We start from the raw sequence: 55,410 nt of genomic DNA on the forward strand, positions 1-55,410 counted from the left end.
GGTCGGTGTCGTACAGCCACACATCGTCGATACGGGGGGAGCCCTGATCGTGCAGCAGGGCCTGGTAGACGTAGGGCACGCGGAATCCGCCGCCGCCGAGGACGGTCAACTTCATGCGAGTATCACCTTTCCGTCCGCCTCGCGGCAGAGCTGGAGCGTGTTGGGGTCGGCACCGCTGGTGGTGATCAGGACGTCGAGGTCGGAGAGCGAGCACACGCGCAGCGATCCGGTGCCGGGGAACTTGGTCTCGGCGGCGACCAGGACGACCTTCCCGGCCGTCTCGATCATGGCCTGTTTCAGGGGGGCCTCGACGGCCATGTTGTCCACCACATGGCCGCCTGCCCGCACTCCGGTGCAGCTCAGGAAGAGCAGGTCGGCGCTGACCTGACGGAGGGCCTGCTCGGTGAGCGAGCCGACCAGGGACTGGTAGTTGCGGCGCAGCACGCCACCGAGCATCACCAGCCGTACGGCGTCGTCGTCGCGGAGTTCGTCGAGCACCGGCAGGCTGCTGGTGATGACGGTGACGGGACGGCCCCGCAGTCGGCGAGCGATGGCCAGGGGGGTGGTTCCGATATCGAGGACGATCACGCTGTCGTCCTCGACCAGCTTCACGGCCTCCTCGGCCATCGCGTCCTTCAGCGCCTCGTCGCGCGAGATGACCACGTCGAACGGAATCTCTTTCTCCGTCTCCGCACCGGCGGCCTCCGCGCCCCCACGCAGCGACAGGGCCGCTCCGCCATAGGTGCGGACCAGCTCGCCGTTGCGGTCGAGGAGGGTCAGGTCCCGGCGAATCGTGGATTCGCTGACCTGCAGGTTCTCGGCGAGCTCGCGTACCGAGGCCACTCCGGTCGACCGGAGTGACTCGACGATCTTCGCATGTCGTTTGCGTGAAGTCACGCACTGACGATAGCACCGCATGACTGAAGTCAGTCATAACGACAAGAGACATTCTCTTTACTGATCGACTCTTGTCATTCCGCAAAGGCGATGCTCATAGTTGAGCACTTCACCGTGGTCGCACCGGAAAGAGGCGGTCTCCGTGCTCGACGTGCTCTTCGCCGGCGAGGTCTTCTGCGACCTCGTCTTCGGCGGCATCCCCCACCTGCCCACCCCAGGAACCGAGGTGTACGCCGACCGGTTCGCCGTCTCCCCCGGGGGAACCGCGAACCGCGCCGTCGCCGCCGCCCGCCTCGGACTGCGGACCGGGATCCTGGGGGTGATCGGCACCGACCTCTTCGGCGAGCACCTCGCCGCCCGGCTCGCGGCCGAGAAGAACCTGGACCCGACCTGGCTGCGCCGCGATCCCGCCGTGCACACCCCGGTCACGGTCGCGGTGACCCAGGAACACGACCGCGCCTTCCTCACCTACGAGGAGAAGGGGGCCCTGCGCCCCGAGGTGTGGGAGGGCGAGCTGCCCGCCGTCCGCTTTCTGCAACTCGGGATCGGACGGCCACTGCCCGCCTGGGCGGCCGAGTTCCGCGCCCGCGGCACCCGGGTGGTGGGCGGCGTCGGCTGGGACCCCACCGGCCAGTGGTCGCGGGATCTGCTCACCCGGCTCGCCGAGGTCGACGTATTCGTCTGCAATGCCGTCGAGGCGACGAGCTACACCCGTACCGACACGGTCGAGGAGGCCGTGAAGGTGCTCGCCGACCATGTGCCCGACGTCGTCGTGACCGATGGCGGGAACGGCGCGGTGGCGGTGGACGGCGGCACCGGCGAGCTGGTCCGGGTCGCCGTTCCCCGGGTGCCGGCCGTCGATCCCACCGGCGCCGGTGATGTGTTCACCGCGGGACTGATCACCGGCCTGAACCACGACTGGCCGCTCGCCACCCGGCTCCGCTTCGCCGGACTGTGCGCCGCCCTGTCGGTGCAGAACCTGGGTGGCGCGAACAGCGCACCGCGCTGGGAGGCGATCGACGCCTTCCTCGAACGCACCCCCCGGATCCCGGACGCGGACCTCATCCGCATCCGTGCGATCAGGCCGTAGGGGGTGTCCGACGGATCTTGACGCCTGCGGCGGGCTGTTCCCCCTCCCCGCCCCTTCCCACAACTGGGGCTCCGCCCCAGACCCCGGGGCCAGGGGCGAAGCCCCTGCCACGCGGCGGTCACCCCGTAGCTCCCGCGATCCGGGTCGGGTCGGGTCGGACCACCGCGCCCCGCCCCATCCGGCAGACGCCGCCCCGGCCCCGTACGGCCGCACTCCCAGCCCCGGGCGGCCACGCCCCGTACGGCCGCACCCCCGGCACCAACCGCACCCCCAGCAGCCCCAGCACCCCTTAGCACCCCTTAGCACCCCCAGCACCAGGAGGACCGCCCCATGGCCGAGAGAACCCCACGCCACCCCCGTCGGCGCCTCATAGCCGCGGCGGCGCTCGCCACCGGTGTCCTGACCGGAGTCGCGGCCTGCTCCCCCGGCCCGAGCGACGGATCGGCCACCGGCGCCAAGACCTCCGGCCCGGTCGCCACCGACCCCGCCAAGGCCGGGAAGGTCACCCTCACGGTGTGGGACCAGAACACCGACCCGGGTGCCAACGCCTCCACCGAGGCGCTCAACAAGGCGTTCATGGCGAAGTACCCGAACGTCACCATCAAGCGCGTCTCCCGGTCCTTCGCCGACCTCAAGACCACCCTGAAACTCGCGCTGTCCTCCGCCAACCCGCCCGACGTCGTCCAGGCCAACCAGGGCTACCCCGACATGGGCGCCTTCGTGAAGGCCAAGCTGCTGCAGCCGGTGGACCGCTACGCCAAGGCCTACGGCTGGGACACCGCCTTCCCGTCCCAGCTGCTCGACCTCAACCGCTTCACCCCCGACGGCAAGACCTGGGAGACCGGCAATCTGTACGGCGTCTCGCAGACCGGCGAGATCATCGGCGTCTACTACAACAAGGCCAAGCTGAAGTCGCTCGGCCTGCCCGTGCCCACCACGCTCACCGGCTTCGAGACCGCCCTGGCCAAGGCCAAGGCCTCGGGTCTGCAGCCCCTTTCCTACGGCGACGCCGACAAGAGCCCCGGCATCCACGTCTTCGGCGTCATCCAGGCCCTCGCCGCCGGCAAGTCGGAGGTCCGCAAGCTCGTCTTCGACGAGGGCGACGCCAAGTGGACGGACTCCGGCACCCTCAAGGCCGCGACCACGCTGCGCCGCTGGGCCGACAAGGGGTATCTGGGCTCCGGATTCAACGGCAAGAGCAAGGACCAGGCCGTCGCCTCCTTCGGCCAGGGGAAGTCCCTGTTCCTCCTGGAGGGCACCTGGCAGTCGGCCGTCCTCGCCCCGAAGATGAAGAAAAACGTCGGCTTCACCGCGCTCGGCCCCGCCGCCGGGCAGCCCCCGCTCACCCAGGGCGGCGAGGGCCTCGCGTGGTCCGTGACCTCCAAGTCCAAGCACCCGGACGTCGCCGGCGCGTACATCGACTTCCTCGTCAACAAGAACGGCATGAAGGCCGCGGCCACCCACGGCAACCTGCCGGCCCTGCCACCGGCCGACCACAAGCCGACACCCGGCACCGTCGACGCGGACATCCTCACCCGGTGGAAGGCCGTGAGCGAGAAGGACGGACTGCTTCCCTACCTCGACTACACCACCCCGACCTTCTACGACACCCTCACCGCCGCCGTCCAGGAGCTGACCGCCGGACATCTCACCCCCAAGGCGTTCACCAGCCGGCTCCAGTCCGACTACTCCTCCTTCCAGAACAGCAGGTAGACCCCCATCTCATGGCCGCCACCGCACACCGCCCGACGGCACGCAAGCGCCCGGCCGGCGCCCCCACCCGGGAGCCGGTCCGGCGCCGCGGCCGCGTCATCCAGTGGAAGGGCTACCTCTACGCCCTTCCCGCCCTGCTCGTCCTCACGGTCTTCCTGCTGGTCCCGCTCGGCCAGCTGGTGCAGATCTCCCTCTTCCACTGGGACGGGATCTCCGTCTCCACATGGGCGGGGTTCGACAACTACACCGAGATCGCCCGCGACCCGCGGCTGCGCGCGGGCTTCCTCCACTCCTTCGTCCTGATCCTGTTCTTCTCCGTCATCCCGATCGCGCTCGCCCTGATGCTCGCCGCGGTCACCACGCGGGCCGGCCGGCTGCGCGGCGTCTCCGTCTTCCGCGCGCTGATCTTCCTGCCGCAGGTGGTCGCCATGGTCGTGACCGCCACCGCCTGGACGGCGATCTACGCTCCCGACGGCGTGCTCAACACCGCGCTGCGCGCCATCGGTCTTGAGGCGGTCGCCCGCCCCTGGCTCGGCGACTTCTCCACCGCCCTGCCCGCCGTCGGACTCATCGGCACCTGGCTGGAGATCGGCCTGTGCCTGGTGCTGTTCATCGCCGGTATCGGACAGATCCCGGCGGAGCTGTACGAGGCGGCGAAGCTGGACGGGGCAGGCGCGGTGCGGGAGTTCTTCGCCGTCACCCTGCCCGGACTGCGCGGACAGATCACCGTCGCGCTCACCCTCACCGTGATCGCCGCCCTGCGCACCTTCGACCTGGTGTACGTCGCCACCCACGGCGGTCCGGGCAACGCCACCAGCCTGCCCGCCTACGAGGTCTACAACCGGGCCTTCGGCACCGGCCAGGTCGGCTCGGCCTGCGCCATCGCCGTCACCCTGACCGTGGTGATCCTCCTTCTCACCTTCCTGATCACCAAGGTCCAGCCACAGGAGGACGAGACGTGATCTCCGGCCGCGAACGAGCGCTCAACTACGCCATCCTCACCCTCTTCGCCGCGCTGGCCCTGCTGCCGCTGATCGGCGTGGTGTCGTCCGCGCTGACCCCCGCCGCGGAGTCCGGGCCCTCCTTCACCTGGCCTCACCACCTGGACCTCGGCAACTTCTCCACCGCCTGGCGCCAGGGCCACTTCGCCACCTATCTGACCTCCAGCCTGCTGGTCGCGGTCTCGGTGGTGCTCCTGACCGCCGTCCTGGCGATCCTGGCGGGCTTCTCCTTCGCGCACTTCGACTACCCCGGCCGATCAGCCCTCTTCTACGTCACCCTCATCGGGCTGATGGTGCCGCCCGAGGCCTTCGTCATCCCGCTCTACTTCAATCTGCGCGACACCGGACTCACCGACTCCTACTGGTCGCTGATCCTCCCGCAAACCGCCCAGTCCCTCGCCTTCGGCGTCTTCTGGATGCGCAACTTCTTCCGCTCGGTGCCGGTCAGCGTCATCGAGGCGGCGCGCCTGGACGGGGCGTCCGACTGGCGGCTGCTGTGGCGGATCCTGGTGCCCACCAGCCGTCCGGCGCTGCTGACGATGGCGATGCTGGTGTTCATGTGGACCTGGAACGAGTTCCTGCTCCCGCTGGTCATGATCACCGACGAGAGCAAGCGCACCGCGCCGCTCGGCCTGGCCTTCTTCCAGAGCGAGCACACCACCCAGTACTCCGTACTGGCGGCCGCGTCCATCATCGTCGCCCTGCCGGTCGTCGCCTCGTATGTCTTCCTGCAGCGGCACTTCATCTCCGGCATGCTCTCCGGCGCGGTGAAGGGCTGACCAAACCGTTCAACCGAACGCGAGAAGGGGGCCGCCGCGGCGGCCCCCTTCTCGCACCCGGAGCGCCCCTGCCAAGGGTCGGCTGCTCGGCCTCGGTCGGCGTCGAAGAGTCCAAGCCGAAACTGTCCGCGGACAAGCTGGCCACCGTAGTCGCCGAAAAGCTCGCCGCGACAACGGGCCGGCCGAAGCCGGACATCGCCTGCCCCGAGGACCTCGTCGGCAAGGTCGGTACCACCACCCGGTGCAAGCTCACGGCGGACGACGGCAGCACCCTGGGCGTATCGGTCACGGTGACCTCTGTCGACGGAGACCAGATCAACTTCGACGTCAAGGCCGACGACACCGCTTCCCCGGCTGCGAACTGAGGGCCGCCGGGCCTTCTGTGCGCGCGTCAGCCGGCCGGAAAGCGAGCCACCCAACGCCGCTGCCACGGCGTTTCGACGGCCCGGTGGTGATGGTGGGTGCGCGCCCAGGTGACAGCGTCGGCGGGGGCCGCCCCCGCCAGGACGGCCAGGCAGGCTATGACGGTCCCGGTCCGGCCGACTCCGCCCCCGCAGGCGACCTCCACGGGCGTGCCCGCCCGCGCCCGCTGGTGCAGTGCGCGGATCTGCCGTACGGCCAGGTCGCGGTCACGGGGCAGCAGAAAATCGGGCCACTCGACCCACACGCGCTCCCACCCCAACTCCCCGTCATGCCGCCGGCGCAACCGAGCGGACCCCAGATACAGCCCGAACCCGGGCAGCGGCCCCTCCGGCCGCGGATTCCGCAGACCGCGCCCCCGGACCCATGAACCGTCCGGCAGCCGCAGGGCACCCGCCAGCGGTGCGTCACTCATCGGGCCCCCGCCTCCGATCCGAAGCGCCCGACCGCTGTCGGCACGGCGCCAATGTCCTTACGCATACGTTCACTCTGGCCGCGCTTCGCGCTTTCCGCAAAGGGCTTGAGTCGTGTGAGGATGTGGCGATGGTGTGGCTGGGGAAACGCGGGAGGCGGACGGCCGGACTCATGGCCGCGGCGAATGTGACGCTGGCGCTGGCGCTGACCGCCTGCGGCCCGGGTGGCTCCGGCGACGGGGACTCCGGGGACGGGGACTCCGGGGGCCGTGAGGCGAAGTACAGACGCGTCATCGAAGACCCTCACCCGCGCCCCGCCGATGTCATCGAGGCGGCCGGGGCACCCACCGGCGTGGCCCGCGCGAGCGACGGCTCGCTGCTCCTGGCGTACGAGGCCGACAACGTCGAGGACGACGAGGGGCCGGCCGCCACCGCCTGGCGCATCGTCGACCCCGACGGCCATACGGTCGCCGAGCACGCGGAACACGCGGACGCGGAGGCGGCGCCGCCCGCGTTCAAGGGGGTGCGCGGGGGCTTCGTGCGGGTGCCGCCGGGCGAGGGGGCCGAGGGAGCGTACGCCCTCGACGTACACGGCAAGCCGCACAAGGCCGTCATCACCGAGACCCCGTCGCGCACCCGCCCCGGCGATCTCCTGCTCGCCGAGCTGGAGCCGACCCTCATCTACCGCCCCGCCACCCGCACCGTGGCGCCCCCGGCCGGAGTGCCGGACTCCGCCATCCGCTTCGCCGTCGACGAACGGGGCACGGTCTGGAGCCTGGACCAGCCCCTGACCGAAGACCCCAACCGCGTCGTATGGCAGCGCGACGGTCACACCCTTGGCTCCAGAGCCGTCCCGAAGCCGTACACGGGGGGCATCCTCGCCGCGCGGGGCGGCACCGCGGCGCTGTCCCTCATCCGGGGCGAGCGCGTGCGCGGCCTGTTGCTGACGACGGACGGCGGCGAACACTGGCGGACGGTCCTCGCCGGCGGAATTCCCTGGAGGGCCCTGGAGCACGACCCGGAGTCGCTGGTCCTGGAGTCGCTTGCGGACGGGCGGCTGCTCGTCGGCGAGGAAGGCGGCCGCTACTGGCTCGCCGACGACCGCGCCAACAACGCCTTCCACGAATTGAAGACACCGGCGAGATTCACGTCGTTGACCGTCGACGGCACGACGCTCTACGGCATCGCGGACGCGACGACGGCGACGTACGGCCTGGTGAAGGGCGAAGGGCTATGGATCTCTCGCGACGGTGGACGCGAGTGGCACCGCCACGAGCGGCGCGGATAGCGGCGGAGACGGGTCCCTGGACCCTGGTCCGAACGGATGAACGGGACCCCCGCGTCAGCGCGGCGACTCCCGTTCCTCCGGCCGGGCCGGTGGTGCCAGGCGTTTTCACGCCCGCCCGGGGGACATCATTCGCCCGCGGCGTCCTCGGTCTCCCAGCGCAGCAGGTCGCCCGGCTGGCACTTGAGCACCTCGCAGAGCGCGGCGAGCGTTGCGAAACGCACCGCCTTGGCGCGACCGTTCTTGAGTACCGCCAGGTTGGCAGGCGTGATCCCCACGCGGTCCGCGAGGTCGCCCACGGACATCTTCCGCCTGGCCAGCATCACGTCGATGTCGACGACGATCGGCATCAGATCACCTCGTCCAACTCGGCCTGCATCTGTGCCGCTTCGACGTCGCGCGCGACGGCCTGGGCGAGCAGCATCCGCAGCACGAGCACGATGAGCGCGACCCCCAGAATGGCCACGCCGACCCCGCCCATGATGACGGTGACGCCCGGGTCGTCCCGCTGGCCCGGCGCGTTGATGGCCGTGACCGCGAACCACAGGAGGGCAGCCGCCACGATCGCGCCGATCACGGCGTCCACGTACCGGAAGGCGGCATGGGAGAACACGGTTCCGCGTCGCACCATCGTCACCAGTCGCCATACGCTGACCAGGGCGATCTGGGCCGAGCCCATGCCCAGGATCGTGATCAGGCGCAGCGGGGTCAGCGGAAGCGACCCGTCCTCCGGATCGCTCCCGCTGACCAACACCCACACCATCAATGCCTGCACGAACACGGTGCCGGCGAGCACCGCCACGAGCACGGCGCGAAGCGCACGCACTGCCAGCTGTCCCATGCCCCATCCTTCCATCGAGTTGCGATGGGAATCTATCGAGTATCGATAGACGAAGCAAGGGCTGGGACCACGCCCGCGGTTTGCGTCGGGGCCGGCCCCCTGTGCGTCCACTGGACCTTGGCCTGAACGAATGAACGGGAGCCGCCGCGTCAGCGCGGCGACTCCCGATTTCATGTCTTCGCAGGTCAGGATGGAATCTGCCCGCGTAGTGCCCTGGTGGGGCGGGTGGGACTCGAACCTATCCCGGTGACGCGTCTCACCTGCGATTTTCTTGGCGAAGCGGGAATTTCACCCTGTTTCCGTCCGGCTGCATCCCGCTCGATCCGGCTCCAGCGGCTGCGGTGCAGCGTTCGCTGCACCGCAGCCGCTGTGACGCAAAGCCGATTGACTGATCCCCACACGGTCCACGACTCACCTCGGCCGGCACACAGCGAACCCCCTTCTCCGACGCGTGGGGAACGCCCATCCGACTCACCGCCGCCCGCGCCGAGGGGACAACTTGTCACCCTCGGTGACGGCGACGACCTGCGTCTCCCAACAGGCGGAGACAGACGGAGCGTCAACCGGTCGCGGGCGGAACGGCAGGCCAGGAACATCGCCACGACCTCCTCGTCGCTGGCGCGATCGATGTCCGTCTCCGGCTCCTGGACCCGGTGGCGAGCACGCAACCGCAACCGCATGCCATCGCTCTCGCCCTGGGCCGCCTCGGGCAGATCGCGGGTGTCGCCGACCTCGTAGATCTGCTCCAGCACCCAGGCCGGTACCAGCTTGTTCGTCACGGCGTAGAGCAGGAACATCCGCACCGCGGTCAGGACCTTGTTGACCCGGATCTCGCCCCGGATGGGCTTCGACCCCGGCCCCGGCACGACGACCGGGGCGTCGCCGCCGCGGCCCGGTGTCCACTTCAGCCAGAGCATGAACAGCCCCATCTCCCGGGCCGCGGTCCTCCAGTCCCTCCCCGTAGCCAGGCACCAGCGCAGAAACAGCGCCACTCCCTCGGCGTACGCCTTAGTTGTCGTCTCTGCCCGCCCCCTCGCCAGCCGGATCTGCCGCAGGAACCGATCGGCTTCCTTGACCACCTCGAAGTCGTCGTCGACCACCGTCCAGTACCGGGTACCCGACGGCAGCACGACACGAAAAGCCCGTACTTTCACTCTGCCTCCACGGCTTGATCGCAACGATCTGCCGCAGAGCCACACCCCCTGAGACCTGTTGCAGTAGGACCCTATGAGAGGACTTCTGCAACGTCACACCACTCCCACTGAACCCCCAGAGAACGTGGAGGACCTGGGGCTGCTGAAGCTGGACGTGCTCGGGGTGCGGATGCAGTCCGCGATGGCGCACGCCGTCACGGAGATCCGGCGCGCAACTGGGCGGCAGATCGGCCTGGACAGCCCCGACCATGTCGACCTCGGTGACGCGGCGACGTTCGAGCTGATCCGCGGCGGTTCGGTGCTGGGCTGCTTCCAGATCGAGAGCTCTGGTCAGGAGGATCTGATCGCGCGACTGCAGCCGCAGAACATGCGGGACGTCATTGCCGATATCTCCCTGTTCCGGCCCGGCCCGGTAGCGGGAGGCATGCCTGCCCGGTTCATCGCCGCGCGGCACGGGCACGAGGCTCCGCACTACCCGCACCCGGACCTGAAGCCGATTCTGGACGACACGTACGGGGTGGTGATCTGGCACGAGCAGATCATGGCGATCCTGCCCGTGATGACCGGCTGCGACCGCGCGGCCGCGGACATCGCCCGGCGCGCTCTCGCCGACCCCGACCGCCTGGACAAGGTCGAGGCGTGGCTCCGCAGCTGTGCGGCCGAGCGAGGCTACAGCCCGGCGGTGGCCGAGGAGGTCGATCATCCGTGAGTTCGGCGCCTATGGCTTCTGCCGCGCGCATGCGGTCGCGTTCGCGGTGCCCGCGGCGCAGCCCGCCTGACTCAAGGCTCACTACCCGGCCGCGTTCTACGCAGGCCTGTTCGAGCACGATCCCGGCATATGAGCCCGGCGCGTCCTGGTGCAGGACGCCCGGCGTCACGGCGTCGAGGTTCTCCCCGTCGATGTGAACGCCTCCCGCCCCTTGCCACAGTGTCGAGCAGACGGACGGCGGGTGGGGGGGGTGCGGCTGGCGCTGTCCGCGGTGTGCGGCATCTCCGACGCCGAGAGCGCCCGGATCGCCGAGGGCCAGCCCTTCATCTCGCTGCAGGACATGTGGTCGTGGGCGCGCCCGTCTCTCCCGCTGGCCCAGCGCCTCATCCAGATCGGTGCCCTCGACGCCCTGCGCGGTGCGGGCAACCGGCGCGACCTGCTGCTCCAGGCTGCCGAACTACGCCGCCACGCCCGCCACCGCACCACGACGGACAAGCAGTTGCCACTCGACGGCGAGCTGGTCAGCGCTGAGGCAAGCGGGCTGCCGGCGATGACCGGCCGAGAGACGCTCGGCGCCGAACTGGACGTGCTGTCCGTCGACGTCAGCCGCCACCTCCTCGATCACCATCACCGGCTGCTCGTCGAACTCGATGCCACCGACGCCCGGCATCTGCAGTCACTGCATGCCGGCCAACCGGTCCTCGTCGCCGGCGTGCGCACTGCCACGCAGACCCTGCCGATCCCGTCCGGCAAGCGCGTCATCTTCGTGACGCTGGAGGACGGATCGGGCATGGTCGATCTGGCCTTCTTCGAGCACAGTCACGCGGCCTGCGCCCGGACCATCTTCCATTCCGGGCTGCTGCTGGTCCGTGGCACCGTGGAACGCTGCGGCAACCGCCGCACCGTGGTCGGGCAGATGGTCTGGGACCTCGAGGAAGTGGCGGCCGTCCGCCGCGACTCGGGCCCCGAGGCCGCCCTGAAGCTGCTGGACCGCACCGAACCCGCACCCACCCCAGCCCCGCCCAGGCCGGCTGAGCGGACGCTCTCGGGCGGAACCGCGGGGGCCCGGCTCCACCCGTGGAGCGATCTTCAGCCTGCCGGCAGCCGCTCGGCCGACCTGCCCCGCCCGGCACACCGCAGCCCCGGGTCCGCGGGGTGAGTGCGATGCCGTCCACGCCCCGCAGCCTGCTGCATGTCCATCTGCACGACATCGGGAGCTTGTGAGTGGGCGTGAAGGTGAAGGAGTTCTGAGGCATGCGGCGGGCGGTGATTGTGTGACGCGGCGACTTCGTCGTCCACGTCAGAGGCTTCATCGGATCACCGTGCGCATGGTCCTCGACCAGCTCCAGCAAGGCTGGCACTGCCGCGAACTTCGCCCGTAACGTCGATCCGTCAAAGCGCCTCATTCCACAACAACAAGCCCAAATACCGCGAGCAACCCAGGCAATTCATCGACGCCCCGCTGCGCCTTCGATCTGGAAGGCGCAATACGATCAAGGCCTGACTTCGAAGACGCCTTCGATCTCTACGCAGTTGTTGCGAGGCAGCTGCGCCATGCCGACTGCGGAGCGAGCGTGCGGAGCTCGATCCCCGAAGATGTCACGGAACAGGTCGGACGCGCCGTTGATCACCGCCGGCTGCTCGATGAACTCCTCGGTGGAGTTCACCATGCCCAACAACTTGACGATTCTCGACACACGGTCGAGGGTCCCCAGGGCGTTGCGTACGGTCCCGAGCATCGCAATCGCGGCCTCCCGAGCTGCCTCATACCCCTGGTCTACGGTCAGGTCCCTTCCGAGCTTGCCCCGATGGATCGGCTCACCTGCCGAGTCAGGTAGATGCCCGGAGACGAAGAGTAGGTCCCCGGTCTGTACGGATCGCAGGTAGTTGCCAACCGGTGGAATCGATTCCGGGAGCTCTAGGCCCAAATCAGCTACCCGCTGGTCGGCGCTGGTCGTCGTATCTGTGCTGCTACTCATTTGCCCTTCTCGTCACTTCTCGCCGAATTGATGCAGTTGTAGATAGTCGTACGGGACACGCCGAGTTCTTCCGCTGCGATCAGCACACCCTTCTGCATCGCGAAGATGCCACGCTTCTCCAGGGATTGGACCAGGCGCTCGCGGTCGTCCCTGGAGAGCCTCAAGACTGGAACGCCGAGTTCGGCGACCTCTTCCGCAATGATCGAGCGGACGACTTCCCGGGTGTCGTTCGAGAACAGCACCGGGGCCGGCTCGCTCGGGTTCAGACCAGTCGCCTCGGCCAGTAAGGCCGCCGTCTTGCGGAGATCGGTCACGTCCACGTTGATGCAGAATGTGCCGAAAACGGCTCCCTCGTAGTCACGCAGTACGAAGGTCGACGCCTTGAGCGTCCGGCCGCCTGTGCCGGTGGTGACATAGCCGATCCGGTCCTCAGCCTGATCTCCCTCGCCCAGGAGCTCCATCCCGATGCTGCTCATGGACCCGCCGACGCTTCGGCCGGTCACGTTGCCGAAGATGGCCGCGATCGTTCCCTCCTGCCGCCGGAAGTCGTGGATCACGACCTCGGCGTTCGATCCGAGGGACTGGGCCAGAAGAGATGCGAGTTCACTCAAGGACCGGACGTACTCGTCGGTGTTCTTCGTGGGCGAGCGCATGGGGCTCCTATCCGTTCATCATGACGAGCTTCAATTGCATCATGCTCTCAATGGCATAGCGGGTGCCCTCAATGCCGAACCCGGAGTCCTTGACGCCCCCAAACGGCATGTTGTCGACTCGGAAGATCGGCACGTCGTTGATCATCAGCCCACCCGACTCCACGTCCGGCATCGCGCCCAGAGCTCGCGTGATGTCGTGAGTGAAGATGCCGGCCTGCAGGCCGTACTTGGAGTCGTTCAACAGGGCCACGCCCTCGTCCCAGTCCCGGTACGGCTTCACCGTGCACACTGGCCCGAAAATCTCCTCACACTCGACCTTCATGTCACGGGAGGTGTCGACGATGACGCTCGGGGTCACGACCGCTCCCTCGCGCTCGCCACCGGTAAGCACCCGCGCACCTTGACGAGCTGCTTCGTCGATCCAGCCGGCGATTCGTGTAGCTGACCTCTCGTCGATCACGGGACCGAGATCTGTGGCCTCCTCCAGCGGGTCGCCCACCTTCAATGCCGCGACCTCGGCCAGGAGCCGTTCAAGGAACTCCTCGTACCGGGATTCGTGGACGATCAGCCGCTGTACGCCGATGCAGTATTGCCCGGCGTACACATTGGCCCCGCGCGCGCTCCGCCGGGCCGCGAACTCGATGTCGCTGGTTTCGTCGATCAGCACTCCGCCGTTGCCGCCGAGTTCGAGTGTCGTGCGGATCTTCGGCGCGATCGACTTCAGGTACCAGCCCACCCTCGCGCTGCCGGTGAACGACATCATCCGGATTCGAGCGTCCCGGACCATCTGCTCCGCGACGGCGTTATCGCATGGCAGAACGCTGATCGACTCAGGCGGCAGACCAGCTTCGAGGATGAGCCGACCCAAGTGCAAGGCTGTCAGTGGCGCCTGGGGACTTGGCTTCAAGATCACCGGGTTGCCCGCCGCGATCGCCGGGGCGACTTTGTGCAGGGTCAGGTTCAACGGGAAGTTGAAGGGAGCGATGGCCAGAATCGGTCCGAGCGGGAATAGCTTGGCAATCGCGAGTCGCCGGTCGACGCCGCTGACTGTCCCACGATCAGTCGTGGTAACGGTGCTCTGATAGCGAGCTACGTCGCCGTCCATGTCCAAGGGAACCTCGTGCCCCGCAATCCGCTTGGCTTCCTCGGCTGCTCCGCGGCAGTTGAGGATGGCCCTGGCGACCTCACCGCGTGCATCGAAGAGCGGTTTTCCTGCTTCCTCAGCGATCAGCCGAGAGAGGGGGGCACGGTCTCGCTCGATAAGGTCAGCGAGTGAGTTGAGAATTTCTGCTCTCCGGTAGCGTGGCATACGTCGTGTCACGCCGAAGGCCGAGGCTGCGGCAGCGACGGCCTTGTCGGCCTGTTCGGCGTCGGCCTGGTAGCACTCGCCGACCACCTTTTGCGTGTACGGATTCGTAATGGAAGCTGCCGCGCTTGAGGCGACTTCTTCGCCCGCAAGGATCATTGGCACAGTTGCCGTGGTCATTGCCTGCCTTCCGATTGTCTGCGAAATGAATCAGGGACACTCGCAGTTGTGCGCCGCGTCCTAGTTAGGCCGTGGTGGTATGGGTCGTATCTGAATCACTGCGTGATGCGCGGTGCGATCCCTCACGGGTCTCTTTGGCGAGGAGCCCTCCGATCACGGTGATCAGGCCACCTGTGAGGAGGTACAGGGCTACAGACCAACTCTCGTTGTCAGACCATTCAAGGAGCGTAGTAGCGATCATCGGTGTGAATCCGCCGGCGACGATGGACGAGAGCTGGTAGCTGACCGACGCCGCGCTGTAGCGCACCTCTCCTGGAAACATCTCCATCAGGAACGCTGCCGAGACGCCGTACGTAGCTGCGTGACCGACCAACCAGATCGCAAGAAACGCCACGAATACCGCGACGGTGTTTCCGGTGTCGACGAGCCAGAAGTACGGGAAGGCGAAGAGCGCCGTGAAGATGGCACCGATGAGAAAGACAGGCCTGCGGCCGATCTTGTCGGACAGAGCCGACCATGCTGGCAGTGCGATGAACTCGGCGGCTGCCACAACTACGATGGCGATCAAGATCGTGTTTCGGGCGACCCCGAGTTGTTTGGTTGCGTAGGAGAGGGTGAACACGGTCACGATGAAGAAGATGAGGATGGCTCCGAAGCTGATCATCGAGGCTTGAACAATGCGGCCCGGGTACTGCCGGACAGCCTCGACGATGGGGAGCCGCTGAACGGTCTTCTTGGCCTTCATCTCCTTGAATACCGGCGTTTCTTCGACGCGTGAGCGGATGATGAGGCCCACAACAACGAGCAGGGCACTCAACAGGAACGGGATTCGCCAACCCCACGCGTGAAAGTCGTCGTCGGGGAGAGCGCCGACGATGGCGAACATGACGGTACCAAGTGAGAGCCCCGCGGCGACTCCTAGCTGCGGGAGGCTGCCGTAGAAGCCGCGCTTGTGCTCGGGCGCATGCTCGACCGCGACGAGCACAGCACCACCCCATTCACCTCCCACACCGATTCCCTGGATGAAGCGCAGGATGACGAGGAGTATGGGTGCCGCGATGCCGATCTGCTGATACGTCGGCAGGAGACCGACGAGGAACGTCGTGGTGCCGGTGATCAATAGGGTTGCCACCAGCATGGCCTTACGGCCGATCTTATCCCCGAAGTGGCCGCCTAGAAATCCGCCGATCGGTCTGGCGATGAACCCGACGGCGAACGTGGCGAAGGAGGCCAATGTGCCGGCCGTCGGATCGACGTTCGGAAAGAACGCATGGCTGAAGATCAACGCTGCCGCGGTGCCGTAGAGGAAGAAGTCGTACCACTCGATGGTGGTACCAATGAGGCTTGCGAAGGCGATCCGGCCGATTGACATCGATCTAGTGGTCCCGGAATCAGTCGATTGCGACATCGGCACACTCCTTTGGATCAGGGGTGTGCCCACCCTGAACGCGGTTGGACGAAAAGTCAACCTGCTCGACAGATCATCCAATCGATGCGCATGCGTAACTGTTGAGGGCGTCACGGGGTGTTCGCGGTAGTGAAGGCATCCAGGGGGCGCCGTTGAAGGCGTCGCGGAGGGCTTCGACGAGGTCGATGCCGTGATGGCGTGCGGTGCCGAGACAGGGGCGCGCGGTGCGGTGCCAGCCGGCGGACTCTACACGGCGCCAGCAGACGGAGCCGGCCATCCGCAACTTGACCATGCGAAGGGCCCGGTCAGCGCGGTTGTTGGTCCACTCGACGTCGAAGTTCTTGGTGAACAGCAAGATCTCGTGGGACGTTGACGCAGGGCCTCGGCGAGGACCCAGGCGGGGTGGCGTTTGCTCTGGCTGGTGCGCCGGTTCTGGTTGCCGGCCAGTCCGACGAGCTGTGCGTGCCGGTAGCGGCGGTGCAGCTCGGTGGCGACCTCCTTGTCGAGTCGATCGCCGCCCTTGACCTTCGCGTCCTCGACGGCGGCGTGGAAGTCGCGCAGAACCTACGCGGCAGCTTCGGCCCAGGCGCCTGCCCTCCTCTGCCTCGATCACCCTGGTCAGATCGCGCAGCACACCTGGCGGTCGCCCGCGTCGGCGGCGTACTGGAGACGAACACGCCACGGAAACCCCTGAGGATGTCGAAGTGATCGGCGGCGGCGCGGCTGCGGCGCCGGTGGGCGCCCAGGAAGACCAGGCCGTCGCCGGTGGTGGCGGTGTGCACCCACATCCAGCCCGGCGCCGCCTTGGCCCGCGTGGGATCAAGCCTCTCGCTGCGCAGCACCGCCTGGCGTTCCAGCCAACGGATCTCGTCGCCGGATATCGCGGCCGGGGTCTCGTCGGCGTGCAGCACCTTCTCAGTGCGCAGGCTGAGGCCGCACAGGTCGGCCTTGCAGCCGCCACAGGCGTCCGGCCCCACGAGCACCACCTCATCGGGGACACGCCGCTCAAGACCGTCCCCTTCGCGCCCTGGCTGACCTCGTGGATAGCAGCATGATGTTGCGCGTAGGAGCCCCATTGAAGCTGTCTGTGCCACCCAGGGCGCGCTACATGCTGCCAATTTGGCGCGAGGCTGTTCTCTTCCGAGACACCCCTCGGCACGCTGGCAGCGTCAGTCAGCCGGAGCCGAGGAGGACTGCTCTCACCGGCGTCTGCGCCGCCGAGCGGATGCCTTGAGGGACTTCGCCCAAGCACTCCAGCACAAGGCGAGCTCCAAGCGGTCCACCCCTCTGTGCACTTTGTAAAGATGCTTGACAACACGTACACCCATGGTCAGGCTACCCATGTCGGAATGAACGCAGTGGCGACCGGCCCCTGTTGGATCCCCTATTGGAGGGCGAGGACCCCTGTTGGGGCGAGACGGGGCCGGAGTCAGATCGCCCAGCAATTGGACACGTTTCCACGGATGAGGAGAAAACCCATGGCGTCAGTGATTACTCGGAACGTTGAAAATCTCCCAAATTCGGTGCCACTCTCAAGCTCTGCGCAAGTAGGTGACCTGATCTTCACCTCGGGAATGGGAGGAATGGACGCTGAAACCGGCGAGGTTGTATCCGATGATGTCTGCGAACAGATGGACGTCGCGGTGGCCCGTACTGTCGCGGTGCTGGAAGCGTCAGGGTGCACACTCTCGGACGTGGTCAAGGTCGTGCTTTACCTGACCGATCCCGCAGACTACGACCGCATCAACGAGGTCTACGTCAAGTGGTTCGGCGATCATCGACCGGCACGAACGTGCATTGTGGCGGGCGGTCTTCCCTCCCGAGAGCGAGTCAAACTCGACACAATCGCAAGCCAACGGGAGAGCTGACACCACCGCACGACGTGGCCAGGGTGTTGGTGACCAGGGTCCCGGTGAGGGCCGGCCGGATGCCGAACTCGTCCATCACCCTCCGGCCGCGTCGGGTGTGGATGCCATAGGAGGTGGCCAGGCGGATGCAAATCACGTGCATCCAGTACTGGCAGCCCGCGCCCCGCACCCCGGACTCATCCGCGTGCCCAAGTGGGGCGGCCGTGAGGTGTGCGGTGGACTGGTCCTCGAACGGCTGCACGAGTTCGAGGGCGCCAGCCAGCACGTTCAAGCCGGCGCCGGTGGAGACCGGCAGGGCCGAACAGGCTGCCCATCACCTCCGCGAGCCGCGCCGGCCGCGGGCAGATGCTGACACACCGACAGATACGCGTTCGCGCCTCGGACCCCGGGGCCCGTACACGGTGGCGCCCGGGACATGCGCGGGCGGCACGCCTCCGGTGCGGTGACCGCAGCCGCAGACCACCGGGTGCAGACGATGCTCGGTCGCCTGAGAGCGGATCTCGCGAAGATCGAAGACCTGCCGGGCCCCGATAGCCCTGGCTCACCGCATCGGCCAGATCCTCCCCGCAACCACCGCATACGGCCGAGCAGTGATCACGTATCACATCTGGGTCGGCGGCCTACTCCAGCCGCCCGCCCGGATCATCCTTGGCCCGGCCCGGCTTGCGTCCCGACGCCCTGCACAGCGGCTGCGGCGCGGCCTTCTTGGCCAGCTCGTCACTGGACGGCGGCTTCGAGGAGTTGCGCGAGTCGGCGGCCAGCCGCCGCTTCAACCTCCTCCGCCTGCGCCGCGATCGTCGCGGCCTCATGGAGACCAGCTGTTTCAACTCCACCACCAGCGCGGCCAGTTCCTCGTACGAGGGCTACGGCGGCGGGGAGGAACTCACAAGATCATTATACCTGTCCGGCGAACCAGGTCGGCGCAGGTCACCGGCCGCCCTAAACAGTCATCGTGGCCCGAGCGTGACAACGCACACGTCCATCAATGTGTTCCAGAAGGAAGGAACCCATGCGACAACATTTCTTGGTGCGAGTAACCCTGGCAATTGCCATCGGCATCGCGGCGACCGGTTGCACGCGAGTAAGTGAGACGGGTGTTGAATCTGGTGGGGCCGGCGGCTCGACCGCGGCTTCGAGCGGCAACAACAAGCCACTGAAAGTGTCGGCCGGCGCTGCCGCCAAGTTGGTGCCCTCCGAGATTCGCGCTCAGAAGACCCTCAAGGTTGCAACCGATCCTGCGTACGCGCCGTTTGAGTTTTTCGCCAGCGATAACGCGACCATGGTCGGTTTCGACATCGACCTGGCCAAAGCGATTGCGATGAAGCTGGGCCTGAAGGTGGTTCATGTCAATGCCGGATTCGACACCATCCTGACTGGTCTTGATAGTGGGAAATACGATCTCGGGATGTCGTTCTTCGCGGTCACCGCGGAACGGGCAAAGTCGTTCGACTTCATCACCTATCTCGTCGGTGGCAGTGGTATCGCGGTACAGGCAGGCAACCCGCTCAACCTGAGCATGGATGCTTCAGCCCTCTGCGGCAGAACGATCTCGGCAGTGAACGGTTCTCTGCAGGGCATGACGATGCTGCCGTCCATGTCGAAGGAATGCGTGGCACGCCACGAGAAGCCGATCGGCATTCGTCTCTATCCATCGCAGAATGACGCGAAACTGGCCGTGTCTAGTGGCCGCGTCAATGCCGTCATGGCAAATGCGAGTCCGCTGAAGTATTCTGCGGACAATTCTGCGGGAGCACTGATGCTGGCGCCAGGTCCCGAATATAAGCCTGGACCAAGTGGGATCGCTGTGCGTAAGGGTTCCAAGTTGACCGGCGCAGTAGCGGCCGCGATCGACGAACTCGTGGCGGACGGGACCTTCGACGCGGTCATGAAGAAGTGGGGCATCCCATCTCAGGAGAAGTCGAAGGAAACTGGAAAGGTGACTCGCTGATGCCCAGTCTCGACATCGCGACCCGGGAAACCCATGCGCCGGTCAACGAGCTCACTGTCGTGGCCAAGAGGCACCCGGGCAGGTGGCTCGCGGCCCTCGTAGTCCTCCTGGTCGCTGCGGCGCTGGTGCGGTCCGTCATGCAGAATCCGCGTTTCCAGTGGGACGTCGTCAACCTCTATCTGCGCGACTTCTCGATCGGCAAAGGGTTGTGGCTGACCATCTGGTTGACCGCTGTTTCAATGGCGATAAGTGTCGTGCTCGGAGTGCTGATCGCGGTCATGAGGTTGTCCGCGAACCCCGTCCTGCGCGCCGGCGCCTTCGCTTACGTCTGGTTCTTCCGTGGCACACCACTGCTGGTGCAGCTGCTGTTCTGGTACAACGTGGCGGCTTTGTACCCGGTGATTTCGTTCGGACTGCCCGGGGTGCACCTCAACGCCAACCATCTGATCACCCCACTCACGGCAGCAATTCTTGGGCTCGGCCTCAATCAGGGGGCATACCAGTCGGAGATCGTCCGAGCAGGTATCATCTCGGTCGACCACGGGCAGGGCGAGGCCGCCGCAGCGCTCGGACTAACCCGTGGACAGACAATGCGTCGGATCGTGCTTCCTCAGGCGATGCGGGTGATCGTCCCGCCGACCGGCAACGAGACGATCAGCATGCTGAAGAACACCTCGTTGGTCTCAGTGCTCGCCGTCCCCGACCTTCTCTATTCAGCGCAGATCATCTACAACCGTACATTCCAGCCTATCCCGCTGCTGTTGATCGCGTGTATCTGGTATCTCGTAGTGACCACGGTCTTGACGGTCGGGCAGTACTACGTGGAGCGCCGCTTCGCACGCGGAAACCACGTTCTGCCCTCAACGCCTTGGCAGCGGATGCGAACCCTGCTAAAGACCCACACACCGATGGCTAAAGGAAGTGCGCGATGAGTCAGCTCACGCAGCAAGAGCCCCAGGCAGAGTCAGCCGACGCCGGCCCCATGGTGCGCTGCGAGGGTGTGCGCAAGTCGTTCGGTACCGTCGAGGTCCTGAAGGGAATCGACCTCGAGGTCCAGCGCGGCGAAGTGGTGTGCATGATCGGGCCCTCAGGCTCCGGCAAGAGCACCATGCTGCGGTGCATCAACCACCTCGAGAGGGTGGACGCGGGCCGAGTGTGGGTCGATGGCGAGATCGTCGGCTACGAGCAGCAGGGGAACAAGCTCTACGAGTTGGCCGACAAAGAGATTTGCCGCCGGCGCACGCAGGTCGGGATGGTCTTCCAGCACTTCAACCTCTTTCCTCACAAAACTGTTCTCGAAAATCTCGTCGAAGCTCCGCGACTCGCGCTCGGCGAGTCCAAGGCGGTGGCGTCCGAGCGCGCACTCGGTCTCCTCGATCAAGTAGGACTGGCTGACAAGCGGGCCGCCTATCCGCGCCACCTATCCGGTGGTCAGCAGCAGCGCGTCGCTATCGCACGGGCCCTCTGTATGCAGCCGAAGCTGATGCTGTTCGATGAGCCCACCTCGGCGCTAGACCCCGAGCTGGTCGGCGACGTGCTCGCGGTTATGAAGGACCTCGCCGCGAACGGTATGACAATGGTCGTCGTTACCCATGAGATGGGGTTCGCCCGTGACGTCGCAAACTGGGTGGCCTTCTTCGACGGCGGCCAGATCGTCGAGCGCGGCACTCCGGAACAGGTACTCGGCGACCCCTCGCATGACCGCACCAAGGCCTTCCTGAGCGCAGTTCGCTGAGAAAGGGCGGGTCTGAAAAAGGTCGCCCGCCCTGGTCTAGCAGCATCGCGAGAGTCAAACCGGACCCGATGTCCGCTTTGGCGGACTTCGTGAAAGCGTGGGACCTGGGCCCGTACACAGGATGGAACCGCGCTGCTCGAGGAAGGCGAAGAATCCGTCGATCCGGGTGATCTTCGATCGTGTGGTGGAGTGCCGTGGCGTCTTGACCGGACCGGCAAAGTATCGATCGACGTCTCGGGGTGTCAGCCGCCGGGGCTCGACGAGCAGACCGTCGTCGTCCCGGGCACGGACGCGGCCGCGCTGATCGTTCCGAGCCTCGCCAGCACGCTCCACGCGGTGCTTGACCTGCGGAAACTGCTGGCCGCGAGGATCGAGGAACTACTGGAGTCTCACCCTCTTTCGAAGGTCCTGACGTCCATGCCGGGGCTCGGCGTCAGGACCGGAGCACGGATCCTCATCGACGTCCGCGACGGATCCAGCTTCCCGTCCGCCGTCCACCTCGCCGCCCCTGTCGGCCTTGCCACGGCGACCCGCAGCTCGGGCTCGTCGATCTGCGGCGAACAACCGTCCAGGTGAGGAAACAAGCAGCTCAAACGGGCGTTCTTCCTCTCCGCGTTCGCCGCCCTGGGCGACCCGGCCTCCCGGGCCTACTACGACAAGAAGATCGCCCAGGGCAAACACCACACCCAGCCCCTGCTCTGCCTCGTCAAACGCCGGGCCGAGGTCCTGTTCGCGATGCTCCGTGACGGAACCTTCTACGAATCCCAGCCGGCCGCTTCGGGCTGAACCTCGGCACCCTGGCCTCACACCGGACAGTCACGCTCGTCGATCGAGTCGATCACGACCGGGTGACCGCAGAAGTCGCACGGACGCATGCCCCGGCCGGAGACCGTTCGGCCAACCTGCGCCGTCCTGGGTCCGCGGGGTGAGCGCGATGCCGCCTGCGGCACGCAGCCTTCCATACGTCCAGCTCCGCCGGCTCTGCCCTGGTCGCGGTGCTGGCTTGACGTCACCCGGCTGGCGCTGGCGCCCGACACCAAGGGAAAGCGCTTCATTCGTGGCTGTCTCTCCTGCCGTTTTCGGCCTGCCGACCGCGTTCGGAGCTTGAGCCCGGGTGAGTGCCTCCGGCAGGTCGCATCACTGAAGATCTCTGATCCACCCCCCTTGCGCGGTGGAAGATTATTGCTCAGAGATTCGGCTAGCACGATTTTCTGCCCGCCTCAAGGCGCAATTTGCTGCCAAAGTTGCTGTCGGCCATTCACCTCGGAGGCTCATTGAGCGACGCTCCGAGAGTCGGGCCGACGGTCCACGGAAGGCACATCATGCCGAACAAGCGCAGCACTCCCGTCCATACAGGTCGCGGCATCCGCGTCGCACTCTGACACCCACTGGCTACAAGCCGGCGACGTTCTAGCGGGCGGCATTGCGTGCGACCCGCGGCCTGGTCGTCACCACCGACCAAGGCGGCTCGTCGACCTTGCGGTCACCCCGCTCTCGCAGGCAAACGATGGCCTGCCGCTGGGCGCGCCCGCCCGGAGTCCGCATGACGGCGGTTCTCCTCAGGCCTCTCCCCTGCCTTCACCGGCCTCAACTTCTGTTCCTCAACACCGCAGCCGGCTTCGTCCCGGTCCGGCGCGGAACGAAAGGTGCATCTCCATGACCAGCCAGGTAGACCAGCGCTACGGCAGTGATCCGGCCTCAGTCAGTAGTGACACGCCCGACGAGGGGTACCAGCGCCGTCTCACTTCCCGACAGGTCCAGATGATGTCCCTTGGCGGCGCCATCGGCGTCGGGTTGTTCTACGGGGCAGGTGAGGGCATTTCCCGCACCGGGCCGAGTCTGATCGCGTGCTACGCAGGCGCCGGAGTCATCGTGTTCTTCATCATGAGGGCTTTGGGTGAATTGCTCACCTACCACCCCACTTCCGGCAGTTTCGCCGACTATGCCCGCGAGTTCCTCGGCCCCTTCGCAGGCTTCGTCACCGGCTGGTCGTACTGGGCTTGGTGGGTCACCGCCTGCATGGCCGAAGTAACTGCCGCCGGCCACTACATCGCCTACTGGTGGCCCGCCGTGCCGGTGTGGGCCACGGCTGCCACCGCCCTCGGGATTCTCTTCGTCGCCAACCTCATCTCCGTCCACGTCTTCGGCGAGTTGGAGTTCTGGTTCTGCACCATCAAGGTCGTGGCCATCATCGGCCTGATAGTGATCGGTGCGGGGGTCCTCTTCTTCGGGTTTTCCTCTGCCGGAAGCACCGCGTCGGTCACACACCTCTGGGGTGACGGCGGATTCGCACCCCATGGCGCCACGCAGGCCGTTCTCGTCATGCCAGGTGTCTTCTTCGCCTACCTCGGTGTCGAACTCGTCGGCGTCACCGCAGGCGAAGCGAAGAACCCCAAGGAGACGCTGCGTAAGGCGATCAACACACTCCCGGTCCGCATCGCCATCTTCTACATCGGCGCGCTCGTCGTCCTTCTGTCCGTCCTGTCATGGACCGAGTACTCCCCCGGTGTCAGTCCGTTCGTTCAGGTCTTCGCCAAGGTCGGCATCCCTGGAGCTGCGGGGATCATGAACTTCGTCGTTCTGACCGCCGCCCTGTCCTCGTGCAACTCCGGCATCTACTCCTCCGGAAGGATGCTCCGCGGCTTGGCTGCGAACGGCGAAGCCCCGGATGCCGTGCGGAAGCTCAGCGGCCGCCAGGTCCCCCGCGCAGCCCTGATGCTGTCCACTCTCGTCATGGGCGCCGGGGTGGTCGTGAATGCCGTCTCCCCTGACAAGGCCTTCGTGTACATCACCGCGGTCGGCACCTGTGCGGGCTTGTGGACCTGGATCGTGATCCTGGCTGCTCACCTGCGTTATCGCGTCAGGGTTCGCGCTGGGGTCCTGCCCGTCACGGACTTCCGGATGCCCGGTGCGCCCGTCACCAACTGGATTGCCATCGGCGCGCTGGCCTGCGTGGTGATCCTCGTGGCCATGAACTCAGACACTCGCCTGGCACTCTATGTCTGGGTCGTCTGGCTGGCCCTGCTCAGCGGGATCTACCGTGCACGAATTCGTAGTTCACGATCAGGGGTGTCCGAGGCGTAGAACCCGACGCGCGTGTGGGCCGGCGACAGCCGGCCCACACGCGCGTCAGCCTGTTCACTGCTGGACAATGCGGTGCGGGGGCTCGGCGCGGTCACAGCTGACCGCACGGTTCGGGTAGGCATCTTGGCCCAGCGATACAGAGCGAAAGGGACCTGTCGGTTGGGCGGGCGTGGCAGGCCGCAGCAACGGAGTTCCGAAGGGATCCGTACGGGCCAATCCGTGCCCACAGAGCCCGAGCCGCTCACTGGAGGCCGGAGAGTGTCTTCATTGCGACGTAACTGCTGACTGTGGCGACGCCAGGAAGTTCAGCAAGCCGGTTGGCATGGAAGTCCTCGTAGGCGGGCAGGTCAGCCACCTCGACCTGCAGCAGATAGTCGTAGTTTCCGGTGACGTGATGCACCTGGATGACGCCTGGCAGTTGCACCGCGGCACGCTCGAACGCGGCGACATCGCCCCGGTTGTGCCTCATAAGACGGACGCCAGCGAACACTCGCAGGCCACGCCCGATGGCTGCAGGATCGATCTCCGCATGGTAGCCGCGGATCGCTCCCGATTCCTCCAGCCGATTCACGCGCCGCAGGCAGGGTGATGGCGACAAGCCGACTTGGGTCGCAAGCTCGGCGTTACTGATCCGCCCATTCCTTTCGAGAATGGAAAGAATTGACCTATCCACATCATCCATGTGGCAGATTATTGCGTAGATACCACGTTTGACACAAGGTGCAGCCCTTAATGGGAGGGGTGCCGGGGCCGTGCTGGGGTGTCAGGCTGAATGAAGCCGCTCAGACGCCATCCACGGGAGCCTTCTTGCAACCGGCGTAACGCGTAGCGGGCAGCTGGGAAGACCTCTCCCAACTGCCCGGTTGCACCGCGCCCATGACGAACTGCGTCGTCAGCCCCTCCGGATGAGCACCGGGTTCGACGCCGAGGAGAGCAGTGTCATCGCCCGTTCCTGGTCCATCAGCCCGTCGCGGACCACGAGGTCCACCACGTCTGTGCCTGTAGCGAGGGCTTCCTTGGCTATCCGGGCGGCAGCTGCGTAGCCAATGAAAGGAGTCAGGGCAGTCACCGAGCCCACGGACCGGGCGGCCTGCCGGGCCAGATGGTCCTCATTGGCAGTGATCCCGATGATGCAGTGGGTGCGCAGAGTGGTGCACCCTCGAGCAAGTTGCTGGATCGACGTCAGCAGCAGGTGCCCGATCAACGGCTCGAAGGCATTGAGCTGGAGCTGTCCGTTCTCCGCTGCCATGGTGATCGACACGTCCGCGCCAGCCACACCGTAGCAGATCTGGTTGACCATCTCGGGGATCACCGGGTTGACCTTGCCGGGCATGATGGATGAGCCCGCTTGGCGCGGTGGCAGCGCGATCTCGGCCAGGCCGCTCTGCGGGCCGCTGGACAGCAGGCGCAGGTCGTTGCAGATCTTTGACAGTTTCACGGCGAGCCGCTTCAGGACGCCGGACACCAGCAGGAATGCGCCTGTGTCGGAGGTGGCCTCAACCAGGTCAGCGGCCGGTTTCAGCGCAAGGCCGGTCAGGGTGCTGAGGTGTCTCACCGCCGCCTCGGCGTATCCCGGCCCTGCGGTTATGCCTGTTCCGATGGCGGTGGCGCCGAGGCTGGTCTCGTGCAGGAGCGGCAGTGTCTCGCGTAGCCGGGCCATGTCTTCGGTCAAGGTCACTGCAAAGGCGGTGAATTCCTGGCCAAGGGTCATGGGAACGGCGTCCTGCAGTTGGGTGCGGCCCACCTTCACCACATGCGCGAACTCTGCTCCCTTGCCTTGGAATGCGTCGACGAGGGGCCCCAGCTCGGTCAGGAGTCCCTCCAGGGCCTCACTGATGGCGAGTCGGAGCGCTGTGGGGTACGCGTCGTTGGTGGATTGGCAGCAGTTGACGTGGCTTAGCGGGGAGATCACGTCGTAGCGTCCGCGCTCGAGGCCCAGCTGCTCCAGGGCCAGGTTGGCGATGACTTCGTTGGCGTTCATGTTGGTGCTGGTGCCGGCACCGCCCTGGATGACATCGACACGGAACTCGTGGTGGTGCTGGCCGCCGACGATCGAGCGGCAGGCCGCCGCGATCGCCTGGGCGATCTCCGGATCCAGCAGGCCGATCTCCTGGTTGGCCAAGGCTGCTGCCTGCTTGACCAGGGCCAGTGAGCGCACGAGTGCGGGGTGCGCAGCGAGCGGGATGCCGCTGGCCTGGAAGTTGTCCAGTGCTCGGGCTGTGTGGATGCCCCAGTAGGCGTCGGCCGGCACCTCCAGTGCGCCCAGGGAGTCGTGTTCGGTGCGGAGGGCGTTCATCGTGCCCCTTCGGTGGGGCGGTTGATGCAAACGACCTTGGGCTGGGTCATTTCCTCCAGTGCGAAGCGCACGCCTTCGCGGCCCATGCTGCCGTACTTGAACCCGCCGAAGGGCATGGCGTCGAATCGGTAGTCGGACGAGTCGTTGATCATGACTCCGCCGGCCTCCAGAAGGTCGGCCGCTGTCAGGGCGCGGTCCAGGCTGGAGGTGAAGATACCGGCGTGGAGGCTGTAGTCGATGGCGTTGGCCAGAGCGATGGCCTCCTCGAAGGACTCGAACGGCTGCAGCACGACGACCGGGGCGAAGACTTCCTCCTGCCAGATCGAGCAGGCCTCCGGCACATCCTCCAGCACGGTGGGGGTGTACAGGGAACCGTCTACTTCATTGCCGCACAGCAGCACGGCGCCCTGCGAGACGGCCGCGTCGACCTTGGCGCGGGTCGCGGCTGCGGCTTCCCTGGTGATCATGGGGCCGACATCGGTGCTGTCGTCGAGTGGGTCGCCGGTGCGCAGCAGTTTGGTGCGGGCGACGAAGGCGTCGCGGAAGCGCTCGTACACGTTGCGGGCTATGAGGATGCGCTGGGTGCTGATGCAGTTCTGGCCCGCGGTCCAGAAGGCGCCGGAGACACAGCTGGCCACGGCCTCGTCGAGGTCGGCGTCGTCCATGACGATGACCGGGGCATTGCCGCCGAGATCCATGGCGAGCTTCTTGAGTCCGGCGGCGCGCGAGATGGCTTCTCCAGTGGCGAATCCGCCGGTGAAGGAGACCATGCGCACGTCGGGCGCGGCGACGATGGCTGCGGCGATGTCGGCGTCGCCGTTGACGACGGTGACGATCTCCTCCGGCAGACCCGCTTCGATAAGGACGCCGACCAGGCGCAGCGCGGACACCGGGGTGAGGGCAGAGGGTTTGAGGATGATGGCGTTGCCGCCTGCAATAGCCGGGCCAAGTTTGTGGGCGACGAGGTTGACAGGGTCGTTGAACGGGGTGATAGCGGCGATGATGCCCAGCGGCTCGCGAGTGAACCAGCCTTGGCGGCTCTCTGATCCCTCGTAGGAGTTGAAGGGGATGACCTCGCCGGCGTTTCGTCGGGCTTCACCTGCCGACAGGGAAAGGGTGTTGACGGCGCGGGCAACCTCCTTTCGGGCCTGGGTGATGGTCTTGCCGGCCTCGCTGACGATCAGCCGGGCGAAGGACTCGGCGCGCTCCTCAATCAGGTGTGCGGCGCGTTCCAGTACTGAGGCTCTGGCTGCGCGTGAGAGGGCTGCTGCGGTGCGGCGTCCTGCTCGAGCCTGCTGCAGGACGCTGTCGGCCGCGGTGGCGTCGACGGTGGGAACGGAGGCGATGGTCTCGCCGGTGTAGGGGTTGTTGACGGGCACCGTATCGGTGCCGAGTTCGATGTTGGGGGGCAGGGCGGTGTCAGACACGGTGGGTCTCCTGGAAAACGCGGCCCTTGAGGCCGAAGCGGGTGCGGGCCTGGTGGCGCCGGTGATCGAGGTTGATGGAGTCGGTGAGTCGACCCGGAGAACTTCTGCACCCCTGCATGACCGATGCGCTTCGAAGTGAAGTCAGCGCATCCCCCTGCGGGTCGCCCTGCCGGAGCTTCACTCCCCGGAGCGAACTGTTTTCGACGGAAAGGCCTCTCTTCATTTCCGCCCTCCTAAAGTGCGAGAGTCCCGTGGAGAGTGGTGATGCAGGACCCGCCGAGGTGTACAGCACCATCCGCATCTACCCGGACATGAATTCGTCCGTCACGGCCGACTCGGCGTCCTTGAGTCGCAACGTATTCGGCCCCTTGCGATGGAATCAGAGACCGTTCCCGGCGGAATACTGCCACGCTTCCGTTACCGCTTCCGCAGACAGGGTCTTCCTCCACGCCGCACGACGGCGCGAATGTCCGGACTTCGATCTCGGCGTCCCCCTGGTCGTGGTGGCCGAACACCGTGACTCCGGTTACCCCAAGGCGGCGTTCGAATTCTGCCATCCTTGCGAAGTCCGGACTCAGGTCGAGTACTGCGGCGGCGCTGTCCAGCTGCGCCACCACCCAGATCGCTCCGACGTTCACCACTGCGGGCGTCGCGACATCCTTGAACTCGTAGTTCAGAATGCTCTGCAGTTCCGAGATGTCATCATTCTGGAGGTTCTTGAAATGGGCTGCAGGCAGCCCGAGTGTCACGCGACCGTCCGGGTCCCCCTCTTCGACAGTCACGTCAACAAGGCCCAGTTCGCATTCCTGGACCAGGTGGATGACCGGTCGCCGGATGTCCCTCTCTTCCAGAATTGCGTGGGCAGTCCCCAATGTGGGATGACCGGCGAACGGCAGTTCGCTCTGCGGGGTGAAGATGCGCAGCCTGTAGTCGGCTTCTGGGACCGTAGGAGGGAAGACAAATGTCGTTTCCGAAAGGTTGGTCCATCGGGCGATGGCCTGCATCGCCTCGGTGGGAAGGCCTTCCGCGTCGAGCACGACCGCTACGGGGTTCCCAAGCAGCGCACAGGACGAAAATACGTCTACTACTTTGTATCGGTAGGTTCGGGTCATTGTGATCTCCGCTTCTCTTCGGGTTGCCGGCTACTTCGAAGCGGTGTCCATGGCCGATGACAGTGCCTTCAGCGCCGGCCCCAGGCGGGCAGGCGGGAGGTAGCCGAAGCCGAGACGGAATGCGTGGTCGCTCTCGCCGAACCATGATCCAGGCGCGAGCTGGAGATCGTGCTGGGGAAGGGAATTCCAGAACCGTGCGACAGCAGCGTCGTCGAAGGAAGTGGCGCGCAGGCGGAGGCAGCACAGTGCACCTGCGTCCGGCTCCACCCATTCGATGCGGTCCTTCTCGGACGAGCACCAGGCGGCCAGTTCCTCGAGCCCGTCGGCCAGCAGGCTCCGACGTGCGGCGAGCACGCCCTCGCGGTTTCTCAGCAGGGCGGCCGCGAGGGTCTCATCGAGTACCGATCCGGAGATGACAATGTTCATCTTGGCGACTGTCAGGCGGTCGCGGAGATCGCGATCGGCCACGGTCAGCCAGCCGGTTCGCAGCCCCGGGGCGCCGAGGGCCTTGGAAACCGATGCTCCGGTCACGATGCGCGGGTCCAGGCCGGCAAAGCTCTCGAGGGGGGCCGCATCGCCGTATGTGGCCTCGCGGTACGTTTCATCGATGAACAGGTAGGCGTTGGGGGCCTGTTCGTCGAGCAGAGCCAGTAGCTCCTTTGCTTCGCCGCGTGACATCTGTACACCGCTCGGATTCTGCGGCGACGCGATACTGACCAGCTTTGTCTTCGGGGTCAGCAGGGCGCCGATCGCGTCCAGGTCGACACGGTAGCCGGACTCGAACGACAGCTTTGCTTCATGAACGGTCACCCCGGCACCCAGGAGGCAGTCTCGGCTCGGGGGGAAACAGGGAGTGGCCAGGACTGTCTCGTCCCCGGGCCTGCAGACCTCGATGGCCAGGAGGAACAGTCCCAGGGCCGTGCCCTGGGTGGTGAGGACCCAGTCCGGTGATATTCCGTTCGCCGCGCCGACTTCTTCTCGGAGCTCAGCGGAGCCTGCCGACTTTCCGTAGCCGAGCTTGAGATTGCGGATGTTCTCGAGGCCCGGGAGGTCCAGGAGTTCCCCGAAGGTAAGGTCCTGCGACGTGCTTTCCGCCAGATTGAACGGCCGGTTGACGTCGAGCAGCGAGATGATGTCGTTGTAGGGGAACTTCCCGCCCCACTCCCCTGACCCTCCTGCGTCGATGGGCCGCAAGAACGCCGAAACGTTCGCACTGTCCGTCATGCCTAGCTTCCTTCGTTGGATTCCTGCGTGGCCTACGTGAACGCGGACGAAGTCCGCGACGGCCGACGGGCGCGGTTCGGGGTGACCTGGCGGTGCGCCGTGGTCGACCATGCGGCGGCCCGTTCCGAAGTGGCCGTTCTCCCGGGGCTCGGTACGACACCAGCGTCGCCCATCTACAAGGCAACGTGAACGATATAGAGCAACTTTGGCATCAAGTTGCGCCTACATGGTGGCATGAACTTGCTCTGTGGCGGACTATTGAGCAATGACATGCCCTCGGGAGATGGCTGAGGGTGGGCGCATCCACACCCTGACCACCGGCTGCCCCGTCCGCGGAGCCACGGAGAAGCGTTGCGGGGCAAGGCCGGATCCTCCACCCGGCCCGCTGGGGCTCAGACGTGACCTAGAAGGTTGGCGCGGACGTCGAGGAGGTGGGCACGCATGTGCTGGCGGGCAGCCTCTGCATCACGGTCGCTGAGAGCATCCACGATCTGCGCGTGAGCGGCTTCGTAGCGGGCACGCCGCTCGGGGCTCGCGGAGCGGCGCTTGATGTTCCCCCAGACCGGCAGGTCGCGCGCGGCGTTCATCGTGTCGAACATCCGCAGCAGCAGACCGTTGTGCGCCGCCTGGGCGATCTCGCGGTGCAGCACGGAGTCCCAGGACTCGAACTCCTCATGCGTGCCGGCCGCACTGCCCCGACTGAGCCCCCGCTGGATCTGCGCAAGGTCAGCAGGAGTCGCCTGCTGGGCAGCGAGGAAGGCGATCTCCGGCTCGATCAGGAGCCGGGTGGCCATGATCTCGGCCGGGCTCGTCTGCAGCGCCGAGCCGGGCTCATCACTGCGTGCCGTTGATGGCGGGGCAACGAAGGTGCCCCTACCGACGTAGCGGGTGATGACCCCTTCGCGCTCCAGGGCACCCAAGGCCTGACGGATGGCCGCACGGGAGGTGCCGAGGTCGGCCGCGAGGGCCCGCTCGGTGGGCAGCCGGCTGCCGGGGGCGAGTTCGCCTCCCCGCAGCCCGTTCTCGATGAGAGCTCGCACCTGGCCGCTCACGTCTGCGGGGCCAGCGAACCCGGCGTCCTCGGTCATGCCTACCTCCCCGCTCGCGCAACCAATCGGAACCAATCTTAGTCCATCGTGTCGCGTTCGACAGGATCAAATCGGACGCTTAGTATGACCAATACGAACCCAATCCAACCCATCGCAACCAATTGGAAAATTGGTTGCGATGGGTACAGTGGAGAACGAGGTACAGCCATGAAGCTGGTGGCCTTTACCAACCCGGTGAGCGGGCACACGGCACTCGGCCGTCTGAACGACGAGGACCGAGTGGAGGACCTGAGCAGCGTGGTGGGTGACCGCACACTGCTGCAGACCATCGACGAGTGGGAGCGGCTCCAGCCGGCCATCGCCGCGGCCACCAGTCTTCCGGTGGTGGACGTTGACCACCTGCGCGCTCCGATCCCGCAGCCGCGCCGCAACCTGTTCGCGGTCGGCAAGAACTACCGCGACCACGTGGAAGAGTTCGGGCGTTCCGGTTACGACCAGCCTGAGCGGTCCGGGGCACTGCCGACGGTGCCCATCGTCTTCACGAAGGTCCCTTCCTCGGTCACGGGCCCCTACGACGCCATCGATCCGCACCGTGGGGTCACCTCGGAGTTGGACTACGAGGCGGAGCTGGCCGTCATCATCGGACGGGGCGGTCGTGGCATCTCACGGCAGTCCGCCCTGGACCACGTGTGGGGGTACACGATCATCAACGACGTCACCGCCCGCGACCTGCAGAGGGACCACCAGCAGTGGATGCTCGGCAAGTCCCTCGACACGTTCGCCCCGATGGGTCCTTGGGCGGTCACGGCCGACGAGGTCGGCGATCCGACCCGCCTGGTGGTCTCCTCGACGGTGAACGGCGAGCCCCGTCAGCACGCGTCCGTCGCCGACCTCATCTTCGACATCCCTGAGCTCATCAGTGTCATCTCAGCAGGGATCATGTTGCAGAGCGGCGACATCATCGCCACCGGTACTCCGGCGGGCGTCGGTGTCGGATTCACACCGCCCCGCTTCCTCAAGCCGAGCGACATCGTCGAATGCTCCATCACCGGCATGGGTTCGCTGCGCAACACCATCAGCGGCCCGGCCTGAAGCCAGGCGCTGCCCCGGCGCCCATCCGCCCCTTTGCCGTTCGATCCGTTCTGGAAGCATCGTCATGCCCACCACACACGCAGCGTCCGCTGCAGCGGCCATCTCGTGTCTGCCGCCATCTCGGACTCGGTCCCGCCTCTGGATGTGGCTGGCGGCCTGGCCGGTAATCGCGGCCAGGGCTCTGTCGAATGAGCCGGCACCGCTGTACGTGCTGTGGCAGGACCGGTTCGGTTTCGGTTCAGCCACGCTGACCCTCATCTACGCGGGCTACATCGTCGGGCTGCTGCTGGCGCTGTCCGTCGGGGGCGCGCTGGCCGACCGCTTCGGACGGCGGCCGGTGCTCGTGCCAGGCCTGCTGCTCGGCCTGATCGCATCCGTGCTGTTCATCACGGCCCGGTCCGTGGCAGTGCTGGGGGCTGCCCGTGTGCTCAGCGGCATCGCAGTGGGTGCAGTCCTGTCCGCGGGTATGGCCGCGATCTCCGACCTTGCCCCTCAAGGCCACAAACGGCTGGGCGGTCTGATCGCTTCGACGGCCATGGTGTCGGGGGCAGCATTCGGTCCTCTGCTGACCGGAGTGCTCTCCCAGTTGCTGCCCTACCCGACGGTCATGGTGTTCGTCGTGCAACTGGTCCTGCTCGTGGTGGCCCTTCCGCTGGTTGTGCGCATGCCGCTTCCTGGTCCGGGCCGCCGTGAGGGCGGGGAGGACGGGCCATGGCTACGTCTGCCGTCCGCACCGCGGCCCCACCGCGGCGCGCTGCTGGTGGGCCTTGCCGTGTTTGCTCCGGCCCTCACCGCCACAGGGTTTGTGCTGAGTCTGGGTCCGTCGCTACTGGCTCAGCTGCTGCACACCGACAATCAGTTGTTGTCCGGCGGCCTCATTGCCCCGCTGTTCTCTGCGGCCACCGGGGTTCAGTTCGTGGTCCGGCGTCTACGGATGACGGTCCCAGACCGGGGCAGCGATGACGGTGACCGGGATGGCGGCGCTGATCGCGGCGGTGGCGTTCCAGTCGGTGCCGTTGCTGCTCGCAGCTGCCGTGTTGTCCGGACTCGGCCAGGGCGCCTCGCAGTTAGGAGGGCTCTCCACACTGGCAACCGAGGTGTCATCCGCGCGACTGGCAGAGGCGAACGCGGCACTGACCGCGGGCGCATACCTCCTCGCAGGGACCCTTCCGGTAGCGGCAGGCTTCCTCAGCGACGCCTCCAGCCTGGCCGCGGGCACCAGCGCGTTCGGCATAGTCGTCGCAACTCTGACTGTCCTCGGGGCACTGACCGCCATGCGTTGCCACCCGGCCCGCAGGCCGACGGGCTGACGGGGAGCACTGAGCGGCAACCTCACGCCAGTGCCCCCTGAGCGTGCCCATCACCGCCTCGCACGCTTGCCTGTCCACCCGCTTCACCAATCCACAACACGTCCAACACTGGAGTTCTCATGCGTCTCATCTCAAACGGGAAGCTGCACGCCACTTTCGAGTTCGGCGACCTGCGCGTGATCTCACTGCGCGACGGCTACGTCGACATGCCACCCACCCGGTTGCGCGACGAGACCGGGCGCCCGCTCGACACGGTTCCGCACACGGTCCCGCTCGTCGAGGGAAACCTGCGGCTGTCGGTCAACGCCTTCCTCGTCACCGACGGGAAGCGCTCCGTCCTCATCGACACGGGCGCGTCCAACGCCTGGCACCCCACTATGGGATCGCTCCTGGAGGCCATGGCCGAAGCCGGGGTCGAGCGCAAAGACATCACGGACGTGGCCATCACTCACAATCACGGGGACCACGTCAATGGCCTCATCGCGCCCGACGGCTCGCAGGCGTTCCCTGCGCTGAAGCGCGTGTGGATCGGCGCGGGCGACGCGTCCGTGTTCCAGGGGCGGCTCGAGCCGATCCGCGACCGCGTCGTCCCTGTCGCGGAGAAGACCGCCATCAATGATCGCGTCACCGCCCTGCCGACTCCCGGGCACACCGACGGGCACACTGTCTACGAGGTCCGCAGCAGCACTGGCGTTCTGCTCGTCTGGGGGGACACCGTGCACGTGCCCTCCCTGCAGTTCGAGCAGCCGGACGTGACCTGGGAACTCGATGGTGACCAGGGACAGGCCCGCAGGGCCCGCAATGCTCTTCTGGATCGGCTGGCCGCACCGGGGCACTTTGTCGCCGGCGCCCACCTGGACTCTCCTGGAGTAGGGCTGGTAACTCGTCACGGCGACGGCTACTCCCTGGAGTACATTGCGCAGTCGGCCTCCTGACGGTCGGACACATCTGTCTCGATGCGGCCTAAGAGAGTCAGCGCACGGTCGCCCCGCCTTGCGCGCAGCACAGAGCCCGTTGCTGGACCCTGTGCTGCGCGCAGCGTGAGGCTGTCAGGTGCCTTCGAGAGTCTTCATGATCACGAAGCTGTTGACCGTTCCCACCCCGGGCAGGGCGGCCAACTCGTTGGCGTGGAAGTCCTCGTAGGCCGACAGGTCGGCTACCCCAACTTGGAGCAGGTAGTCGAAGTTGCCGGTGATGTGGTGGCAGGCGATCACCTCGGGCAGCTTCATCACCTCGCGTTCAAAAGCGACCACCTCCGGGCGGGTGTGCCGCATCAGGCGCACTCCGGCGAAGACGCGCAGAGCCCGGCCCACCGCTGCCGGGTCGATCACAGCTCGGTAGCCGCGGATGACCCCGGACTCCTCGAGTTGCCGTACCCGGCGCAGGCAGGGCGACGGCGACAGACCGACCTGGGCGGCCAGCTCATTGTTGCTGATGCGTCCGTGCCGCTCGAGTACGGCCAGGATCGACTGATCCACTTCATCCATGGCGGCAGAATATTGCTGAACAGTTCCTCCTAGCACAAGTCAGCGTCGGGCAGTAGCGCAATTCGCTGCCAAAATTGCGGTTGAACGGGTCATGATGCACTCGCAACCGGTCATGCTGGATACAGACATAATGTCGAATTTCGGAAGGGCTGGCCATGCCGGGCAAGAGCACCATCACCGTTCACGCCGACCGAGAGACCCACCCCAGCCGGGCCGTGGCACCGCCCATCTATCAGACCGCGGCGTTCTCGGCCGAAGATGCGCACGCGTTCGCTGCGGGCGCCGTCGAGCCGCGCGGCAAGGACTTCTACACCCGCTTCGGCAACCCGAACCACGCACAGGTCGCGGCCGTCGTCGCCGAGCTGGAAGGCACCGAGGCGGCACTGGTCACCGCATCCGGAATGGCCGCGATCACCACAGCGGTACTCGCCCTGGTCTCCGCCGGCGACCATGTGATCGGGCAGAAGTCCACCTATGGCGGCACGGCCTCGGTACTGCTCAACCTGCTGCCTCGTCTGGGCGTATCGACCACGCTCGTCGACCAGCGCGACACCGAGGCGTTCGCGAAGGCCCTCACCCCGAAGACCCGGCTCATTCTGGTGGAGACCCCGAGCAATCCGCTCCTGCAGATCACCGACCTGCGTGCCGTCGCCGAGCTGGCCCGCGCTCACGGTGTGCTCACCCTGGCGGACAACACGTTCGCCACCCCGCTGAACCAGCGCCCCGCAGACCTCGGTATCGACGTGGTCTGGCACAGCGCGACCAAGTACCTCAACGGTCACTCCGACGTCTCCGCCGGCGTGGTTGCCGGACCGACCGACATCCTGAACCGCATCTGGGACACCAGCCTCCTCACCGGCGCCACCCTCGGGCCGATCGACTCCTGGCTCCTCCTGCGCGGCATACGCACCCTGCCCCTGCGCGTACCGCGGCACAACGACAACGGTCTCGCGCTCGCCGAGGCGCTGAGCAACCACCCGGCCGTCACGCGGGTGAACTACCCCGGGCTGCCCACCCATCCCCAGCACAAGCTGGCCATCGAGCAGATGAACGGATTCGGCGGAGTCCTCAGCGTCGAGTTCACCGGCGGGTACGACATGGCCGACGCGTTCCTCCAGGCCCTGCGCTACCCGCGCCGGTCGGCCAGCCTGGGCGGCGTGGAGTCGCTCGCCGTGCACCCGGCCTCCATGTGGGCCGGAATGCTCAGCGAGGAACAGCTCACCGAGGCCGTTCCGCCGGGACTCGTACGTCTGGCGGCCGGTACCGAGGACACCGACGACCTGGTGGCCGACGCACTCGACGCCGCCGACGCCGCGCGCAACCGAGCCACGACGGCCTGAACGGCCGACACGGCAGCGCCCACAAGGCAGCCCGTCACCCCCACCGAAACGATCTCGTGAACCACCACGAATGAAGGGGCCCCATGAAGATCCTTTTGTCCGGCGGCACCGTGGTCAGCATGGACCCGGCCGTCGGTGACCTCGAGCGCGGCGACGTCCTCATCGAGGACGGCGTGATCACCGAGGTAGCCGAACACATCGATGCTCCGGACGCCGAGGTGATCGACGCCATCGACCGGATCGTGATGCCCGGCTTCATCGACAACCATCGCCACAACTGGCAGACGGCGTTCCGGGGCATCGGCGCCGACTGGACGTTCCCCCAGTGGGCCACCGCCATGCACGGCACGGTCAAGCCCCACTACACGCCCGAGGACGTCTACGTAGCCACGCTCCTGGGCCGACTCGAGGCGCTGCACTCCGGCATCACCACGATGCTGGACTGGTACCACGTGGCCCAGGGCCACGAGCACGAGGACGCCGCCATCGCAGCACTGCGCGCAGCGCCCGCCCGGTCGATCTTCTGCCTCGGCGCCGGATGGGCCACCCCCGATCCCGTCGACGACGACATCCGCCGCGTGCGCGCCGAACTGACCGGGGACGGGCTGGTCACCATGGTCTTCGGCCTGCGCGGCGCCGACGACACCGGGATGGAGACCCTTGGCCGGGAGATCCAGCTGGCCGCTGAACTCGGCCTGCGCACCAGCCTGCACACCGGATCCGACGGCACCCAGCGCCCCATCGCCGACATGCACAAGCATGGGCTGCTGCGCGACACCACCACGTTCGTCCACGGCAACGGGCTCAGCGACGAGGAACTGCGCATGCTCGCCGACGCGGGCAGCTCCATCTCCATCAGCCCCGACGTCGAACTGAAGATGGGCTTCGGCGCGCCGATGACCGGCCGGGCACTCGCCGCAGGGCTGCGCCCCACGCTCTCCATCGACGTCGTCCCGTCCGTCGCCGGCGACATGTTCGCCGCGATGCGTGCTGCCTTTGCCGCACAGCGTGGCCTGGACGGCGGCCTGCGCGCCCGCGACCTCGTCGAGTTCGCGACCGTCGACGCCGCCGTGTCCTGTGGGCTGGAGGCCCGCACGGGCAGCATCACTCCCGGCAAGGACGCTGACATCATCCTGCTGCGCACGGACGATGTGACCGTCTTCCCGGTCACCGACCCGGTCGGCAGCATCGTCAGCGCCGGACACCCCGGCCTGGTCGACACAGTCCTCGTCGCCGGCCGCGTGGTCAAGCGGGACGGTGCGCTGGTTGGTGTCGACCTGCCGTCGCTGCGTTCCCGTCTGCTCGAATCACGCGACCGGATCGCCGCGGCCGCCGGCGTCCCGCTCGACGGCAGCTGGGACCCGCAGCCGTAGTCACATCTGGGGATGCATGAAAGGCCGGTGTTCCCTCTGCCCCTGGGTGTGGCGGGAACACCGGTCAACAACCGCAAACCGCATTGGCCGGGCGCACGCACGCCTCCCGACGTCAGTGCTGCACCGGCAGCACGCGGACCACACCGTCGTTGCCGGCCGACTGTCTGAGCTGTCGGTTCTCGACCTCGAGTACATGGATCACCCGCACCAGCTGCTGCACGTCCGTACGGAGCCGGTCGCGCCCCTCGCGCAGAGCCAACAGCTGCTTCTTCAGCTGGGCGTTGTGCCGCGCGAGTCCGTCGTGGGTTCTCGGCCGGGAACTCTGCATCTGCACGAGGGCGTAGAAGAGGTCCTTCAGGCCGGTGTGCTTGTGGGTGAGCTTGTTGCGCTTCAGGCCGGCTTCCGCGGCGAGGGACTTGATGGTCAGCTATCCGTCGGAATGCAGCGGGGTTCCGATGAGAAGCCGGACCATGGCGTCGCTGAGTGCCTGGATCTCGGCTGCGTCGCGCGGCTTCCCGGAGGCTGCCGAGGCAGCCATCGTGTGGACACGGCCGACTGTCTCCGCGATGACCGCAGCCGTCGGCGTCACGTCGTCGACGATGTCGGCTGCTTCCCGTTCAGTGCCGGCCGACGGAATGGCGAGGTCTGTCGTCATGTGCGAATCCCGTCGATCCGGCCTGGGGTCTGGTGCAGCCTGGTGCTCGTGAATGATCTTCTCGCAGCTGATGCGGCACAGCTCGAGCCGTCGTCGCAGCGGGTGTGGAGTGAGAGGGTCGTCGTGGTCGGTGTCGAGCTCGGCGATCTGAGCGCGGGCCCGTTCGATGTGCGTATCGGTGCGGGAGATGTTCGCGCAGGCCGGGTTGCAGCGCGAGAAGTTCGGGGTTCGCTGGGAGGGCTTCACGCTTTGGGCAGGACCTGGATCGCACCAGGAAGTCGCTGATGGCGGCGCCCGGATCCTCCCACGGAGGCATCACCAGTCGGTCTGATTCGAGAAGTTCTGTGTCAAGTCCAGCCGTGTTGCGCGCTTCTCTCTCCGGGGCCGCCAATCACCCCCTGTTCCCGGCGCTGACGTCGAGGCAGCGCTGTCGTGCGGCGCGGTAGCGGATCGAAGGCAGCTTCAGGACGCTGCCGAGGATGCCTGGGATGAGCTGAACAGAACGCTCCGCAACAAGGTGGAGACTGGGTTTCACCAGTGCGGGACCTTCGTCATCCCGTCCGAAACGCGGAAGTCGTTGGAGGCGTTGGTGACGGAGGCGATCACCAACCCGGGTGCACCGCCATACCGGGATGCTGTCGCGCAGTTGAACATGCTGCGCGCTGCATGCCAGGCCAAGATCGACACCATGGCGTGAAAGGCCGCGATAGCGGCGGAGTCTCCGTCCACCGCTCGATCGCAGTTCATCTGTAGGACTTCGTCGGAGAGCCCGCACATTAAAGCGCAACCGTGCCACGATAGGCACGCTCAAGAGAGACGAGCCGAGGCGGCCGCGGGAATGGCAAGCCCACTGCTGGTCTCCGCTCTCCCGAGGTCGACGTGCCGGGGGAGCGAAACCCACACCGAGAACACACCTCAACGCTGGGAGACCGATCACTCCTTTGGAGGTTGCCGGTGGTTGCGGGTCGGCTCCGCGTGGATCTGAAACGTCGGCGGGTCCTCAGCTCATGGCCACTGTTGTCAGGTGGTCGGGCTGAGGCTGCCTTGCCCCGGGCTCTACCACCGCGAGTTGGATTGGGTCCGGACCCACATGCTGCCGAACTTCAGGACCCGGCTGATGCTTGTCGTCATCGCCGTGCTCTCCTCCCTCGTGGTCGCTCTTGCGACGGCGTTCCTCTTCTATGCCACCAAGGGCGGCTTCTTGGTCACGTTGACCATGGGAGGAGGCGCGTTCGTCACCACGATGACCCTGTTCCTCGGCGTGTTCTCTCTGCTTCTCCGGTAGGGCGCGCACCACCAAACTCCCGGTGCGCGAGTGAGGCGGGCGCGGCGGCCCGCCTCACTCTGCTCCTTGGCATGAGGCCAGGACATGACGTACGCAGTCAGCTGGCCCGGATGGGCCAGTCACCAAACGGGATCGGCGGCTTTCCTGCCGCTTCACGAACCGCTTCGTCAGTTCCGCACGTGGCGCAGATCGGTACCTCGCGGTCAGCCGTCAGCCGGGAATGTGCGGGCCGTTCACCGAGCGGGCCGCCGCAGCGCGCACAGCGGGAGTCGGGCACGGGTCACTCCTCGGGGTGCTCGCGGGCGGACTTGAGGATCAGGTTCCAGGTCGGGCGGGAGTAGGTCTTCTCCGTCTGCTCCTGGAGCTGGGGGATCAGTTCGGCGTTCGTCGCGCCGGGGTTCGCCGCGATGGCCTGGCGCGCGAGGGTCAGCCACTCGTCTCCTTGGTAAGGGTAGGCCAGTCCGCGGCGGCCCTGCGGTCGTCCGCCGGCGTGACCGCGGCCTTTCCTCTCCGCGACGTACTTCCACAGCCTCCAGCGCTTCCACTTCGGGCGTCGACGGGTCGGGAACTCGTCCCAGTTGTCCGGTGTCGGCCAAGCCTCGGGCGGGTTCTTGACGTAGTGGGAGACGGTGGCGGAGTCGGCGAACCCGCAAACCTTCGCCGCCTCGGCCGGGCCCACCATCTCTTCGGGGTCGCCGTCGAGCTTCGGGGGGTTCGTGGTGTTCGCGGCGGCGCGCTGACGCTGAAGCTCGTGGTGCCACTTCGCCCAGACGCCGCCGTCCCAGTGCATGACGCCGCCGATGGTCTCCGCAACGGGCGGGTGCGGTACCCGACGACGACTGGCTCAACGCCTACATGGACGGGATCCAGCGGCACGCGGACTAGTAAGCACAGAATGCCCCGCCCGATCCGGGGCCTTTTCGTTTCGTATTTCGTTACGCATCGAGGCCCAGCGCCGGGCGCTTGTGGCCCTGGCAGGCGTTCAGGCACCGACCTCCTCGGCGGCGCTGGCAGGTGGGGCAGGTAGTCGCGGTCCATGCCGTGTACTTTCAGCCATCGTGCAGCGCCACCCTCTGCACACTCACAGCCCTCTACACAGGTCCGGGCATATGCCATTTCGAGAGTCCGCAGCCGAGAGACCTGCATCAACCGTGCAAGTTGCATCCGTGAGAGCCTCTAACGCGGGTCCGTCAAGCTTTACGTGTCGCCGAATTTCGACGCAGATGTTGTGTCTCATTGCCATCGGCCCATTACGGTCCAGGCAAGCGAAGGCCGGGCGGTCATCACCCGCCCGGCCTATGCAACCAGCGAGTCATCACCTCGCTGATCAGCAGCTCACCCGTGGAAGATTGGAACTCAATATGAGCCTACTGCACGACATCCCGCCCCAGCAGTCTCCTGTGCCCACCCTCACCCCTGCCTCTCCTTCGTCCATCCGCCTGGTGGCTGCGGTGGTGCGGGGCCAGCGGGTTGCGGTCGAGTGCCCACCGTGGTGCGTGGTGGATCACGCCGCCCAAGATCTGGCGTATCTGGATGACTTGTCGCACGACGGTGAGGTGGCGACGCTTCCGGTGCGCCAGTTCGACGGCAGTGTCGAGCAGATCCTGACCACGCATCTCACGCAGTGGCCGTTCGCCGACAACGGTGAGGCGTACATCTCGGTGGACGCCGACGGCAGCGGCGAGTGCAACGCGTACCACGGCGCTGCCGGGCTGGCATTCGCCGACCAGTTGGTGGCGCATGCCGAGCGGATTCGTCGGCTCGTGCACGTGCTGAACTAGGACACGCGCGCCGGGCCGCCCACCAACCGGGCGGCCCGGCTGGCTGTTTTCAAGGTGATTCACCGAGAAAGACGGCCCGCGCTGATCTGATGAAGAGCCCGAGTGCCTGGGCACAGGCCTGTTCCCATTCACTGAACCTTGCGGCGGCCACTTCACGGCGGTCCGTTGCGAGTCCGGCAGCGATACCGTGGCGTGCGAGAGCCGACTCCAGCAGGTTCTGGGCCGCAACAGATAGCGCAAGAGCATCGTGAGCTACTCCGCTCGGCCCAAACAGGTTGATCTCCGTACAGGCGTTCGTCAGGTGGCGCACTGCTGTCATGGCATCGACGATAGCCTTGGAATCGGTGGACCTATCGCCCTTACGCAGTGCAGCAAGGGCCGCTTCGAACGCTGCCTGAGTTGTGAGCACTCGCCCGTATGCCTGACGCCGCTCCTGTCGTAACCAGTGGGCTTCCTCGTTGCGCGCCTGCTCTGCTACTTGATCGGCGAGTGCGCGAGCTGCGACTTCTGCGCTGCGCCGGGCTCCGCGATAACTCGCGAGGCCGCCTACTGCAGCGCCGATTACAGCCCCAGCGAATCCGATGACGCCCGCATAGAGCGCCGCAAGTCCCCCATCCATGCAGTGATCCTATGAAGGGGCTGGGAGTCGTCTACATCACGCGAAGCCCCCCACTCATCACTTCCGTTCTAGTGGTCGTTGCAACACCCCAGTTCAGGGGCCTGCTGCGGCAGTACTTCCCCCAGCGCACAGACCAGTCCCAGCACCGTCGCGAGGACCTGGACGCCGTCGCCGCCGAGCTGGACAGCCGCCCACGCAAAACGCTCGACTGGGAAACCCCAGCCGAGCGTCTCGCTAACCTCCTTGCCACAGCCAGTTGATCACTGTGTTGAGGACGACATCTGGAAAGCGCCTCACGGCTAGGAGGCTTCTCTTTGACTGATTCAGCTGCTTGCTTCAGCTGGCGGCCGGTCGTCGATGACGATGCGGGTCACGCCGGGTGGGCGCTGCTCGTTGTCGCCCTGGCCCTGTTCGATGTTGCCGTCGGTTTCGACTTTGCGGAGGGCGTCGCCGATGCGCCCATAGACCTTGGCTGCGAGGCGTCGGGTGCCTGGTTCGACGTCGGAGTTGCGCTGGGTGTGCCAGAGGGCATCGAGGACGGCGATGAGGGTGCGGCCGGACAGGTCCGCGTCGATGAGACAGTCTTCTTCCCGGACAGCCCCGGGCAGGCGGAAATGTTCACCGCGGCTGGATTGGGCGACGAGGAAGTCCCAAGTGTCGCGGTGGCAGGAGATTTCGGCGTAGGCGACGCCAGCCGCGAGGTCGAGGAGCTCTTCGAAGTCGCCTATGCTGGTTTGCTCAGGGGTGGCTAGTTCGGGCTGCTGCTGCGCCTGGTTGGCTTCGGCGATGGCTCGGGCTTCTGCAATGTCTGCTCGCCAACCTTCGATGGTGGCCCGCAGGTCGGTGATCTCGCGGAGGAGCCGGTCGTCGCCGCGGCTGTCGGCTGCGGCCCCCGTGGTTTCGAAGCTGCTGCGGAGTCGTTCGATGTCGGTGTGGAGTGTTTGGATCTCAGTGTGGAGGTTGTCGACTCTGCGGCTGATGACACCTGCGGAATCGCTGGTGCGCTGGGCGGCGCTGCCGATCTGGTCGATGCTGGTCTTGATGTTGTCGAGCCCTTGCTTGATCACTGTCGTGAGGGTGTCCTGTAACCCGTCGAGCTTCTTCTTCAACCCCTCGACAGCTTGGAGCACAGCACCAATTCCGAACACGCATTCCCCCCTTGCTGGTAGCGGCGTTTCGCCGGTGAAAGGCTCCCCGCAGAGACATGGGGTGACGCGACGGGATCCGGCCGATGTAGGCGACGCGAGCAGGACTCAGGCGGCGCAGCAAAAAGGCCCCCGACCATGTGGCGAATTCCAGAGGTCGTTGCAACACATGTGATCAACTGGCTGTTGCCAGGAGCTTAGCGAGACGCTCGGCTGGGGTTTCCCAGCCGAGCGTTTTGCGTGGTCGGCTGTTCAGCTCGGCGGCCACGGTGTCCAGCTCTTCGCGACTGTAGCGAGCATGGTCGGTGCCCTTGGGTGCCTCTGTGTTTGTCAAGGTGTCTGGTGCGGTGGCGTAGGCTCGGTTTCGGCGGGTCCGGGAAGTGACTTGCCCGAAGAGTCGGCCGTCGGGGTTGGGCCGACCGCGCTGGATGCTGCAGTCGCCCCCGGTTGTCCTCCTGGGCCCGTCGTTCGGGAGTGGCGGCGTTCGTCGCCGACCATCGTGCGCCAGACGTGATCAGCCAGGCGGCGGCGAAATGTGCGCCCTGCCAGTGCAGGAAGTCAACCTCGCCGCTCTCTGGCTGCGCATCTCCGCCCAGATCGTTGAAGTGGCCTACCGGCTGTATGGTGAAGCGCCCAAAGCCGAGAGTGTCCGCACTCTGAACCTGAGCGATGAATCGACCGAAGTACTGGGTCAAGGGCGAGCCAGGCGGGACAAGGCGCGCGAGGAGTGGTCTTCTGCGAAAGCCTGGGTCGCGTCGGACCGGTTCTTCACTCACGAGAACGGCGAAGGACTCCACCCGGACTGGGTGAGCCGCCGCTTCAAGCGCCTGGTGGAGCTGTCCGGCCTACCTCCCGTGCGCCTTCATGACCTCCGGCACATCTCTGCCAGCCTGTCGTTGCTTCAGGGAAACGACATCAAGGTCGTCCAGGAGCGGCTGGGACACAGCTCGCGTCAGATCACCTCTGACACCTACACCAGCGTCCTTCCCGAGCTCGCACGACGCGAGACCCAGTCCATGACATCCGTGATTCCACGCAGCGTGCCCTACGACGTGCTGAGGCAGCTCGAACTTCCGCAGAAGCTCTTCGATGACGGCATGATCGTCGTCCACGCCGACGCCGTCCGGGCCCGAGATGGCGCCTGGACGATCAGCGTGAAGGCCCGGCACAGCGACCGCCCTCTCGGAAGGATCAAGACATCTGCCGCCAGCCAGGAGAGGGCGGCCCAAGCCGCGATCCAGTGGGTGCGCGACCGCTGCAAGGAGGCCAGTCTGAAAATCCTTTCGGCGGCCAGGGTCGGCGGGCATCTTCCAGAGTCGGGGAAGCGCCTGCATCGTCTCGCCCGCTTCGTGATCGACAGCGGGGAGGAGCCAGGACTGGCCGGGTGGACTCGGGTTCCCGTCTCTCCGAGTGGTCCCGGGGCCAGCGAACAAGAAGGGGCTGCGTAGGCCGTTCGCGGCCAAACCGGCGCCCTCCGGGCCCCTGTATGGTCCCTGGATCTTGGTCTGAACGGATGAACGGGAGCCCCCGCATCGGCGCGGCGACTCCCGTTCATATGTCTGCGCAGGTCAGGATGGGTCTGCCCGCGTAGTGCCCTGGTGGGGCGGGTGGGACTCGAACCCACGGCCGACGGATTATGAGTCCGCTGCTCTAACCGGCTGAGCTACCGCCCCGTAACGGCGCGTCGTACACATCTGCGCGCGCCGTCTGCCGCAGCATAGCCGCTCATACGATCTGCTGCTTCGGAGGGCCGATGCTGGGAGGCCCCCTGGCTGCGATCATGACGTAGATCACGTCCGGAGGGGGCCGGAAATGAAAAAGGACCCCACAAGGGGTCCTCCTCACTGCTCCCCCGACTGGACTCGAACCAGTAACCCTCCGGTTAACAGCCGAATGCTCTGCCAATTGAGCTACAGGGGACCGAGCTCCCCCGACTGGACTCGAACCAGTAACCTGCCGGTTAACAGCCGGCTGCTCTGCCAATTGAGCTACAGGGGATTGCTCCATGTGCCGCGACCGTGGCCCCGCCCGGATCTCCCGGACGGCGTGCGCTCGCTGCGACACATACATTAGCGCAAGCAGGGGGGTGCTCCGCCAATCGGTTCGCCGCGTCCGCCCTCGGGCGAACCTCCGCCGTTCCAGGGATGATCTTCTGGATGATCGTGGGTGATCTGCGGCGCGGGCGGGTAGACGTGCGGCACGACCCCGGGGTCCAGATGTGAAGGACAGCGAGAAGGGCAGGTCGATGCGCTACCGGCTGACGTTCATCACCGGGATGGCTGTGGGTTACGTACTGGGCACGCGAGCCGGCCGCCAGCGGTACGAGCAGTTGCGCGCGTGCGCGCAGAAGTTCGCACGGAACCCGGCCGTCCGCAATACCGCCGAATCGGCCGCGCAAGGAGGTCGGCATGCCGCCGTGCGGGCGCTGGACAAGGTCCGGCCGCTGCGCGAGAAGATCGGGCAGCGCGACCCCCGCGCGGTGGGCGAGGACGACTGGGGCACCAGCAACACCTAGACCCGGCGGTGGCATGATCTGATCCATGGGGATAGTCGCCGGGTTGGACAGTTCGTCCGAGAGCACACGAATCGTCGTCTGTGACAGCGATACGGGTGCCGTGATCAAACAGGGGTATGCCCCGCATCCGGTCGGCGGCAGCGGCGATGTGGACCCGCAGGCGTGGCTGATGTCCCTCGGCGAGGCCGCCGAGGGCGGGCTGCTCGAGGGGGTCCAGGCCATCGGCGTCTCGGCGCAGCAGCACGGGCTGCTGGCGCTGGACGCGGGCGGGGTGCTGGTGCGCCCCGCGCTGGTGGGCAACGACAAGCGCGCCCAGTCCGCGGCCGCCGACCTCACCGAGGCGCTCGGCGGCCGCACGGCCTGGGCCCAGGCGGTCGGCGCCGTGCCGACCGCCTCGCAGCCGGTGGCCAAGCTGCGCTGGCTGACGCGGAACGAGCCGGACGCGGCGCACCGCGTGGCCGAGCTGATGCAGCCGCACGACTGGCTGGTGTGGCAGTTGCTGGGGCGGCCGGTGCGGCGTACGACCGACCGCGGTACGGCCTCCAGCAGCGGCTACTGGTCGGCGGCGACCGGGTCCTGGCGCCCCGACCTGGTCCAGCTGGCCCTCGGTCACCAGGTGCGGCTGCCGGAGGTCATCGGCCCGGCCGACGCCGCCGGGCACACCCCCGAGGGGCTGCTGATCTCCGCCGGTACGGGCGAGACCATGGCCGCCGCCTTCGGGCTCGGGGTCGGGGTCGGCGACGCGGTGATCTCCCTGGGCGCCTCCGGCTCGGTCTTCTCCGTCCACCATGAGGCACTGGCCGATCCGACCGGCACGATCCTGTCGTACGCAGACGCCACCGGCATGCATCTACCGGTGGTCCATACGCTCAACGCGGTACGGGCGCTACGCGGTACGGCGGAATTGCTCGGCACGGATCTCGAGGGGCTCTCCGCGCTCGCGATGAAGTCCACCCCGGGGTCGTACGGGCTGGTGCTGCTGCCGTATCTGGAGGGCGAGCGGACCCCGCACCTGCCGCATACCGCCGGGACGCTGACCGGGCTGCGGCGCGAGTCGATGAAGCCCGAGCATCTGGCGCGGGCCGCGTTCGAGGGGATGCTGTGCGGGCTCGCGGACGCGCTGGACGTGCTGCGCGGGCGCGGCGTCCAGGTGCGGCGCGTCTTCCTGCTCGGGCCCGCGGCCGACCTCCAGGCCGTCCGCGCGATCGCGCCCGCGGTGCTGGGCGCGCAGGTCGTGGTGGTCCAGCCCGCCGACTACGCCGCGCTGGGCGCGGCCCGGCAGGCCGCGTGGGCGCTGGGCGTCTCGCACGGCACCCACTCGCCGCATGAGCCGCCGCGCTGGCCGGCCGCGGCGAGCCAGGTCTTCGAGCCGGGCGATGACCTGCCGGTGGGGCAGTCGGTGCGGCAGCAGTACGTGGCGGTGCGGGAGCAGATCCACCCCGGGGCGTTCGAGCCGGAGGCCTTGGGGTCCGGGGCCGTCGAGCCGGGAGCCCCGGAGGCCGCAGGCCATGGGACGGCCGACGGGTATGGGGCCGGTGGGTACGAGGCCGGTGGGTACGGGGCCGGTGGGTACGAGGCCGGTGGGTACGGGGCCATGTGAGGCCGTGGGATCCGGGCCGGGCGGGTCTCGGTCCGGCCTGCGCGGGCAGGGTCGGCGCTAGTCCAGATAGCCCCGCAGCTGATCGGCGAAGGCGTGGTCGCGAAGCTTGTTGAGCGTCTTCGACTCGATCTGGCGGATCCGCTCCCGGGTCACCCCGAAGATCCGGCCGATCTCCTCCAGCGTGCGGGGGCGGCCGTCGGCCAGTCCGTACCGCAGCTGCACCACCTTGCGTTCGCGCTCGCCGAGCGTCGACAGCACGGCCTCCAGGTGCTCGCGGAGCAGCAGGAAGGCCGCGGACTCCACGGGTGAGGCCGCGTCGCCGTCCTCGATGAGGTCGCCGAGGGCGACATCGTCCTCCTCGCCCACCGGCGCGTGGAGCGACACCGGCTCCTGGGCCAGCCGCAGCACCTCGCTCACCCGCTCCGGGAGCAGGTCGAGATGGGCGGCGACCTCCTCAGGGGTGGGTTCGTAGCCGCGCTCCTGGAGCATCCGGCGCTGGACCCGGACCACCCGGTTGATCAGCTCGACGACATGCACCGGGACCCGGATCGTCCGGGCCTGGTCGGCCAGGGCGCGGGACATGGCCTGGCGGATCCACCAGGTGGCGTACGTCGAGAACTTGTAGCCGCGGGCGTAGTCGAACTTCTCGACCGCGCGGATCAGGCCGAGGTTGCCCTCCTGGACCAGGTCGAGCATGGTCAGGCCGCGGCCGACGTAGCGCTTGGCGACGGAGACGACGAGGCGGAGGTTGGCCTCGATCAGCCGGCGCTTGGCCATCCGGCCCAGGACCACCAACCGGTCCAGATCCAGGGCGAGTTGGGTGTCGAGGTTGGGGGTGTTGCCGAGCTTCTCCTCGGCGAAGAGGCCCGCCTCGACCCGGCGGGCCAGCTCGACCTCCTCGACCGCGGAGAGCAGCGGAATCCGCCCGATCTCACGGAGGTACTGGCGGAAGAGGTCGGCGGACGGGCCGCTGGTGTCGGCGCGGGCGGGCGGCTCGATCGGTTCGACGGGCTCCACGGCCTCGACCGGGTCGACAGGCTCGGCGGGCTCTTCGGACTCGGCGGACTCGGCGGGCTCTGCGGGCTCTGCGGGTTCCGCTTCGGGGGCGGCGCCGTCGGGCGCGGGGGCCGGGGCGGTGTCGGGGGCGAGCTCGGCCGTGGGGCCCGGTGCGGCGTCCTGGCCGGTATCCGGCACGCCTTCCGGGGCGAGGTCCGCCGAGTCCTCGGGCATGGCCGGCGCTACCGCTGTGGCGCGGGGCGAGTGGGGGGACACGGGGTGCGCCGCGAGGGCCGCGTCGGTGAGGGTCTGGGTCTGCACGGGGGCGACCTCCAGGGTGATCGCTGCTGAGGGGGCAGAACGATCGGGTACGGCACGGCGGCCGCGCCGCCGTCCGTCCCGTACATCTTGAGCGACTCTGCGGGGGATTCCGGCCCTACCCGGCCAACACCGCCGCGCTCCGAGGACTCAGGCACCGCATCCCAGTGTGGAGTACGACACAGGCCCGCCACGAGGGGCGTGCGGGCACTTTTTGCTCAGCGGCCCGTGACCGTACGACTACCCGGCGACTACAGCGAGCCCTCCGGCCCGCCCGCCGGAGCACGAACGTGCTGGCCGGAACCCATCCACCGGCCCTCGCCGCCCCCGGCCGCCCCTGCCGCCCCGGTCCGCCCGAGCCCGCCCCGAGCCGCCCGACCTGAGCGCCCGCTCGTCCTACAGCGCTGCCGCGCCCCGGTCCCGGAGGGACTGGCCGTACTGCTGCAGCACCCACAGCTCGTTCTGCACGGCGGCGAGGTGGGCGGGGTCGGCGTGCTGCCCCAGGCGCTGGAGGGCGCCACGCACCTCGGTCACGCGGTGGTTCACCGCGGCCAGCCGGACGGCCACCAACTGCACGCCCGCGTACACCTCGTCCGGGTCGCGGCGGGTGTGCGGCGGCTCGACGGCGAGCTCGGTGACCATCGCCCGGACCGTGTCGTCGGGCGCCACCTCCCGGACCCGGGCGAGATAGTCGTCGTCCGCGGCGGCCGCGCCGCCCGCGTCCTCGATGGCGCGGCGCACCGCCGCGTACGGCGGGGCGGTGAACTCGTCGATGCCGTAGGCGTCGAAGGCCGGGGAGACCAGATGGGGGTGTTGCAGCGCCAGCTTGAGCAGCTCGCGCTCGACGCGATGGGCGGGGCTGCGCAGATTCAGGGCGGGTCCGCGCGGGGGCACCGGGGCGCCCTGGGCCTCCGGGCCGCCCCGGTGGCGCTGCCGCGGTCCGTCGCCCCCGGGACCGCCGCGCTGGTCGCCCCGGCCGCGCTGGTCGCCGCCCGCGCCGCGGCCGCGTTCCCGCGCCCAGCGGGCCAGCTGCGAGACGCGCCGCACGACGAACTGGGTGTCGAGGATGCCGAGCAGACCCGCGAGGTGGACCGCCGACTCGTGCTGGATGGAGCTGTTCTTGATCCCGGCGACGACGGGCGCCGCCTCCTCCAGCGCGGCGGCGCGCCCCACCGCCGTGTCCAGGTTGTGGCGCGCGATGATCTGCCGGATGGCGAACTCGAACAGCTGGGTGCGGCTCTCAACCAGCGACTTGACGGCGTCGTCGCCCTCCGCGAGCCGCAGCTCGCAGGGGTCCATCCCGCCCGGGGTGATCGCGATGTAGGTCTCGGCGGCGAACTTCTGGTCGTCCTCGAAGGCGCGCAGCGCCGCCTTCTGCCCGGCCGCGTCGCCGTCGAAGGTGAAGATCACCTCCGCGCCCGAGTTATCCATCAGCAGCCGTCGGAGGATCTTGATGTGGTCGCCGCCGAAGGAGGTGCCGCAGGTGGCGATGGCGGTGGTGACCCCCGCGAGATGGCAGGCCATGACGTCCGTATAGCCCTCGACCACCACCGCGCGGCTGGACTTGGCGATGTCCCTCTTCGCGAGGTCGATGCCGTACAGGACCTGGGACTTCTTGTAGAGCGGGGTCTCCGGGGTGTTGAGGTACTTCGGGCCGTTGTCGTCCTCGCGGAGCTTGCGGGCACCGAAGCCGACGACCTCACCGGAGATGTCCCGGATCGGCCACATCAGCCGGCCCCGGAAGCGGTCGATCGGATTGCGGCGGCTCTCCTGGGCGAGTCCGGAGAGGATCAGCTCCTGGTCGGTGAAGCCGCGGCCGCGAAGAAAGCGGACCAGGTGGTCCCAGCCCGCCGGGCTGTAGCCGACACCGAAGTGCTGGGCGGCGGCCTGGTCGAAGCCGCGCTCGGCGAGGAACTTCCGGCCGATCTCCGCCTCGGGGCGGTCCAGCTGCTCCACGTAGAACTGCGCGGCCGCCTTGTGGGCCTCGACCAGCCGGGTGCGCTCGCCCTGCTGGCGGCCAGGGGTGTAGCCCCCCTCCTCGTAGCGCAGGGTGATCCCGGACTGGGAGGCCAGCCGCTCGATGGTCTCGGCGAAGGAGAGGTGGTCGATCTTCATGATGAAGTCGACCGTGTCGCCGCCCTCCTGGCAGCCGAAGCAGTAGTAGAGCCCCTTGCTGGGGCTGACCTGGAAGGACGGGGACTTCTCGTCGTGGAAGGGGCACAGGCCCTTGAGATTGCCACCCCCCGCGTTCCGCAGCTGGAGGTATTCGGATACGACGGCGTCGATCGGGACCGCGGCCCGTACCGCCTTCACGTCGTCATCGTTGATCCTGCCTGCCACGCCCGAATTCTACGGCCGGGGTCCGACACGGCTGTCCGCCGCCTGCCGGACCCCGGTGTTCCGAAGGATCTGAGGGCGCCTGAGGGCCTGAGTGCCTGAGGGTCTACGGGAGGAGCGAGGTGAGCGGGACGGCCGGGTCGGCCAGGGCCGCCGGGTCGAGCTGCCGCCCGCCGCGGATGAGCCGTTGGATCGATTCGGTGACGTCCCAGACGTTGACGTTCATGCCCGCGAGCAGGCGGCCGTCGTTCAGCCAGAACGCGATGAACTGCCGCTTGCCGACGTCGCCGCGCACCAGCACCTGGTCGTAACTGCCGGGCGGGGCGTAGCCGGAGTACTCCAGGCCGACGTCGTACTGGTCGGAGAAGAAGTACGGCACCCGGTCGTACGTGACGTCCTGGCCGAGCATGGCGCGGGCCGCCGCCGGGCCGCCGTTCAGCGCGTTGGCCCAGTGCTCGACGCGCAGCCGGGCGCTCGGCGGGAGCGCGGCCCGTACGGGGGTGCCCTCGAGGAACGCGAGCGGGGCGGAGGCCACGTCGCCCGCCGCGAAGACGTCCGGGTCGCTGGTGCGCAGCGAGGCGTCGACCGCGATACCGCCGCCCGCCGCGCGGTCCACCACCTCCAGGCCCGCGGCCTCGGCGAGGGCGGTGCGCGGGGCGGCGCCGATGGCGGCCAGCACGCTGTGGGCGGGGTGCTCCTCGCCGTCGTCGGTGAGGGCGGCCAGCACCATGCCGTCCTGTCCGGTGATCTCGGTGAGGCGGGCGCCGAAGTGGAAGCGGACGCCGTGCTCGCCGTGGAGGTCGGCGAAGAGGGCGCCCAGCTCGGGGCCGAGCACGGGATGGAGCGGGGTGGGCTCGGGCTCGACGATGGTCACCTCGGCGCCGTAGCCACGGGCGGCGGCCGCGACCTCGAGACCGATCCAGCCCGCGCCCGCGATGACCAGCTGGCCGTTGTCCCGGCCGAGGGTGGTGAGGACGCCCTTGAGCCGCTCGGCGTGGGCGAGCCGGCGCAGATGGTGGACCCCGGCCAGATCGGTGCCGGGGATGTCCAGGCGGCGCGGCTCGGCGCCGGTGGCCAGCAGCAGCCGGTCGTAGTGGACCCGGGTGCCGTCGCCCAGGGTCACGGCCTTGGCGGCGCGGTCCAGGTGGACGGCGGGCAGGCCGAGGTGGAGCTCGATATCGGACTGGGCGTACCAGGCGGGCTCGTGGACGAAGACGCTGTCGCGCTCCTGGCTGCCGGTGAGGAAGCCCTTGGAGAGCGGGGGCCGTTCATAGGGGTGGTCGCGTTCGTCACCGATGAGGATCACTCGCCCGGTGAATCCCTCCGCTCGAAGGGTTTCCGCGGCTTTCGCCCCGGCCAGGCCCCCTCCGACGATGACGAATGTCTGGTGTGCGTCCACCACTTGTGTCCTCCTCGCTGCCGAGCGGTGCCGAGCAGTTCCTCTATGGCCGAGCAGTTCCTCTATGAGTGCCTTACCCCGGTCGTGTCAGGTCGTGCGCTCCGAAAGTCGTCCTGAATGCCGTGCCGAGAAAGCCGTGCCGAGAGGATGTGCCGAAAGCTGTGTCACAGGGGAGCCTCCCGCACCGCGCGTGCGTCCGGAAGGGCCGGTAGGCCGTATGTGTGCGCGCAAGCCGTATCCGGCGGGCGGCTTCCGGCTTCAACCGGTGAGCCGGGCATGGAGCCCCCGGGCCGAGGTGTCGGTCAGGGAGGCGATCTGGTCGACGATGGCCCGCAGCCGGCCCCGGTCGTCCCCGGCCGCGTCGAAGAGCGCGCGGAACTGGGGGTCCAGGCCGTCGGGGGCGCGGGCGATCAGGGCCTCGCCCAGCTCGGCGATGACCACGCGCTGATCGGCGCGGACCAGCTCCTGGTCGGCGCGCTGGATCACATACCGGTCGGCGACCGCCTTGAGGACCGCGCATTCCAGGTGGGTGGCGCGGGGGACGACCAGCTCGGCGTGGTAGCGGGTGAAGCGGCCCGCGCCGTACGCCGCGCGGGTGGCGCCCTCGGCGGCCAGGCAGAAACGGCCGATGAGCTGGCTGGTGGCGTCCTTGAGGCGGGCCTGGGCGACGGACGAGCCGTCGTAGCCGTGCGGCCACCACTCCTGGCCCAGCAGCCGGTCCAGGGCCTCGGCCAGCTCGTCGGGCTCGGCCCCCGGGGCGTAGCGGGCGGCGGCGACGGCGAAGACCTCGTGGCGCTCGGGCTCGGCGAGCAGGCTCGCGGGTTTCAGATGGCCCGCGTGCAGCCCGTCCTCGACGTCGTGGACGGAGTAGGCGACATCGTCGGACCAGTCCATGACCTGGGCCTCGAACGTCGTACGGCCCTCGGGGGCGCCCTGCCGGTACCACTCGAAGATCGGGACGTCGTCCTCGTAGACCCCGAACTTCGGGGAGCGGGGGCTGTGCGGATGGCCGCCGCGCGGCCAGGGGTACTTGGTGGCGGCATCCAGCGCGGCGCGGGTGAGGTTGAGCCCGACGCTCACCGGCTCGCCGGTGCCCCGGTCGGGCACGAACCGCTTCGGCTCCAGCCGGGCCAGCAGCCGCAGCGACTGCGCGTTTCCCTCGAAGCCGCCGCAGGGCTCGGCGATCTCGTTGAGCACCCGCTCGCCGTTGTGCCCGAACGGCGGATGGCCGAGGTCATGGGCGAGACAGGCGGTCTCCACCAGATCCGGGTCGCAGCCGAGGGCGGCTCCCAGCTCGCGGCCCACCTGGGCGCACTCCAGGGAGTGGGTCAGCCGGGTGCGGGGCGTGGCGTCGAAGGCCGGGGCGCGCCCGGCCGGTCCGGGGTCGGCGGCCGGTGCGGCGGGCACCACCTGGGTCTTCCCGGCCAGTCTGCGCAGCGCGGCGGAGTGCAGCACCCGCGCCCGGTCCCGCTGGAAGGCGGTCCGGCCCGGCCGCTTGTCGGGCTCGGGCGCCCAGCGCTCGAGGTCCGCCGCGGCATAGCCGGGGACGCGGCGGGGGCCGGCCTCGGGGGCACCGGTCGAGGCGGCACCGGTTGAGGCGGCACCGGCCGAAGGGACACCGGTCGAAGGGACACCGGCCGAGTCGGCCGGATCCGGTTCCGGTTCAGGGGGTGCGCTGGGACTCATACACCGACGGTAGCCGCCGGGTGTGACAAGGGCGCAGAGGCCAGCGCCTGTTCGTAACGGCGCAGTACGAGACGCGCCACCGCCGGATGGGCGCCGAGCGGGGCGGCCGCGAGCCCGGGGGCGGCGCTCGCGCACTGGACCGCGAAGCGGCCGGGCGCGGTGAAGTAGGAGGCGACCGCGATCCGGCCGTGGCCGAGCGCGGTCAGGGCGCGTACGGCCTCGGGCACGGTGGGGCCGGAGCCGGAGGCGTGGCCGGGCAGCACGGGCACCCCGCCGAGCCGGGCGCTGAGCAGGGCGGCGGTACGGGCCGTGTCGACGGCCGCGTCCGGGTCACGGGAGCCCGCGGCGGCGAGGACGACACCGCCCGCGGCGAGGAGGACGCCGCCCGTCCTGTGCGGAACCGCGGCGCGTCGGCCCGCCTCGGCCAGCCGGGCGTGCAGTGCCTCGGCGAGCAGCGGGTCCGGGCCGAGCGGGGCGGCGATCCGGGCGGTGAGGTGGGGCGCGGCGGCGACGGCGTCCGGGATGTCCTGTTTGATGTGGTGGCCGCGGCTCAGCAGCAGCGGGACGAGCACCGCCTCGCCGCGCAGCGCGGCCAGTGTGTCGGTCAGCAGCGGCCGGTTGAGCTCGATATGGCCGAGGCGTACGGGCAGCCCGGGGCGGAGCGCGCGGACGCGGTCCAGGAGGGCGTTCACGGTGCGCAGCGCCTCGGGGTCCCGGCTGCCGTGGGCGACGGCGACGAGCGTCGGCGGGCGGTCGCGGCCGCCCCCGGGGACGCCGTGGGGGACGCCGTGGGGGACGCCGTGGGGGCCCAGCCGGTCGAGCTGGGTGGTGAGCTGGGCGGTGAACCGGGTCATGATCTGCTGGGTACTGTCGAAGTCCGCCGTGCCGTCGGCACGATGAG

At 67.7% G+C, this 55,410-nt stretch carries 54 protein-coding genes, 3 tRNA genes and 4 pseudogenes (1 of these 61 only partly in view); 27 read left to right on the forward strand and 34 right to left on the reverse strand.

Annotated features, from left to right (window positions below):
- Together J2Z30_RS29375 and J2Z30_RS29380 are read right to left on the reverse strand one after the other, a co-directional pair.
- Positions 1-115, reverse strand: the beginning of a protein-coding gene (locus tag J2Z30_RS29375) for a 6-phospho-beta-glucosidase (RefSeq protein WP_044575863.1). The gene continues 1,256 nt to the left of window position 1, outside the view; the window shows 115 of its 1,371 coding nt (coding positions 1-115); the start codon lies at positions 113-115; its stop codon lies off the left edge, out of view.
- A complete protein-coding gene (locus J2Z30_RS29380; RefSeq protein ID WP_107073366.1) occupies positions 112-897 on the reverse strand; it encodes a DeoR/GlpR family DNA-binding transcription regulator in 786 nt (261 codons plus the stop codon). Before J2Z30_RS29380 ends, J2Z30_RS29375 begins: the two co-directional genes overlap by 4 nt.
- A 100-nt stretch (positions 898-997) precedes the next feature.
- Here J2Z30_RS29380 and J2Z30_RS29385 point away from each other — a divergent pair, with 100 nt between their 5' ends.
- The 5 genes from J2Z30_RS29385 to J2Z30_RS29405 all read left to right on the forward strand — a co-directional run bounded on the left by J2Z30_RS29385 (position 998) and on the right by J2Z30_RS29405 (position 5,845).
- A complete protein-coding gene (locus J2Z30_RS29385; RefSeq protein ID WP_078956909.1) occupies positions 998-1,987 on the forward strand; it encodes a carbohydrate kinase family protein in 990 nt (329 codons plus the stop codon).
- 330 nt (positions 1,988-2,317) lie between these two features.
- A complete protein-coding gene (locus J2Z30_RS29390; protein ID WP_044575855.1) occupies positions 2,318-3,700 on the forward strand; it encodes an extracellular solute-binding protein in 1,383 nt (460 codons plus the stop codon).
- A gap of 11 nt (positions 3,701-3,711) precedes the next feature.
- The gene (locus J2Z30_RS29395; RefSeq protein ID WP_044575853.1) at positions 3,712-4,662 is read left to right on the forward strand and encodes a carbohydrate ABC transporter permease; all 951 of its coding nucleotides are present in this window, start codon (positions 3,712-3,714) and stop codon (positions 4,660-4,662) included.
- Positions 4,659-5,480 carry a carbohydrate ABC transporter permease gene (locus tag J2Z30_RS29400; protein WP_044575851.1) on the forward strand — a complete coding sequence of 274 codons (822 nt, stop codon included), beginning with the start codon at positions 4,659-4,661 and terminating at the stop codon, positions 5,478-5,480. The genes J2Z30_RS29395 and J2Z30_RS29400 overlap by 4 nt, the downstream gene beginning before the upstream one ends.
- 68 nt (positions 5,481-5,548) lie before the next feature.
- On the forward strand, positions 5,549-5,845 hold the full coding sequence (locus J2Z30_RS29405) for a DUF4333 domain-containing protein (protein ID WP_245388599.1): 297 nt from the start codon (positions 5,549-5,551) through the stop codon (positions 5,843-5,845).
- A 26-nt stretch (positions 5,846-5,871) separates the two neighbouring features.
- On the opposite strand, the gene J2Z30_RS29410 is transcribed toward J2Z30_RS29405, so the two are convergent.
- The gene (locus tag J2Z30_RS29410) at positions 5,872-6,315 is read right to left on the reverse strand and encodes a protein-tyrosine phosphatase family protein (protein WP_044575849.1); all 444 of its coding nucleotides are present in this window, start codon (positions 6,313-6,315) and stop codon (positions 5,872-5,874) included.
- Positions 6,316-6,485: 170 nt separating this feature from the next.
- On the opposite strand from J2Z30_RS29410, the gene J2Z30_RS29415 reads away from it, so the two are divergent.
- Complete coding sequence (locus J2Z30_RS29415) at positions 6,486-7,601, forward strand: beta propeller repeat protein (protein ID WP_245388570.1); 1,116 nt, start codon at positions 6,486-6,488, stop codon at positions 7,599-7,601.
- A 125-nt stretch (positions 7,602-7,726) separates the two neighbouring features.
- On the opposite strand, the gene J2Z30_RS29420 is transcribed toward J2Z30_RS29415, so the two are convergent.
- The 3 genes from J2Z30_RS29420 to J2Z30_RS29430 all read right to left on the reverse strand — a co-directional run bounded on the left by J2Z30_RS29420 (position 7,727) and on the right by J2Z30_RS29430 (position 9,593).
- Complete coding sequence (locus tag J2Z30_RS29420) at positions 7,727-7,948, reverse strand: helix-turn-helix domain-containing protein (protein ID WP_009716645.1); 222 nt, start codon at positions 7,946-7,948, stop codon at positions 7,727-7,729.
- Complete coding sequence (locus J2Z30_RS29425) at positions 7,948-8,439, reverse strand: DUF2975 domain-containing protein (protein WP_044575842.1); 492 nt, start codon at positions 8,437-8,439, stop codon at positions 7,948-7,950. Before J2Z30_RS29425 ends, J2Z30_RS29420 begins: the two co-directional genes overlap by 1 nt.
- A 185-nt stretch (positions 8,440-8,624) precedes the next feature.
- Positions 8,625-9,593, reverse strand: coding sequence for a site-specific integrase (locus J2Z30_RS29430; protein ID WP_209468888.1), 969 nt, complete (start codon positions 9,591-9,593; stop codon positions 8,625-8,627).
- 124 nt (positions 9,594-9,717) lie between these two features.
- Here J2Z30_RS29430 and J2Z30_RS51795 point away from each other — a divergent pair, with 124 nt between their 5' ends.
- Together J2Z30_RS51795 and J2Z30_RS51800 are read left to right on the forward strand one after the other, a co-directional pair.
- The gene (locus J2Z30_RS51795; RefSeq protein WP_372453326.1) at positions 9,718-10,302 is read left to right on the forward strand and encodes a hypothetical protein; all 585 of its coding nucleotides are present in this window, start codon (positions 9,718-9,720) and stop codon (positions 10,300-10,302) included.
- A gap of 193 nt (positions 10,303-10,495) precedes the next feature.
- Positions 10,496-11,461 (forward strand): helix-hairpin-helix domain-containing protein, encoded by a 966-nt coding sequence (locus tag J2Z30_RS51800; protein WP_372453331.1) that lies wholly within the window; start codon positions 10,496-10,498, stop codon positions 11,459-11,461.
- Positions 11,462-11,795: 334 nt separating this feature from the next.
- Here the strand turns inward: J2Z30_RS51800 and J2Z30_RS29440 are convergent, their stop codons facing one another.
- From J2Z30_RS29440 to J2Z30_RS29460, 5 genes are all read right to left on the reverse strand, one after another.
- The gene (locus J2Z30_RS29440) at positions 11,796-12,281 is read right to left on the reverse strand and encodes a RidA family protein (RefSeq protein ID WP_044575839.1); all 486 of its coding nucleotides are present in this window, start codon (positions 12,279-12,281) and stop codon (positions 11,796-11,798) included.
- Positions 12,278-12,934, reverse strand: coding sequence for a helix-turn-helix transcriptional regulator (locus tag J2Z30_RS29445; protein WP_044575836.1), 657 nt, complete (start codon positions 12,932-12,934; stop codon positions 12,278-12,280). Before J2Z30_RS29445 ends, J2Z30_RS29440 begins: the two co-directional genes overlap by 4 nt.
- A 7-nt stretch (positions 12,935-12,941) precedes the next feature.
- Entirely contained in the window at positions 12,942-14,420 is a 1,479-nt protein-coding gene (locus tag J2Z30_RS29450) for an aldehyde dehydrogenase family protein (RefSeq protein ID WP_209468889.1), read from the reverse strand.
- A gap of 64 nt (positions 14,421-14,484) precedes the next feature.
- On the reverse strand, positions 14,485-15,828 hold the full coding sequence (locus tag J2Z30_RS29455; RefSeq protein WP_044575830.1) for an MFS transporter: 1,344 nt from the start codon (positions 15,826-15,828) through the stop codon (positions 14,485-14,487).
- 73 nt (positions 15,829-15,901) lie between these two features.
- A complete protein-coding gene (locus tag J2Z30_RS29460) occupies positions 15,902-16,183 on the reverse strand; it encodes a hypothetical protein (protein ID WP_052701602.1) in 282 nt (93 codons plus the stop codon).
- Between the two features lie 47 nt (positions 16,184-16,230).
- Here J2Z30_RS29460 and J2Z30_RS29465 point away from each other — a divergent pair, with 47 nt between their 5' ends.
- The 3 genes from J2Z30_RS29465 to J2Z30_RS29475 all read left to right on the forward strand — a co-directional run bounded on the left by J2Z30_RS29465 (position 16,231) and on the right by J2Z30_RS29475 (position 17,696).
- Positions 16,231-16,536: a hypothetical protein gene (locus J2Z30_RS29465; protein WP_209468890.1), complete on the forward strand. Its 306-nt coding sequence runs from the start codon at positions 16,231-16,233 to the stop codon at positions 16,534-16,536.
- Positions 16,533-16,883 (forward strand): hypothetical protein, encoded by a 351-nt coding sequence (locus J2Z30_RS29470; protein ID WP_044575828.1) that lies wholly within the window; start codon positions 16,533-16,535, stop codon positions 16,881-16,883. Before J2Z30_RS29465 ends, J2Z30_RS29470 begins: the two co-directional genes overlap by 4 nt.
- A gap of 423 nt (positions 16,884-17,306) precedes the next feature.
- Positions 17,307-17,696 (forward strand): RidA family protein, encoded by a 390-nt coding sequence (locus tag J2Z30_RS29475; protein ID WP_209468891.1) that lies wholly within the window; start codon positions 17,307-17,309, stop codon positions 17,694-17,696.
- On the opposite strand, the gene J2Z30_RS51805 is transcribed toward J2Z30_RS29475, so the two are convergent.
- Both J2Z30_RS51805 and J2Z30_RS29485 read right to left on the reverse strand, forming a co-directional pair.
- On the reverse strand, positions 17,659-17,991 hold the full coding sequence (locus J2Z30_RS51805) for an IS66 family transposase (RefSeq protein WP_078956907.1): 333 nt from the start codon (positions 17,989-17,991) through the stop codon (positions 17,659-17,661). The genes J2Z30_RS29475 and J2Z30_RS51805 overlap by 38 nt on opposite strands.
- A gap of 325 nt (positions 17,992-18,316) precedes the next feature.
- Positions 18,317-18,544 (reverse strand): DUF6444 domain-containing protein, encoded by a 228-nt coding sequence (locus tag J2Z30_RS29485; RefSeq protein WP_281062769.1) that lies wholly within the window; start codon positions 18,542-18,544, stop codon positions 18,317-18,319.
- Positions 18,545-18,705: 161 nt separating this feature from the next.
- Between J2Z30_RS29485 and J2Z30_RS29490 the strand changes: the two genes are divergently transcribed.
- From J2Z30_RS29490 to J2Z30_RS29510, 5 genes and pseudogenes are all read left to right on the forward strand, one after another.
- On the forward strand, positions 18,706-19,644 hold the full coding sequence (locus tag J2Z30_RS29490; protein WP_044575824.1) for an ABC transporter substrate-binding protein: 939 nt from the start codon (positions 18,706-18,708) through the stop codon (positions 19,642-19,644).
- Positions 19,644-20,576 carry an amino acid ABC transporter permease gene (locus J2Z30_RS29495; RefSeq protein ID WP_044575822.1) on the forward strand — a complete coding sequence of 311 codons (933 nt, stop codon included), beginning with the start codon at positions 19,644-19,646 and terminating at the stop codon, positions 20,574-20,576. Before J2Z30_RS29490 ends, J2Z30_RS29495 begins: the two co-directional genes overlap by 1 nt.
- A complete protein-coding gene (locus J2Z30_RS29500; protein WP_078956905.1) occupies positions 20,573-21,379 on the forward strand; it encodes an amino acid ABC transporter ATP-binding protein in 807 nt (268 codons plus the stop codon). The genes J2Z30_RS29495 and J2Z30_RS29500 overlap by 4 nt, the downstream gene beginning before the upstream one ends.
- A gap of 255 nt (positions 21,380-21,634) precedes the next feature.
- A pseudogene (locus J2Z30_RS29505) lies at positions 21,635-22,165 on the forward strand (transposase); the annotation flags it as partial.
- A gap of 870 nt (positions 22,166-23,035) precedes the next feature.
- Positions 23,036-24,463 (forward strand): amino acid permease, encoded by a 1,428-nt coding sequence (locus tag J2Z30_RS29510; RefSeq protein WP_044575819.1) that lies wholly within the window; start codon positions 23,036-23,038, stop codon positions 24,461-24,463.
- Between the two features lie 241 nt (positions 24,464-24,704).
- Here J2Z30_RS29510 and J2Z30_RS29515 read toward each other — a convergent pair whose 3' ends face one another.
- The 6 genes from J2Z30_RS29515 to J2Z30_RS29540 all read right to left on the reverse strand — a co-directional run bounded on the left by J2Z30_RS29515 (position 24,705) and on the right by J2Z30_RS29540 (position 31,610).
- The gene (locus J2Z30_RS29515; protein WP_078956904.1) at positions 24,705-25,145 is read right to left on the reverse strand and encodes an Lrp/AsnC family transcriptional regulator; all 441 of its coding nucleotides are present in this window, start codon (positions 25,143-25,145) and stop codon (positions 24,705-24,707) included.
- Between the two features lie 210 nt (positions 25,146-25,355).
- The gene (locus J2Z30_RS29520) at positions 25,356-26,759 is read right to left on the reverse strand and encodes an aspartate ammonia-lyase (protein WP_044575813.1); all 1,404 of its coding nucleotides are present in this window, start codon (positions 26,757-26,759) and stop codon (positions 25,356-25,358) included.
- Positions 26,756-28,186, reverse strand: coding sequence for an aldehyde dehydrogenase family protein (locus tag J2Z30_RS29525; RefSeq protein WP_044575811.1), 1,431 nt, complete (start codon positions 28,184-28,186; stop codon positions 26,756-26,758). The genes J2Z30_RS29520 and J2Z30_RS29525 overlap by 4 nt, the downstream gene beginning before the upstream one ends.
- Positions 28,187-28,419: 233 nt before the next feature.
- Positions 28,420-29,298, reverse strand: coding sequence for a PhzF family phenazine biosynthesis protein (locus tag J2Z30_RS29530; protein WP_044575808.1), 879 nt, complete (start codon positions 29,296-29,298; stop codon positions 28,420-28,422).
- A gap of 30 nt (positions 29,299-29,328) precedes the next feature.
- A complete protein-coding gene (locus tag J2Z30_RS29535; protein ID WP_052701600.1) occupies positions 29,329-30,522 on the reverse strand; it encodes a pyridoxal phosphate-dependent aminotransferase in 1,194 nt (397 codons plus the stop codon).
- Positions 30,523-30,914: 392 nt separating this feature from the next.
- Positions 30,915-31,610 (reverse strand): FadR/GntR family transcriptional regulator, encoded by a 696-nt coding sequence (locus J2Z30_RS29540; protein WP_044575805.1) that lies wholly within the window; start codon positions 31,608-31,610, stop codon positions 30,915-30,917.
- Between the two features lie 168 nt (positions 31,611-31,778).
- Between J2Z30_RS29540 and J2Z30_RS29545 the strand changes: the two genes are divergently transcribed.
- The 3 genes and pseudogenes from J2Z30_RS29545 to J2Z30_RS29555 all read left to right on the forward strand — a co-directional run bounded on the left by J2Z30_RS29545 (position 31,779) and on the right by J2Z30_RS29555 (position 34,908).
- On the forward strand, positions 31,779-32,663 hold the full coding sequence (locus tag J2Z30_RS29545) for a fumarylacetoacetate hydrolase family protein (protein ID WP_044575802.1): 885 nt from the start codon (positions 31,779-31,781) through the stop codon (positions 32,661-32,663).
- Between the two features lie 64 nt (positions 32,664-32,727).
- Positions 32,728-33,973 (forward strand): annotated as a pseudogene (locus J2Z30_RS52145) (MFS transporter).
- 119 nt (positions 33,974-34,092) lie between these two features.
- A complete protein-coding gene (locus J2Z30_RS29555) occupies positions 34,093-34,908 on the forward strand; it encodes an MBL fold metallo-hydrolase (RefSeq protein ID WP_044575799.1) in 816 nt (271 codons plus the stop codon).
- 114 nt (positions 34,909-35,022) lie between these two features.
- Here J2Z30_RS29555 and J2Z30_RS29560 read toward each other — a convergent pair whose 3' ends face one another.
- Complete coding sequence (locus J2Z30_RS29560) at positions 35,023-35,460, reverse strand: Lrp/AsnC family transcriptional regulator (protein WP_044575796.1); 438 nt, start codon at positions 35,458-35,460, stop codon at positions 35,023-35,025.
- A gap of 155 nt (positions 35,461-35,615) precedes the next feature.
- Between J2Z30_RS29560 and J2Z30_RS29565 the strand changes: the two genes are divergently transcribed.
- Both J2Z30_RS29565 and J2Z30_RS29570 read left to right on the forward strand, forming a co-directional pair.
- Positions 35,616-36,800 carry a trans-sulfuration enzyme family protein gene (locus tag J2Z30_RS29565; RefSeq protein ID WP_044575793.1) on the forward strand — a complete coding sequence of 395 codons (1,185 nt, stop codon included), beginning with the start codon at positions 35,616-35,618 and terminating at the stop codon, positions 36,798-36,800.
- An 83-nt stretch (positions 36,801-36,883) separates the two neighbouring features.
- Positions 36,884-38,173: an amidohydrolase family protein gene (locus J2Z30_RS29570; protein WP_044575790.1), complete on the forward strand. Its 1,290-nt coding sequence runs from the start codon at positions 36,884-36,886 to the stop codon at positions 38,171-38,173.
- 112 nt (positions 38,174-38,285) lie between these two features.
- On the opposite strand, the gene J2Z30_RS29575 is transcribed toward J2Z30_RS29570, so the two are convergent.
- The gene (locus J2Z30_RS29575; RefSeq protein WP_209468894.1) at positions 38,286-38,501 is read right to left on the reverse strand and encodes a hypothetical protein; all 216 of its coding nucleotides are present in this window, start codon (positions 38,499-38,501) and stop codon (positions 38,286-38,288) included.
- 99 nt (positions 38,502-38,600) lie between these two features.
- A complete protein-coding gene (locus J2Z30_RS29580; RefSeq protein ID WP_044575785.1) occupies positions 38,601-39,074 on the reverse strand; it encodes a hypothetical protein in 474 nt (157 codons plus the stop codon).
- 871 nt (positions 39,075-39,945) lie between these two features.
- Between J2Z30_RS29580 and J2Z30_RS29585 the strand changes: the two genes are divergently transcribed.
- Complete coding sequence (locus J2Z30_RS29585; protein ID WP_209468895.1) at positions 39,946-40,113, forward strand: hypothetical protein; 168 nt, start codon at positions 39,946-39,948, stop codon at positions 40,111-40,113.
- Positions 40,114-40,393: 280 nt separating this feature from the next.
- Here the strand turns inward: J2Z30_RS29585 and J2Z30_RS29590 are convergent, their stop codons facing one another.
- Positions 40,394-40,903, reverse strand: a complete 510-nt coding sequence (locus J2Z30_RS29590; RefSeq protein ID WP_245388571.1) for a hypothetical protein — start codon at positions 40,901-40,903, stop codon at positions 40,394-40,396.
- A gap of 571 nt (positions 40,904-41,474) precedes the next feature.
- Here J2Z30_RS29590 and J2Z30_RS29595 point away from each other — a divergent pair.
- The gene (locus tag J2Z30_RS29595; RefSeq protein ID WP_209468896.1) at positions 41,475-41,894 is read left to right on the forward strand and encodes a DUF6907 domain-containing protein; all 420 of its coding nucleotides are present in this window, start codon (positions 41,475-41,477) and stop codon (positions 41,892-41,894) included.
- Positions 41,895-41,943: 49 nt separating this feature from the next.
- Here J2Z30_RS29595 and J2Z30_RS29600 read toward each other — a convergent pair whose 3' ends face one another.
- A complete protein-coding gene (locus tag J2Z30_RS29600) occupies positions 41,944-42,513 on the reverse strand; it encodes a hypothetical protein (protein ID WP_209468897.1) in 570 nt (189 codons plus the stop codon).
- A 98-nt stretch (positions 42,514-42,611) separates the two neighbouring features.
- Between J2Z30_RS29600 and J2Z30_RS49955 the strand changes: the two are divergent.
- Positions 42,612-42,773: pseudogene (locus J2Z30_RS49955) on the forward strand (IS30 family transposase); the annotation flags it as partial.
- 63 nt (positions 42,774-42,836) lie between these two features.
- Here J2Z30_RS49955 and J2Z30_RS29605 read toward each other — a convergent pair.
- On the reverse strand, positions 42,837-43,661 hold the full coding sequence (locus tag J2Z30_RS29605) for a hypothetical protein (protein WP_209468898.1): 825 nt from the start codon (positions 43,659-43,661) through the stop codon (positions 42,837-42,839).
- Between the two features lie 172 nt (positions 43,662-43,833).
- Positions 43,834-43,974 (reverse strand): annotated as a pseudogene (locus J2Z30_RS29610) (IS30 family transposase); the annotation flags it as partial.
- A 232-nt stretch (positions 43,975-44,206) separates the two neighbouring features.
- Here J2Z30_RS29610 and J2Z30_RS29615 point away from each other — a divergent pair.
- Entirely contained in the window at positions 44,207-45,106 is a 900-nt protein-coding gene (locus J2Z30_RS29615) for a tyrosine-type recombinase/integrase (protein WP_052701598.1), read from the forward strand.
- Positions 45,107-45,254: 148 nt separating this feature from the next.
- On the opposite strand, the gene J2Z30_RS29620 is transcribed toward J2Z30_RS29615, so the two are convergent.
- The 3 genes from J2Z30_RS29620 to J2Z30_RS29630 form a co-directional block, all read right to left on the reverse strand.
- Positions 45,255-45,331, reverse strand: a tRNA-Ile gene (locus tag J2Z30_RS29620).
- A gap of 174 nt (positions 45,332-45,505) precedes the next feature.
- Positions 45,506-45,578 (reverse strand) — tRNA-Asn (locus tag J2Z30_RS29625).
- A gap of 5 nt (positions 45,579-45,583) precedes the next feature.
- Positions 45,584-45,656: transfer RNA gene (locus J2Z30_RS29630), tRNA-Asn, on the reverse strand.
- Between the two features lie 247 nt (positions 45,657-45,903).
- On the opposite strand from J2Z30_RS29630, the gene J2Z30_RS29635 reads away from it, so the two are divergent.
- Together J2Z30_RS29635 and J2Z30_RS29640 are read left to right on the forward strand one after the other, a co-directional pair.
- Positions 45,904-46,173 carry a hypothetical protein gene (locus J2Z30_RS29635; RefSeq protein WP_020871515.1) on the forward strand — a complete coding sequence of 90 codons (270 nt, stop codon included), beginning with the start codon at positions 45,904-45,906 and terminating at the stop codon, positions 46,171-46,173.
- A 25-nt stretch (positions 46,174-46,198) separates the two neighbouring features.
- Positions 46,199-47,773: an FGGY family carbohydrate kinase gene (locus tag J2Z30_RS29640; protein ID WP_044575770.1), complete on the forward strand. Its 1,575-nt coding sequence runs from the start codon at positions 46,199-46,201 to the stop codon at positions 47,771-47,773.
- 57 nt (positions 47,774-47,830) lie between these two features.
- Here J2Z30_RS29640 and J2Z30_RS29645 read toward each other — a convergent pair whose 3' ends face one another.
- From J2Z30_RS29645 to J2Z30_RS29665, 5 genes are all read right to left on the reverse strand, one after another.
- Positions 47,831-49,003 (reverse strand): RNA polymerase sigma factor, encoded by a 1,173-nt coding sequence (locus tag J2Z30_RS29645; RefSeq protein WP_245388603.1) that lies wholly within the window; start codon positions 49,001-49,003, stop codon positions 47,831-47,833.
- Between the two features lie 480 nt (positions 49,004-49,483).
- On the reverse strand, positions 49,484-51,427 hold the full coding sequence (gene dnaG / locus J2Z30_RS29650) for a DNA primase (RefSeq protein WP_044575767.1): 1,944 nt from the start codon (positions 51,425-51,427) through the stop codon (positions 49,484-49,486).
- A 103-nt stretch (positions 51,428-51,530) separates the two neighbouring features.
- Complete coding sequence (locus J2Z30_RS29655) at positions 51,531-52,826, reverse strand: NAD(P)/FAD-dependent oxidoreductase (protein WP_044575764.1); 1,296 nt, start codon at positions 52,824-52,826, stop codon at positions 51,531-51,533.
- A 255-nt stretch (positions 52,827-53,081) separates the two neighbouring features.
- Positions 53,082-54,509, reverse strand: coding sequence for a deoxyguanosinetriphosphate triphosphohydrolase (locus tag J2Z30_RS29660; RefSeq protein WP_078956900.1), 1,428 nt, complete (start codon positions 54,507-54,509; stop codon positions 53,082-53,084).
- Positions 54,506-55,363: a sirohydrochlorin chelatase gene (locus J2Z30_RS29665; RefSeq protein ID WP_078956899.1), complete on the reverse strand. Its 858-nt coding sequence runs from the start codon at positions 55,361-55,363 to the stop codon at positions 54,506-54,508. The genes J2Z30_RS29660 and J2Z30_RS29665 overlap by 4 nt, the downstream gene beginning before the upstream one ends.
- Positions 55,364-55,410: the final 47 nt, after the last annotated feature.

Origin of the sequence: Streptomyces iranensis, assembly GCF_017874715.1 — a bacterium.
Taxonomy (GTDB): Bacteria; Actinomycetota; Actinomycetes; order Streptomycetales; family Streptomycetaceae; genus Streptomyces; species Streptomyces iranensis.

Bases quoted from the DNA above. Each gene is read 5' to 3' on its own strand.
- J2Z30_RS29395 (WP_044575853.1), top strand. From the start codon at position 3,712: ATGGCCGCCACCGCACACCGCCCGACGGCACGCAAGCGCCCGGCCGGC.
- J2Z30_RS29590 (WP_245388571.1), bottom strand. From the start codon at position 40,903: ATGCACTGGGACGGCGGCGTCTGGGCGAAGTGGCACCACGAGCTTCAG.
- J2Z30_RS29510 (WP_044575819.1), top strand. From the start codon at position 23,036: ATGACCAGCCAGGTAGACCAGCGCTACGGCAGTGATCCGGCCTCAGTC.
- J2Z30_RS29635 (WP_020871515.1), top strand. From the start codon at position 45,904: ATGCGCTACCGGCTGACGTTCATCACCGGGATGGCTGTGGGTTACGTA.
- J2Z30_RS29575 (WP_209468894.1), bottom strand. From the start codon at position 38,501: ATGCAGAGTTCCCGGCCGAGAACCCACGACGGACTCGCGCGGCACAAC.
- J2Z30_RS29535 (WP_052701600.1), bottom strand. From the start codon at position 30,522: ATGACGGACAGTGCGAACGTTTCGGCGTTCTTGCGGCCCATCGACGCA.
- J2Z30_RS29665 (WP_078956899.1), bottom strand. From the start codon at position 55,363: ATGACCCGGTTCACCGCCCAGCTCACCACCCAGCTCGACCGGCTGGGC.
- J2Z30_RS29515 (WP_078956904.1), bottom strand. From the start codon at position 25,145: ATGGATGATGTGGATAGGTCAATTCTTTCCATTCTCGAAAGGAATGGG.
- J2Z30_RS29555 (WP_044575799.1), top strand. From the start codon at position 34,093: ATGCGTCTCATCTCAAACGGGAAGCTGCACGCCACTTTCGAGTTCGGC.
- J2Z30_RS29565 (WP_044575793.1), top strand. From the start codon at position 35,616: ATGCCGGGCAAGAGCACCATCACCGTTCACGCCGACCGAGAGACCCAC.
- J2Z30_RS29560 (WP_044575796.1), bottom strand. From the start codon at position 35,460: ATGGATGAAGTGGATCAGTCGATCCTGGCCGTACTCGAGCGGCACGGA.
- J2Z30_RS29595 (WP_209468896.1), top strand. From the start codon at position 41,475: ATGAGCCTACTGCACGACATCCCGCCCCAGCAGTCTCCTGTGCCCACC.
- J2Z30_RS29415 (WP_245388570.1), top strand. From the start codon at position 6,486: ATGGCCGCGGCGAATGTGACGCTGGCGCTGGCGCTGACCGCCTGCGGC.
- J2Z30_RS29390 (WP_044575855.1), top strand. From the start codon at position 2,318: ATGGCCGAGAGAACCCCACGCCACCCCCGTCGGCGCCTCATAGCCGCG.
- J2Z30_RS29495 (WP_044575822.1), top strand. From the start codon at position 19,644: ATGCCCAGTCTCGACATCGCGACCCGGGAAACCCATGCGCCGGTCAAC.
- J2Z30_RS29545 (WP_044575802.1), top strand. From the start codon at position 31,779: ATGAAGCTGGTGGCCTTTACCAACCCGGTGAGCGGGCACACGGCACTC.
- J2Z30_RS29640 (WP_044575770.1), top strand. From the start codon at position 46,199: ATGGGGATAGTCGCCGGGTTGGACAGTTCGTCCGAGAGCACACGAATC.
- J2Z30_RS29660 (WP_078956900.1), bottom strand. From the start codon at position 54,509: ATGAGTCCCAGCGCACCCCCTGAACCGGAACCGGATCCGGCCGACTCG.
- J2Z30_RS29645 (WP_245388603.1), bottom strand. From the start codon at position 49,003: ATGCCCGAGGACTCGGCGGACCTCGCCCCGGAAGGCGTGCCGGATACC.
- J2Z30_RS29585 (WP_209468895.1), top strand. From the start codon at position 39,946: ATGCTTGTCGTCATCGCCGTGCTCTCCTCCCTCGTGGTCGCTCTTGCG.
- J2Z30_RS29570 (WP_044575790.1), top strand. From the start codon at position 36,884: ATGAAGATCCTTTTGTCCGGCGGCACCGTGGTCAGCATGGACCCGGCC.
- J2Z30_RS29410 (WP_044575849.1), bottom strand. From the start codon at position 6,315: ATGAGTGACGCACCGCTGGCGGGTGCCCTGCGGCTGCCGGACGGTTCA.
- J2Z30_RS29455 (WP_044575830.1), bottom strand. From the start codon at position 15,828: ATGTCGCAATCGACTGATTCCGGGACCACTAGATCGATGTCAATCGGC.
- J2Z30_RS29530 (WP_044575808.1), bottom strand. From the start codon at position 29,298: ATGACCCGAACCTACCGATACAAAGTAGTAGACGTATTTTCGTCCTGT.
- J2Z30_RS29475 (WP_209468891.1), top strand. From the start codon at position 17,307: ATGGCGTCAGTGATTACTCGGAACGTTGAAAATCTCCCAAATTCGGTG.
- J2Z30_RS29445 (WP_044575836.1), bottom strand. From the start codon at position 12,934: ATGCGCTCGCCCACGAAGAACACCGACGAGTACGTCCGGTCCTTGAGT.
- J2Z30_RS29490 (WP_044575824.1), top strand. From the start codon at position 18,706: ATGCGACAACATTTCTTGGTGCGAGTAACCCTGGCAATTGCCATCGGC.
- J2Z30_RS29450 (WP_209468889.1), bottom strand. From the start codon at position 14,420: ATGACCACGGCAACTGTGCCAATGATCCTTGCGGGCGAAGAAGTCGCC.
- J2Z30_RS29540 (WP_044575805.1), bottom strand. From the start codon at position 31,610: ATGACCGAGGACGCCGGGTTCGCTGGCCCCGCAGACGTGAGCGGCCAG.
- J2Z30_RS29600 (WP_209468897.1), bottom strand. From the start codon at position 42,513: ATGGATGGGGGACTTGCGGCGCTCTATGCGGGCGTCATCGGATTCGCT.
- J2Z30_RS29425 (WP_044575842.1), bottom strand. From the start codon at position 8,439: ATGGGACAGCTGGCAGTGCGTGCGCTTCGCGCCGTGCTCGTGGCGGTG.
- J2Z30_RS29420 (WP_009716645.1), bottom strand. From the start codon at position 7,948: ATGCCGATCGTCGTCGACATCGACGTGATGCTGGCCAGGCGGAAGATG.
- J2Z30_RS29500 (WP_078956905.1), top strand. From the start codon at position 20,573: ATGAGTCAGCTCACGCAGCAAGAGCCCCAGGCAGAGTCAGCCGACGCC.
- J2Z30_RS29440 (WP_044575839.1), bottom strand. From the start codon at position 12,281: ATGAGTAGCAGCACAGATACGACGACCAGCGCCGACCAGCGGGTAGCT.
- J2Z30_RS29520 (WP_044575813.1), bottom strand. From the start codon at position 26,759: ATGAACGCCCTCCGCACCGAACACGACTCCCTGGGCGCACTGGAGGTG.